The following is a 54,994-nucleotide window of genomic DNA, read 5'->3' as shown; positions in this document are numbered from 1 at the left end:
CGCGCGCAACGACAACTTCCGCGCCAAGCGCTACATCGCCAAGTACACCATCAACCCGGCGATCACCCACGGCGTCGCCCATGAAGTGGGCAGCATCGAAGTGGGCAAGCTGGCCGACCTGGTGCTCTGGCGTCCAGCGTTCTTCGGCGTGAAGCCAAGCCTGATCCTCAAGGGCGGCGCCATCGCCGCGAGCCTGATGGGCGACGCCAACGCGTCGATTCCGACGCCGCAGCCGGTGCACTACCGGCCGATGTTCGCGAGCTTTGGCGGCAGCCGCCACGCCACTTGCCTGACCTTTCTCAGCCAGGCCGCGTTCGACCTCGGCGTGCACCACGAACTGGGCCTGCGCAAGGCCATCGGCGTGGTGAAGGGCTGCCGCAGCGTGCAGAAGACCGACCTGATCCACAACGCCTACCTGCCGCACATCGAGGTCGACGCGCAGAACTACCAGGTACGCGCCGACGGTCAGTTGCTGTGGTGCGAACCGGCTGACGTGCTGCCGATGACGCAGCGGTATTTTCTCTTTTGAGGCAGGCTCCTCCGTGCTCGGCCACGGCGCAACGAGAGCAGGGGTGGACGGATCGAGGTCGAACAGGCCGACGGTAGCGTGCTGGTGCCGCTGAGACCGACCGCGCCGACGTCCGGAAACAGAAAACGGCGCTGTCGGGCGCCGCTTTCATAATCGGATCGAGGCATTTCAGCGCAACTGGCTGTCCTTGCTGCCGCGTCGGTTGTAACCGGAATAGGCCGCCTGCTCCTTGTCATGCTCGGCCTGGCAGTTCACGCACAGGCGCACGCCGGGGATAGCCTTGCGCCGCGCCTCGGGGATCGGCGCATCGCATTCCTCGCAATGGGTCAGGCTCTCGCCCTTGGGCAACTGGTTGCGCGCCCGTGCGATGGCGTCCTCGATGGTGCTGTCGATCTGCTCCTGAACCGCTCCGTCGTTTGCCCAGCCGCTGGCCATGGCGACCTCCGTCGATTGATCACTATTCATACAGATATGAAGGGTGTCTGAGGCAATTGCAAGGGGTCGCCGTCCTGAGGCGAAACGGCGCATTACACCAGCATTATCGGACTCATCTTACAGGCAGAGCGGAGCATGAAACCGAGAATGGCGCCCTCCACGTCATCCAAGGAACCCATCATGCGATTCGTTTACGCGCTGTTCGCCGGTCTGATGCTGACGGGAGCGCTGCCCGGCCTCGTATCCGCTGCCGAGGCCAGCGCCCGTCAGACCGATCCGCTGTTGCAGGATATCGAGCGCTATCTGCTGCTCTACGCGGCCACCGGCGATGATCGCTTCCTGACTCGGCTGGACAGCCTTGGCGTGGTGTTCGAAAGCCAGCTCGGCGAGCAGAAGCAAGCCAGGACGCTGAAGGACATCTGGCAATTGCATCAGCAGACGCTGAGCAAGGTGCGCGATGCTCACACCAAGAAGGACGTCGATCTGAAAGAAGCATTGCAGCAGACCCAGGAGGTCGCCGAACTGTTCGACAGCTTCCTGGAGAGTTCCTCGGACAGCGTACCGTCGATGCGCGGAGAACTGCGCGAACTGGCGCTGCTGGAAGCCCGGAAGGCCAACCGCAAGTTACTGGGCGAGCCGTCCGCGACGCAGAGCGAACGCATCGAAGCGCTGTGTGCAAGCCTGCAGTCCCGCCTTGAGGCCTTGCCGGACAATCCCGCGCGCGACAGCCTGATGGCGCACTGGACATTCCTGCGCAAGAGCCAGGCGGCCGGTGGCACCCTGCTCTACCCGTTCAACGCGCAGATCGAGTACCTCAGCAGCCATATCCCCCAAAGCTGAGTGGGGAACGGAAGGAGTCTTACTCCTTCACTTCCATGTATTCCCGTGCCCAGATCTGGTACTCCTCGGGCAGGGTGTATTTCTTCGCCAGCTCCGACGCGGTGAGATCGGAGGCGTGCACGCCGCGCTGCTCGCGCAGGCAGTCGTAGGTCGCCTTGATCGCCGCGAAGTAGGCGGCGTGGCCGTCCACCACGATACGCACGCCCAATTCCGCCAGGCGCTGGTCGTCGCGTAGCGCCGGGTTGCCGTAGGACACCAGCATCAGCGGCACGGAGAGGTGGCGGGAGATCGCCTCCAGGTGGTCGAAGTCGCGGATACCGACCATGCAGATGCCGTCGGCGCCGGCGGCCTGGTAGGCCAGGGTGCGGCGGATAACGTCGTCCACTTCCAGCACTTCGGCGTTGGTGCGGGCGATGATCGCCATGTCTTCGTCGATGCGCGCCTCGATGGCCGCTCGGATCTTGCCCACGCCTTCTTCCACGCTGATCAGGTCGGTGGACTTGCGGCCGAACTGCGCCGGCAGCAGGGTGTCCTCGATGGTCAGCGCGGCCACGCCGGCGCGTTCCAGCTCGACCACGGTGCGCATGGTGTTCAGCGCGTTGCCGTAGCCGTGGTCGGCGTCAGCGAGCACCGGCAGGCGAGCCACACGGCCGATGCGGGTGGCCTGCTCGACGAACTCGCTGAGGGTGATCAGGGCGAAGTCCGGCGCCGCCAGAACTTGTAGTGAAGCTACAGAACCACCCAGGATACCTACCTCGAACCCCAGGTCCGCGGCGATGCGCGCCGACATCGGATCGAACACCGAGGCGGTGTGGTAGCAGGAGGAGGAAGTCAGTAAGGCGCGAAATTCCTTGCGCAATTCGTGAAAGGAGGCTCTGTGCATGGTGGGGTCCAACGGCTTATACGGGGTGGGAAAGAAAAATCAGTGGGCAAAAACTCTTGTAGGAAAACTACAGGAACGCAATGTAGCAAAACTACAAGCTACTCCCCAAGCCCTCTTTGCCACCACCGCTTCCCGACAGATACCCTGGCTTTCCCCACACGCTCGCGTAAACTGCGCGGCCGTTTTTTCTCCGGACACCCGCGCACCATGTTCCAGACCACTGAAGCCCGCGCCCTGGGCATCGACTTCGGCACCTCCAACTCCACCGTCGGCTGGTGGCGTCCGGGCACGGAACCGCTGATCACCCTGGAAGACGACAAGATCACCCTGCCCTCGGTGATCTTCTTCAACGTCGAGGAGCGTCGCCCGGTGTACGGCCGCCTGGCCCTGCACGAGTACCTGGAAGGCTACGAAGGCCGCCTGATGCGCTCGCTGAAAAGCCTGCTGGGCTCCTCGCTGCTGAAAAGCGAGACCACCGTGCTGGGCAGTGCCATGCCGTTCAAGGACCTGCTGGGGCTGTTCATCGGCGAGCTGAAGAAACGTGCCGAGGCCGTCGCCGGCCGTGAGTTCGACGCCGTGGTGCTGGGCCGTCCGGTGTTCTTCGTCGACGACGATCCCAAGGCCGACCAGGAAGCCCAGGACACCCTGGTGGCCGTGGCGCACAAGCTCGGCTTCAAGGAGGTCTCCTTCCAGTACGAACCGCTGGCCGCGGCCTTCGACTACGAGCGCGGCATCCAGCGCGAAGAACTGGTGCTGATCGTCGACATCGGCGGCGGTACTTCCGACTTCTCGCTGGTGCGCCTGTCGCCGGAGCGCCGTGAAGTGGCCGACCGCCACGGCGACATCCTCGCCACCGGCGGCGTGCACATCGGCGGCACCGACTTCGACAAGCAGTTGAGCATCCAGGGCGTGATGCCGCTGTTCGGCTACGGCAGCCGGATGAAGAGCGACGCCTTCATGCCGACCAGCTACCACCTCAACCTCGCCACCTGGCACACCATCAACGCGGTATATGCGCAGAAGTCCCAGCTGGCGCTGCAGAACATGCGCTACGACATCGTCGACGCCACCGGCATCGACCGCCTGTTCAAGCTCATCGAGCAGCGCGCCGGCCACTGGCTGGCGATGCAGGTGGAAGCCAGCAAGATCGAACTGTCCGACGCCGATCGCCGCGATATCGACCTCGCGCGCGTCGAGGCCGGCCTGGTCGCCGAGCTGAGCCGCGAGCTGTTCGAAGGCGCCATCGGCCCACTGCTGGAGCGCGTGCGCGGCAGCATCGGCGAACTGCTCAACTCCGCCGACGTGGATCCGGCGCGGGTCGACAGCGTGTTCTTCACCGGCGGCTCGTCCGGCGTACCGGCGCTGCGCCAGAGCGTGGCGGCGATGCTGCCCAACGCCCGGCACGTGGACGGCGACCGCTTCGGCGGCATCGGCAGCGGCCTGGCCATCGAAGCGAAGAAGCGCTACGGCTGAGCAGCGCTGCCCCGGCGGCCCCTCGCCCCGGGGCCGTCGCCGCCCCCGCCGTGCGCGGATTGCGCCGGAGCGCACTGACGCCCGTCCCGCCTTGCGCTAGCGTTGAGAATCATCCCCTCACGCTGGAAGCCGCCATGTCACTCCTCCGTCTCGCCATCCTCGTCAGCCTGCCGTGTGCGCTCGCCGCCTGCGGCCTGGGCGAAACGGCCGCCACCGCAACCACCGCGGCCAGCCTGCAAGCCCAGCGGGCGCAACAGGCCCAGCAGCAGATGCAACAGATCAAACAGCAGATCGACCAGGCCAATGTGCAGAACCAGCAACGCCTGGACGATGCGCTGAAAGACGCGCAATAGCGCAGATTTCTCGAACTCCCCGGCCGCGTTGCCGCTCCAAGTTGTGCAAGTGCGTCGCTCACACCAAGCCGCTTCGAACCCAGGAGAGCCCTATGGACAAACGATCACTGCTGGCATTGCTCGTACTGGCGTCATTGGCGGGCTGCGCCTCCACCAGGGTGCAGAACCCGGTCAACTACATCACCTTCCGCGACGAGCCGCTGGTCCGCAATGTCGACAAAGGCATGACCGGGGAACAGGTGCTGCGCATCGGCGGGCCACCCTCGGCCACGCAGAAGCGCCTGATGAATCCCGGTAGCTGCAACAGCTACATCCTCAGCAAGGATGGCCAGCAGCAGCCCTTCTACGTCAGCTTCGACGGCAGCGGCAAGGTCGATGGCTCGGGCTTCATGAGCTGTTCCGAACTGGACCGCCACGAGCGCGACTACCAGCCCTGAGCCCACGGCCCTCGTCCCTTCCGGACGAGGGCCGTCTCCCGCCGCTCAGCGCAGCGCCTCGATCAGTTCATCCTTGCGCATGCGCCAGCGCCCGCGGATGCCCTTGCGCCCGGCCCGCTCGAGCAACTGCTCGCGGGTCAGCTCCGCCAGGGGTGCCAGGCTCCGCCCGCCGGGCTTGGGCGATGTGCCCTTGCGGGTCTTGGCCGCGCGCCGTGCCGAGGCGCTGCGGGCCATGCCCTTGGCCTCTTCGCTCTTGCGTTGAGCGCCGCCACCCTTGCGTTCGCCGCCGCCGGACTGGCGATTGACCGTGGCCCAGGCCAGCGCCTCGGCTTCCTCGCGGCTCATTCCCAGGTGCCGGTAGCTCTCTTCGATATGCGCTGCCTTGCGCTTCTGGCGGGCGCTGTACAGGCTCTTGTCTCCACGGGGCATGACGTTCTCCTTGCTCGAAGGTCTACCGAGAGTGGACCGGCCCCGCGTTGAAATATTCACTCCGATGTGCCGCCGTCTATCATGCGAACACCCAGCCAGGAGCCCACACCATGAAACACCGGATCATCGAACTGCCCGCCTTCACCGTGGTGGGCCTGGAGTATCGGGGCAACGCTCCCGGCGACAGCATCGGCCAGCTCTGGCAGCGCTTCCTGCCGCGCGAGCACGAGATCGGCGCCAGCGTCCGGGACAAGTACGCCTATGGCGTCTGCACCCAGCTGCCGGGCGGCGAGTTCCACTACATCGCGGCGCTGCCGGTGGAGGCCGACGCCGCGGTGCCCGACGGTATGCTGAAGTTCGAGGTGCCGGCGCAGAAATACGCCGTATTCACCCACATCGGCCCGGTACAGGGGATCACCGACAGCTTCCAGGCCATCTATTCCAGTCTGCTCGCCCGCGCCGGTCTCACGCCGCGCAAGGGGATCGACCTGGAACGCTACACCGAACGCTTCCTCGGCCCGGAGAATCCGGCCTCGGAAACCGACCTGTACATTCCGGTCTATTGACCCAGTCTGCCGCCAGCCCCGCCTCTATTTGCGCTTGCCCGGCGCCGGCGCCTTCGCCGGCTGCTTCATCTGCTGCAGCAGCGGCCCGCACTGGTTGTCGTCCTTCTGGCTGGGCGCCACCAGTGCCAGCAACGCGGCGGCCGGCGCCACCGCCACGCCCAGCGCGAGCATGCCCGCGCCGCGCAGTACCAGCGGCCCGCTGTGTACTCCGGCGCGGGGATTCTTGAAGGTGCCCTGGACGTAGAGCGGCGAGCGCAGCGAGAAGATGCGCAGCCCCTTGCTCTCGGGAATCACGTCCAGGTCCAGCTGCTCGGTGGCGAAGTTGGCGGTGCCCTGCACGTTGATGATGGCGTTTTCCGTGTCGAACACGAATACCCGTGGCTGCGCCAGGCCCCGGGTGATGCCGACATCGGCGGCGGCGCAGTTGATCTTCACCTCGTCATCGCCGAACAGCTTGGCCACCACGTAGTTACCCAGGTTCAGGCCGGCGATCTCCATCAGCCCCTTGCTGATCCGCCCATCGTTGATCAGCAGTTTCATCTGCCCGTTGGCGCCGCCGAGGATGCTCGCCACCGAGTTGCCGGTGCCGCTGAGCGCGGCGTCGCCGTTGAGCTCGCCGAAGCTGGTCTGCATTGGCGCGAAGCTGGGGAACAATTGCTTGAGCTTGAAGCCGCGCGCCTTCAGTTCCACCTGGCTCTGCATCGGCGTCTTGCCGCCGTCCAGGCGGATGTGTGCATCCAGCGCGCCACCCGCCACGCCGAAACGCAGCGGCTCCAGGGTCAGTTGGCCATCGTTGAGCACCAGGTGGGTATAGAGGTCGCTGATCGGCAGCTTGTCGCTGTGCACGATGCGCTTGCCGGTGAACTCCACGTCGGCATCCATCGCGCGCCAGCGATCGGTGCGGAAGGCTTCCACCGGCAGCACCTTGTCCGGCGGCTGACGGCTGGCCTGGCCGCGCGCCTGCTTGTCCTTGTTCGAATCGGCACCGATCAGCGGGCCCAGGTCGACCATGCGCAACTGCTCGGAACGCAGCTTGCCGGAGAGCTTGGGACGCGGCTGGCGATTGACGAACAACAGGCTGCCGTGGAGATCACTGCCGCCGACCTTGCCGTTGAAGTCCTCATAGTGGAAGGTCGCGCCGTCGGGGTCCTTCAGTTGCGCCGTGAGGCGACCGTCGGTCTCGTAGGCCGGGGTATCGGGCAGGGTCACGCCGGTGAGCGGGAACAGGTTGGCCATGCTGCTGCCGGCCAGCTTCAGGCGCAGGTCGAGCGCGCCCAGGTTCAGCGGATCGGTCAGCCGGCCGACCACACTGGCGCGGGTGCTGCCGGCGGCGATATCCGCCTGCACCGGGAAGGGCTTGGCGGCGTCCTGCAACGCCAGCATGCCGCCCACCTTGCCGGCACCGTTCAACGGCAGGCCCTTGTACTCGCCCTTGAGCTTCCAGCCGAACACATAATCCTGGATATCCGCCGCGCCCGCCCCGGCCAGCGCCTTGCCGGCCAACTGACCGAAGGGCACCGGCTTGCCGAGGGGGTCCACCAGTAGCTCCAGGCGGGTCCCGAGGCTCCGGTCATCGAGGGTGATGCGTCCCTTGTCGAAGCCGATCTCGCCGATCTCCAGCGTCCAGGACGACGGCTCGGGACTGGGCTCCGCCTCGCGCCTGGGCAGCTCGAAGGTCCAGGTGGCGCGGCCGTCGGCCAGGCGCAGCAGGTCCGCGCTGGGGCGTGTGAGGATGATCTGCGGGATCTTCACGGTCCGCCAGAGCAACGGCAATGGCGCCAGGCGGAACTCGACCTTTTCCAGGCTGGCGAACCGATCCTGGCTGTCCGGGCGGGTGGCCCAATCGGGATTGCCGAGCGTGATGTCGGCGGCGCTGAAATGCGGCCAGGGCACCCAGGCCCGCCAGCCGCCCTCTTCCGGCTCGGTACGCCAGAGCACCTGCAAGTCGCCGTTGATGGCGAAGGAGCGCCCCAGTTCGGCGGACACCTTCTCGTTGATCATCGGCTTCACCTGGTTCCAATCGAAGGTGGCGATGAAGACCAGCAAGGCCGCGAGGAGCGCGACGAGGCCGGTGACGGTCCAAAGGCAGATTCGCTGGCCGCGCGTCATACATGAACTCCCTGGTTGCCGCGTCGGTGGAAGGCCTGGCATCCCGGCGCCAGAGCCCGTGCATGGGGTGCGATGAAACCACGGTCGCCGGAGTCCGCCGTGTCGGCATTCTCCCTTGGTCCGTCAGTTTGGACCACCGTTGCCGGGGTAAATCTCCCGCAACAGACGGTACAACGACCGACGCCGGCGTACGAAACGCCTCCTGCCAGGGAAGGAAAGCCTGCAAACACCCTGGGGCCTCTCGCCAGACTCCGCCGCTCCACAGCCCGCCACTGAAACAGTGAAAGTGGCGTTCCAGAGCGATCCTGAGTAGCTTTTCGAGAAATATATCGATCAATTAAATACTAACGATTACACCGATAGCCTCCATCGAGGCCATTGATAGATGACAGATTTAATTATCAACTAATTGTTTTAAAAGAATAAATATAACAATCATCGACATCGATACAGACTATCTCCCCAGATCGTTTTCCAATCGACAATCCAGAACAGATACTGAGCCCGTGTCCAACGAACTCTCCCACTCTTTCTGGAGCCGCATCATGAAACGCACCCTCGTACTTGGCCTTGCCCTCTCCGTACTTGCTGCCAATGCCGCTTTCGCCGGCGCCCAGCAAGAGTCCCCGGTTGTGAACGCCAGCCACGTTCAGATGCTGGTCCAGGACGGCGCCGAACGCACCCTGGATCAACAACAGAAACAACTGGACGCAGCCAAGGCCCGCATTGCCGAGAACGGCTCGAGCCAGACGGTCGACCGCCTGCACAAGGACATGAGCGTTGCCGAAAACGGCTCCAGCCAGACCATCGACCGCCTGCACAAGCAACTGGGCGTTGCCGAGAACGGTTCGAGCCAGTCGGTCGACCGTCTGCATAAGGACATGAGCGTTGCCGAAAACGGCTCCAGCCAGACCATCGACCGCCTGCACGGCAACATGGTCGCCGAATCCGGTGGCGATACCGTCTTCGACGCCCACCTCAAAGCCTGATCCACGCCGTACGCCGCAAGGCGCCAGAAAAGCCCGGCCACGCCGGGCTTTCTTATGCCCGGGATCGCTGCAACAGCACCCTCGATGCAAGGCCAGCCCGGTTTTGTAACGGCATCCTACCCAGCGCATCGCCGCGAACGCCTGGAAGCACCGCCCCAGAGTGCTTTCCGTCGCTCCATCATTTCCAGCGATAGTTGAAATTAGCCCCCTAAATAATCGACATCGTTGATCCACTGTATTGAGAAGCATCGTTTTTAAATCGATTAATCCGAAGGGAAAATGAACCCGTAGCCAGAAACTTCCTCCCCCTTTGGAGCCGCACAAAATGAAACGTCAGATCGCCCTCAGCCTTGCACTCACCTCCCTGATGACCGCCAACGCCGTCTTCGCCGCCCCGGCCATCCTGACTCCCGCCGCCCAGCCGCAAATCATCGCCCAGGACGGTTCCGACCGTACCATCGACCGCCTGCACAAGCAGATGGGCGAAGAAGTCCGCGTGGCCGACAACGGCACCGAACGCACCATCGATCGTCTGCACAAGCAGATGAGTGAAGAGGCCCGTGTCGCCGCCAACGGTTCCGAGCACACCATCGACCGTCTGCACCAGGAAATGAACCAGGCTCGCGTCGCCGAGAATGGCTCCGAACACAGCGTCGATCGCCTGCACGGCAACATGGTTGCCGAATCCGGTGGCGATATCGTCTTCGACGCCCACCTCAAAGCCTGATCCAGCAGTACGCCGCAAGGCGCCAGAAAAGCCCGGCCTGTGCCGGGCTTTCTTATTTCCGAAGCGGTCCGGGGTTTGCATCGTCACGACGACACCCCAAGGAGCCGCCCATGCACGCATCCCCCCTGAACATCCGCGACGCCCACCCGGATGACCTGTCCACCATCGCCGCGATCTACCGCCACTACGTGCTGCACTCCTGTGCCACCTTCGAGGAAACGCCGCCCACAACCGCCGAGCTGGAACAGCGGTACGCCGGCGTCGTCGCCAGCGGCCTGCCCTACCTGGTGGCCGAATGCGAGGGGGAGGTGCTGGGCTACTGCTACGCCACGCCGTTCCGCCAGCGCCCGGCCTACCGCTTCACCCTGGAGAACTCGGTCTACGTGCGCCACGATGCAAGCGGCCAGGGAATCGGCAGCGCCCTGCTGCGGACACTGCTGGCGCGCTGCGGGCGCGGCCCGTGGAAGCAGGTGATCGCCGTGGTCGGCGACAGCGAAAACCACGCCTCGCGGGCGCTGCATCGGCGTTTCGGATTCCGCGAGGTGGGTGTGCTGGAGAAGGTCGGCTTCAAGCTCGGCCGCTGGGTGGACACCGTCTACCTGCAGCGCGAGCTGAACCCGTGAAGTAGCGTCAGGCCTTGGTTTCGGCGCTATCCGGCTCGCCATCGGAGCGGCCGATGGTCGCCGGTGCTTCCACCACCAGTTCCTCCGGCACCTCGTCGACGCGTGGGTCGAGGGTGGCGGCCATCGGGCTGACGGTATCGGGCATGGCCACGTGGTGCAGCGGCGCCTCGTCGACGCGGTGCACGCCGGTCACGCGCTTGGGCTGGACCCAGAAGATCAGCACCAGCGCATAGGCCGACACCAGCATGTAGAACATGCCCGGCCCGAAGTGACGCATCATCGCGCCGGCGAACAGCGGGCCGATACAGGCGCCGACGCCGTAGGTGGTCAGCAGCATCGCCGACAACGCCACGCGGCGCGGCTGCTCGACATGGTCGTTGGCCAGCGCCACCGCCAGCGGATAGAGGGTGAACAACAGCATGCCGGTCACGAAACCATTGGCCAGCAACGCCCAGTACGGCAGCGAAACCAGCCCCCACATCGGCACCGACGCCAGGCACAACAGCAGCGCGTTGCCGCGAATCAGCCAGCTGCGGTTCATCCGGTCCGACAGCCAGCCCAGCGGCCACTGCGCACAGAAGCCGGCGATGATGCACATGCCGACGAACAGGCTCGACTGCGAGGTATCCAGGCCGTTGCGCGCCGCATACACCGGCGCCAGGCCGTAGAAGGCGCCGACCATCAGGCCGGCGACGAAGATGGTGCCCAGCGATTGCGGTACGCGCTTCCAGAAGAAACCGATTTCCAGCGGCGCCGCCACCAGCTTGGCCGGGTGCACCCGGCGGGTCAGCGCCAGCGGGATCAGGCAGGAGGAGAAGCACATGGCGACCAGCAGCAGCGGCTTGTAGTCCAGCGCCGGGCTCATCGCCAGCAGTCCCTGGCCAATCACCAGGCCGGCGTCCACCGCCACCATGTAGCCGGCGAACACCTTGCCGCGCTGGTGTCCTTCGGCCTGCTCGTTGAGCCAGCTCTCGATCACCATGTACTGGTTCATCATCACCGCGCCCATCACGAAGCGCAGCACCACCCAGACTTCCAGCTGCGAGACCAGCGCGTGGATCAGCACGATCACCGTCGCCAGCCCCGCACAGGCCACGTAGGAGCGGATGTGGCCGAAACCGGCGATCAGCTTGTGACCGAACTTGCCGCCGCAGACCAGGCCGAAGTAGTAGGCGGCCATCAGGCCACCGACCCACAGGTCGCTGACGCCTTCCTGGGTCAGGCGCAGGCCCATGTAGGTGGTGAACAGGCCGGAGCCGGCCAGCATCAGCAAGGTGGCGGTATAAAGCGCGGGAAAGGTGACGAGCGGGCTGAACATGGCGAGTCCGGCAGACAGTGGGGATGGGGATGGGACGGCGAGATGACCGTCCGACATCGGACAGCGGCCGCCCGGCAAAGATCACATGGCGTGACGCCGAGCGCATTATGGCCGGCGACCGGTGCGCCGGCTATCGGCTGCGCGTCCGCCGGCAAATCGGGGAAACCATTCCGCCAGCCGGCCCCTCCAATGCAGTATGTGGCCGGAGAATCGCCATGCTGCTCCAGGATATCAAGCCGTTCCTGCTCTACTGCACCCTGATCAACTACGTCATCCTGCTGATCTGGTTCGCCGCCTTCAGCTTCGCCCACGACGGTCTCTATCGCCTGCATTCGCGCTGGTTCAAGATTTCGCCCGAGCACTTCGACGCGCTGCACTATGGCGGCATGGCCGTGTACAAGATCGGCGTGCTGGTGCTGAATCTGGCGCCGCTGATCGCCCTCCACCTGCTCCAGTGACACCGCGCCCTGCGACGAAATGACCGCCCGTCCAATAGCTAAGTGCTGAAATTTATTGGAAATATTCGTGTCGTAGGGTGCACGCAGTTTGAAGGAGATCCCCCGTGCACCACGCTACTCGCAGCCTGCGAAAAACCCTCGACGCCGTTGCCGCCAACAACGAAGCCACGGCGCTGGAAATCATGCGAGCCGTCGATCAGGTCCAGGACGACCTGCTGCGGCAGAAGTTGCTCAAAGCCATCCACCACCTCAACCAGGACGCCACCGACCTGCGCGCCCTGCGCGAGGAAGTCAACGCGCCGCTGAGCCGGCGCGCCTGATCCGCCTCACCCATTCGCCGCCGCGTTGGGCAGGCGGTAGATCCAGATTCGCCGGATGACCGTGGCGAACTGTGCGGACAGCCGGCCGCTGTTGTAGGTCTGGCCGTAGCGCGCGGCGATCTCGCGTACCTGGCGCGACAGCTCGGCGTAGCGGCGCGCCGGCAGGTCGGGGAACAGGTGGTGTTCGATCTGGTGGCTGAGGTTGCCGGTGAGAATGTGGAACAGCCGCCCGCCCTCCAGGTTGCTCGATCCGCGCAGTTGGCGCAGGTACCAGTGGCCGCGCGTCTCGTTCTCCAGCACCTGCGGCGGGAACACTGCGGCCTTTTCGGTGAAATGGCCGCAGAAGATCACCGTGAAGGTCCACAGGTTGCGCATCAGGTTGGCGATCACGTTGCCCAGCAGTACCGCGCCGAACGCCCCGCTGAATAGCCCCAGCAGCGGGAACACCGCGTAATCCTTGATCCACTGGCGGCCAACCTTGGCGTTGAACTGGCGCAGCAGCGGGCGCAGCTCGTCCCGGCTCATGCGGCCCTTCAGGTACTTGTCCAGGCGCAGGTGCTGGATGGCCACGGCGTACTGGAACAGTAGCGCCTGGAGCGTCACCCACAGCGGCTGCCAGCGGTAGAAGGGTTTCCACTTCTGCTCGGGGAACAGGCGCACCACGCCGTAGCCGACGTCGTCGTCCTTGCCCAGCACGTTGGTGTAGGTGTGATGGATGTGGTTGTGGGTGTGCCGCCAGAAGTCCGAGGGGCCGACGATATCCCACTCATAGGTGCGCCCGGCGAATTCCGGGTCGTTCATCCAGTCGTACTGGCCATGCATGACATTGTGGCCCAGCTCCATGTTCTCCAGGATCTTGCCCAGCCCGAGCAGGAAGGTGCCGAGCAGCCAGGTGGGCGGGAACCAGCCGGCCATCAGCAGCGCACGGCCGCTCCAGCAGCAGAAGCGCACCGCCGCGCGGATACGGCGGATGTAGCGGGCGTCGGTCTCGCCCAGATCGTGCAGGGTGAGCTGGCGCAGGGCGTCCAGTTCGGCACCGAAGGACGCCAGCTCGGCGGCGGATAGATCGCGGTCGTCGCGCATGGGGAATTTTTTCCTGGGCCTGGATCAGAGGTCGACGGTCAGGTCGCCCTGGGGCGCGCTGATACAAATACGGATGGGCTGACCCGGCTCGCTGAACAGCTCGCCGCTGCGCAGGTCGCGCACGCAGCCGCTGACCAGGGTGCAGGTGCAGCTGGCGCAGACGCCCTGGCGGCAACCGTGGGCCGGACGCAGGCCGATGGCTTCGGCCTGTTCCAGCAGGCTGCGGCGGCTGTCGCCGGCGACTTCCAGCGCGCTGCGGGCAAAGCGTAGGCTCACCGATCTGGCGGGCTCACCCTCGTCCCAGCGCGGCGGGCTGAAGCTTTCCAGCTGAAGGCTGCGGCTGCTCGCCCCGAGCGCCTGGCGCACGCTGTCGACGAAGCCGCCGGGGCCGCAGGCCAGTACATGGCGCTCGCCCAGCGCCTGGACATGCTCAAGGTGAAAACGCCCGCGCAACTCGCCGCTCACCGGCGCATCGCCGCTCAGGGCCCAGCGCAGTTCGAGGTTGGGATGCTGCCGCGCCAGCGTCTCCAGCGCGGAGACGAACGCGCGCTGGCCACGCTCGCGGACGTAATGCAGCAGCGTCACCGGCCCGTTATAGCCACGCGCCAGCGCCTCGCGCAGCAGGCCGAGCAGGGGCGTCAGCCCACTGCCCGCCGCCAGCAGCAGTACACCCTGCCCGTCCTGCGGCCAGCTCAGGTCGCCGTCCGGCCGGCCCAGCTCCAGCACCTCGCCCACCGCCAGTTGGTGCAGCAGGTAGGAGGACACGCGGCCGCCGGGCTGCAGCTTCACCGCGAATTCCAGGCAACCGTCCGCGGCGATGCGGGTCAGACTGTAGCTGCGGCTGCAGCGCACGCCATCGCGCTCGATGTACAACTGCACGTGCTGGCCGGGCTGCGCCCCGCTCCAATGGGCGTTCGGCCGCAAGCGCAGTTCGAGCATGTCGTCCGCCACCCATTGCCGCGCCTCGACTCGAGCGTACACCCGGTCCAGCGCCCAGCCGGGATTGAGCGTACGCAGCACGGCATCGACATCCGACTCGCGCAGCCACTGGCCGCGCACCAGGGCGCGCAAGGGCACGAGCAGCGGCCGGAGCAGGCGCAAGCCGGCGAAAGGAAGGATCGACATGAGCGACACCGAATAGTAAACAGATGTTCACTAAAATCTCATGCATGGGAGATTTCAGTCAACACATGTTCACTGTGTTGTGTAGGAACTTCCCCTGCGCCAACCGGCATTTGCTAGAGTGCCTGCGCTCTCGCCTCAGCCTTCGCCATGGAACGCATCGCCGTATGTCCACTCCCCGCGCCGAACAGAAACAGCAGACCCGCCTGGCCCTGATGAATGCCGCCCGGAGTCTGATGGACAGCGGGCGCGGCTTCGGCAGCCTGAGCCTGCGGGAAGTGGCGAAGACGGCGGGCATCGTGCCGGCGGGCTTCTACCGGCACTTCGCGGACATGGATCAGCTCGGCCTCGCGCTGGTAGCCGACGTCGACGAAACCTTCCGCCAGACCCTGCGCGCGGTGCGGCGCAACGAGTTCGAGCTGGGCGGCGTGATCGAAGCCTCGGTACGCATCTTCCTCGACGCGGTCAGCGCCAACCGCACCCAGTTCCTCTTCCTCGCCCGCGAGCAGTACGGCGGCTCGCTGCCGATCCGCCAGGCCGTGGGCGAGCTGCGCCAGCGCATCACCGACGACCTCGCCGCCGACCTCGTGCTGCTGAACAAGCTGCCGCACCTGCAGGCACAGGACCTCGACGTGATCGCCGACCTGGTGGTGAAGACGGTATTCGCCACCCTGCCCGAGCTGATCGACCCGCCGGCCGACACGCTGCCCACGCACCTGTCGCCGGAGGCCAAGGTCACCCAGCAACTGCGCTTCATCATGATCGGCGCCAAGCACTGGACGGGGATAGGTTCTCGGCCCTGACCAATTCCCATGGGGCGCATAACGCCCCAAGCGTTATCCGCCCTATGCACTGACCCGAGCGCAGGGGCTTCCCTGCAGGAGCGAGCTTGCTCGCGAACCAACCCGCAGCGGACTCTGTTCGCGAGCGATGACTGGGCGTCCCCCTCGCGCCTACAAAAAGCACATCCGCCCCGCCTTGGTGCGCACCGTTTTCGTGCGCACCACCCTTGCGCGCAAGCACCACTCCTGATCGCTCGGACAAGCGCTGCAGCCCGCGCCAGCATTGACGCGGGTCCGCACTGGCAAGCCCCTTGCTGTAGCACCGCCATTGCTACTGCCGGACGCTGCCATGCTGGTCATCCACCAACGAACCGAACCCCGCGAGCACTGGGACGCCGAACTGCGCCTGAACTTCGAGGCGCGCAGCAAGAGCCGCCTGCGCTGCTTCACCAGTACTGGCGAAGATGTCGGCCTGTTCCTCGAACGCGGCCAGGCGCCGCTGACGGACGGCGAGTGCCTGCTGGCCAACGACGGTCGCGTGGTGCGCGTCTGCGCGGCGCCGGAAAAGCTCCTCCACGTTACCTGCGCCAACGCCCGCGAGCTGAACCGCGCGGCCTATCACCTGGGCAACCGCCACGTCGCCTTGCAGGTCGGCGAGGGCTGGCTGCGCCTGCTCGACGACTACGTGCTCAAGGCCATGCTCGACCAGCTCGGCGCCACGGTGGAGGCCATCGAAGCGCCTTTCCAGCCCGAGCACGGCGCCTACGGTGGCGGCCATCACCACTCGCACCATGGCGAAGAGCAGTTCAATTACGCGCCGAAGCTGCACCAGTTCGGAGTGCGCCGGTGACTTTGCGCCGGCGCATCCCCCTCACCCCAGTCCTCTCCCTCAGGGAGAGGGAGCTGTTCGCTGTGCTTGTGAAGTCCTGTCGTCATGGTTGAGCTTTCAAGACTCTGGTCGCTCCTGCGCCTGGCCAGTCCGCAGCTGCCCATCGGCGGCTACAGCTACTCGCAAGGGCTGGAAAGCGCCATCGACCAGGCTCAGGTGAAAGACGCCGACGAAGCCCGCACCTGGCTCGCCGATCAGTTGCACCTGAACCTCGCACGCTTCGAGGGCCCGCTGCTGGCCGAGCTGCTGCGCGCCGCACAAGCCGCCGACTGGGACGCCCTGCGCGACGCCGCCGAGCGTCACCGCGCCAGCCGCGAGACCCGCGAGCTGGGCCTGGAGAACCGGCAGATGGGCTTCTCCCTCGGCCAATTGCTCGAAGCGCTGCCCGAACTGGACGAGACCGCGCGCGAGTGGCTCGCCACGCAAGCCGAACCCTCCTTCGCCGCCGCCTGGGCGCTGGCCGCCCGCGCCTGGGGTCTATCCCCGGAGCAGGCCCTCGGCGCCTGGCTGTGGAGCTGGCTGGAGAACCAGCTGGCGGTGCTGATGAAGACCCTGCCGCTGGGCCAACTGGCCGCGCAGAAGCTCACCTCGCAATTGCTCCCCGACCTTGACCAGGCCTGCCGCAGCGCACTCGCCAACCCGCCGACGGGCGGCGCGCCCTTCGGCCTGGCGCTGGCCAGCATGATCCACGAAACCCAATACAGCCGTCTGTTCCGCTCCTAGGAGAACTGCCATGACCTCTCAACCTCTTCGCGTCGGCATCGGCGGCCCGGTGGGCTCCGGCAAGACCGCCCTGACCCTGGCGCTGTGCCGCGCCCTGCGCCAGCGCTACAACATTGCCGTGGTCACCAACGACATCTACACCCAGGAGGACGCGCAGTTCCTGGTACGCAACGAGGCCCTGGAGCCGGAGCGGATCATCGGCGTGGAAACCGGCGGCTGCCCGCACACGGCAATCCGCGAGGACGCCTCGATCAACCTGGAAGCCGTGGACCAGCTCAACCGCCGCTTCCCCGGCCTGGACCTGATCCTGGTGGAGTCCGGCGGCGACAACCTCTCGGCCACCTTCAGCCCCGAGCTGTCGGACCTGACGCTGTACGTGATCGACGTGTCCGCCGGCGACAAGATCCCGCGCAAGGGCGGGCCGGGCATCTGCAAGTCCGACCTGCTGGTGATCAACAAGATCGACCTGGCCCCGCTGGTGGGCGCCTCGCTGGACGTGATGGACCAGGACGCCACGCGCATGCGCGGTGACAAGCCCTTCGTGTTCAGCAACCAGAAGACCGGCCAGGGCCTGGCCGAAATCATCGCCTTCATCGAGCGCCAGGGCCTGCTGAGCGCCGCCTGACTTTTTCGCCGCCGCGGATGTCGGCCGCCCCACGACAAGAACCAGGGAGTCTTCCATGCAACTGCGCAAAGCCCTCTACAGTATCGCGCTGCTCCTCACCCCGGCGGTGGCCTTCGCCCATCCCGGCCACGGCGACCACGGCCTGATCGCCGGCCTCGCCCACCCCGTCACCGGTCTCGACCACTTGCTGGCGATGTTCGCCGTCGGCCTCTGGGCAGCACAGCAGCAAGGCGCTGCACGGCTGGCGCTGCCGTGCACCTTCGTCGCGGCCATGCTGGCCGGCGGGCTGGTGGGCTTCGAAGGACTGCAGGTGCCATTCATGGAGACCGGCATTGCCGCTTCGGTGCTGGCGCTGGGGCTGTGCGTGGCGCTGGCGGTGCGTCCGCCGCTATTCCTGGCGATGGGCGCGACCGCACTGTTCGCCCTCGCCCACGGCGTGGCCCACGGGCTGGAACTGCCGGAGCTGAGCAGTCCGTGGCTGTATGCGGCGGGCTTCGTCGCTGCCACTGCCGCGCTGCATGCGGCGGGGTACGGGATCGTGCGCGTGCTGCCGCAGGCGGCTTCGTCCCTGGTGCGCTGCGCCGGGTTGGCGTCGGCGGGCGCCGGGGCGTGGCTGCTGGCGGGCTGAGCCGCCGTCATCGGGCTGGCGAGGCAACCCGCTCGCCAGCCACACGCCCCTGCGTGCCGTTAGAGTGAAATCGGGTAGTTGAAGATCAACCGGGTCTGGTCGAAATCGCTGTTGAAGCTGCGCCGGTTGCTGGCGTGGTTGACCCGCACGTTGAGCTTCTTCAGCACCCCGCTCTGCACCGTGTAGCCCAGTTCCACGTCGCGCTCCCATTCCTTGCCGCCGCTGCCCGCCTTGGTGGTGGCGTTATCACCCTTGCCGTAGCGCACCATGCTCACCAGGCCTGGCACACCCACGGCGGCGAAATCGTAATCGTAGCGCGCCTGCCACGAGCGCTCGTCCTCGTTGGTGAAGTTGCCGTTGAACATGTCGTTGCCCATCGTCCGCCCGCTGCTGCCGTAGACCGACTGCCACATGCCGGTGCCGCCGACCTTCTGCAGGCCGAGGTAGACCGTGTGCCCGCCGCGACTGGCCGAGAGCAGCGCGTAGGCGGTGTGGCTGTCGATGTCGCCGGCCAGGGCGCGGCCATCGTCGCGGTCGAAGAACAGGCCGAGGTTGGCGCCCAGCACCCAGTCGCCCACCGGCTGCTTGTGCAGCAGGTTGAAGTAGCTCTGGGTGTAGATGTCCTCCAGTTGCGCATACCACGCGCCGACCAGGGTGCGCTGGTCGTTGAAGCGGTACTCCGCGCCGGCGTAGTTGAAGGCATCGGACTTCGCCGTCGGAGCCGACCACGACGACAGGTCCTGCAGGTCCGCCGAGTTGCGCAGGCTGACCTGGTCGTAGCGCCCGCCGTACAGGCTCACGCCTTCCCACTCGCGCGACACCAGCGCGGCACCACGGAAGGTCTGCGGCAACAGGCGGCCATCGTCGTAGCGCAACACCGGGATGTCCGGGAGCATCTCGCCGATCTTCAGCTCGCTGGCCGACAGCCGCAGCTTCGCCGCCACTGCCACGCGCCCATATTCGTCAGCGGCCTTGCTGTCGTCATGGACCGGCAGCAGTTCGGAACCACTCTGGTCGCGGCTGCTGTCCAGCTTCACGCCGTACAGGCCCAGGGCGTCGACGCCGAAGCCCAGCGGGCCACGGGTATAGCCGGAGGTGAATTTGAGAATGAAGCCCTGCGCCCACTCGTTGACCAGGCTCTTGCCGGCGCTGTGGTCGCGGAAATCACGGTTGAAGGCGTAGTTGCGCAGCACCAGGTCGGTGCGCGCGTCCTCGAAGAAGCCACCCTCCTCGGCGGCCTGTGTGTGGGTGCAGGCCAGGAGCGGCAGGGCCGCGCAGGCGAGGGACGGCAGTACGCGGGTGTGACGGCTGATCATTGTTATTGTTCTCCGTTTTTTCAGGGGTGCAGCGACCCGGGGCGCGTCCGCGCGGACACGCCCTGGGCTGGATCTGAGGTGTTACCGGTCAGGCATTCAGAAGGGGTAGTGACGCGCCTCCCGCTGCACGCTCACCCAGTGGTCGCGGGTGAACTCGTCGATCGCCCAGTCGCCGTTGAAGCGGCCGAGGCCGGAGTTCTTCTCGCCACCGAATGGCGCGTTGGCCTCGTCGTTGACCGGGATGTCGTTCACATGGGTCATGCCCGCGTGGATACGGCGGGCGAAGCGCACGCCACGGTCGAGGTCGCGGGTGAACACGGCGCTGGCCAGGCCGTACTCGCTGGCGTTGGCCAGCTCCAGCGCATGCTCCTCGTCGCGGGCGCGCAGCAGGCCGATCAGCGGGCCGAAGATTTCATCGCGGGCGATCTCCATCTCCGGGCCGACCTCGCCATACACATGCGGCGCCAGCAACTGCCCCTGCACGCCACCTTCGTACAGCGGCCTGGCACCCTCGCGGCGCGCCAGGGCCACCTTCTCCAGCAAGCCTTCGAGCTGGCGCGCATTGATGATCGGGCCAACCGCCGTCTCCGCCAGTTGCGGGTCGCCGACCTTCACCTGCTTCACCCGCTCGACGAAGCGTTCGGCGAAGGCGTCGTACAGCGCGTCGACGACGATGATGCGGTTGATCGCCATGCAGATCTGGCCCTGATGCAGGAACTTGCCGAACACCGCGGCATTCACCGCCTGTTCGAGGTCGGCGTCCTCCAGCACCACGAACGGGCTGTTGCCGCCCAGTTCCAGCGCCACATGCTTGAGGTGCGCGCCGCCGCTGGCGATGCGCCCGATATTGCGTCCCACCGGCGTCGACCCGGTGAAGGTCACCAGCCCCGGCAGCGGATGCTCGACGAACGCATCGCCGATCTCGCTGCCCGCGCCGACCACCACGCTGAGCACGCCGGCTGGCAGCCCGGCTTCCTCGAAAACCTTCGCCAGCAGCAGGCCGCCGCACACCGGGGTGTCGCTGGCCGGCTTGACCACCACCGCATTGCCCAGCGCCAGGGCCGGCGCCAGCGAGCGCTGGGTCAGGTGCAGGGGGAAGTTCCACGGGCTGATGACACCCACCACCCCGATGGCACTGCGGTACACGCGGCTTTCCTTGCCGGGGACGTTGGAGTCGACGATGCGCCCATGCACGCGGCTGGGGAAGGAGGCGGATTCCAGCGTGATGGCGCGCGCCGCGCCCCACTCCAGCGTGGCCTTCAGGCGGGTGCTGCCGGACTCGCGGATGATCCAGTCGATGATCTCCTCGCGGCGCTTGTCGAACACCGCCACCGCGCGGTGCAGCAGCGCGGCGCGTTCCGCCGGCGGCTGCGCGGCCCAGGCCGGCTGCACCTCGGCGGCCTTGCGGTAGGCGGCATCGAGATCGTCGCGGCCGGCCTGGGGAATCTCCACCAGCAGGCTGCCGTCATACGGATTGCAGTCGCGCAGCGATCTGCCGGTGCTGCCGGTACGCCATTCGCCGGCCAGGGGCTGCAGGTGGAAATCGGTGTAGGTCGAAGCGGTCATGGACGTTCTCCTTTCAAACGGATTTTTCGCGGGCGACGAAGGCGCCGGCGGACTCGCGCGGTCGCACGCGGATGAAACCGATGGCCAGCGCACCCACCACACCGGGCAGGGCGAAGGCGAGGAAGTTCTCCTGGAACGGCAGCTCCAGGGCGAGCAGGCTGCCGCCGAGCATGGGGCCGGCGATGGCGCCGAGCCGACCGATGCCGGCGGCCCAGCCGACACCGGTGGAGCGCACGTGGGTCGGGTAGAACTGCGCGGCGTAGGCGTGAATCACTGCCAGGGTGCCGATGGTGGTGGCGCCGGCGATCACCAGCAGCGTGTTGAGCAGCCACGGGCCGGGGTTGATGCCCAGCGCCGCCAGCGAGGCCGCGGCCAGGGCGAAGAACAGCACCAGCGTGCGCTGGGTGCCCAGGCGGTCGGCGAGCCAGCCACCGAACAGCGCGCCGAGGGTCGCGCCGACGTTCAGGGTGACCAGGAACACCAGGCTGGAGGTGAGCGGATAGCCGCCGTTGGCCATCAGCTTCGGCAGCCAGGTATTGAGGCCGTAGCTCATCAGCATGCACATGGCGAAGCCGACCCACAGCAGCAAGGTGCCCAGCGCCTGACCGGCGCCGAACAGTTGCGGCAGGCGCGCCTTTTCGGCATCGGCATCCAGGCTTGCGAGCACCAGCTCGGTGCCGGGACGGTAGGCCGGGTCGACCTTCACCAGCAGCGCATCGAGCTCGGCGCGACGTCCCTTCAGTTCGAGGAAGGCCGCCGACTCCGGCAGATAGCGCAGCATCAGCGGCACGGCCAGCACCGGCAGCACAGCCACATAGAACACCGACTGCCAGCCCCACTGCGGGATCAACGCGATACCGACCAGCGCCGACAGCACGGCGCCCACCGAGTAGAAGCTGGACATCACCGTGATCAGCGTGGCGCGGCGCCCGGCCGGGGCGAACTCGCTGATCAGGTTGACCGCGCTGGGCACCAGTGCGCCCAGCGCCAGGCCGGTGACGAAACGGCAGGCGCCCAGTTCCAGCGGTGTGCGCGCATGGCCGGTGAGGAACGCGGCGAGGCTCGCCAGCAGGGTCATGAGGATCACCAGACGGCGCCGGCCGAAACGGTCGGCCAGCGGCGCCAGCAGCGTCCCGCCGAAGAGCATGCCGAACAACGCGCAACTGCCCAGCGTGCCAGCCTCTACCGGGCTGAGTTGCCACTCGTGCATCAGCCGTGGCACCACCGAGCCGTACACCACCATGTCGTAGCCGTCGAACAGCATGATGAAGCAGCCCCAGGCGAGGATCAGCCAGTGGGTGCGGTTGAATCGGGCGGAGTCGATCACCGCCGCAACGGTCGTCTTGTGCATAGCCACCTCTTGTTATTTTTGTCGGTCATGGAGAGCGCCCCAGGCAGGGCGCGCACGCCTCAGGGTTCGATGGTCAGGGTGGGAACCTCGATCAGCACCGGCTCGTCGCCGGCCAGGGCACGGGCCAGTTCCTCGCGCAGGGTCGCGGCGTCGGCCGCCTGCACCGAGCGCACGCCGTAGCCACGGCCGATCTGGCAGAAGTCCAGGCCCGGCACGTCCAGGCCCGGAGCGTCGGGTACGTCGAGCACCCCGGCGAACCAGCGCAGCGCGCCGTAGGTGCCGTTCTTGAGGATGATGAACACCGCCGGCACGCGATATTGCGCGGCAGTCCAGAGGGCGGTGATGCCGTAGTTCGCCGAGCCATCGCCGATGATCCCGATGACCCGCCGCTGCGGCTGCGCCAGTTGCACGCCGACCGCCGCCGGCAGGCCGAAGCCCAGGCCGCCGGCCGCCGGGAAGAAGTAGCTGCCCGGCTGGCGCATCTCCACGCGCTGCCAGAAGGCGCTGACCGTGGAAGTGGACTCCTTGACGAAGATGGCATCCTCCGGCGCCAGCTCGTCGATCACGTCGAACACCGTTTCCGGGTGCAGTGTGCCTTCCTCGGCGGCACGCGGCGCCGGGCGCGGCAGCGCCTCGGGCAGCGGGCGCTGGCTGGTGCGCACCGACTCCAGCAGGGCTTCAAGGGTGAGATAGATGTCACCGACCAGGGCATCGCCCATCGGCGCGCGCGCGGCCTCGCCGGGGTCGCAGGTCAGGTGCACCAGCGCGGCGCCGGCGGGCAGGTAGTCGCCCGGAGCGAACTGGTGATAGCGGAACACCGGGGCGCCCACCACCAGGATCAGGTCGTGCCCGTCGAGCAGCCTGGAGATGCCGGAGATCGCCGCCGGCAGCACGCCACGGAAGCAGCGGTGGCGCGTCGGGAACGGGCAGCGCGAGGCCGACGGCGCGACCCAGGCCGGCATCCGCAGCTTCTCCGCCAGTTGCACGGCCAGCTCGTTGGCGTTGGCGCCATCGACATCCGGGCCGAGCACCAGCACCGGGTTGTTCGCCCGCGACAGGCGCTCGACCAGCTCGCCCAACTGCGCCGCCGAGGGCAACCCGGCGTTGGCAACGCTGCGCGCGGCCAGATGCTCGACACCGACCGGCGCCGGTTGCGCCCAATCGTCGTAGGGAATCGACAGATACACCGGAGCCTTGGGTGCCAGGCTGGCCATGTGGATCGCCTGGCTCAGCGCGCGCGGCACGTCCTGGGCACAGGTCGGCTCGGTGCTCCACTTCACCAGCGGCTTGGGCAGTTGCGCCGCATCGACGTTGGCCAGCATGGCCTCGACGCCGATCATCGAGCGCACCTGCTGGCCGGCGCTGATCACCAGCGGGCTATGGCTGTACCAGGCGTTGGTCAGCGCGCCCATGCCGTTGCCGGTGCCGGCGGCGGCATGCAGGTTGACGAAGGCGGGCTTGCCGCTGGCCAGGGCGAAGCCGTCGGCCATGCCGACTACCGCGCCCTCGTGCAGGCCGAGGATGTAGCGGAAATCCTCGGGGAAATCCTTGAGGAACGGCAGCTCGTTGGAACCGGGGTTGCCGAAGATCGTGGTCAGGCCGTGGCGGCGAAGAATGTCGTAGGAGGCGTTATGGACGGTTTTCATACTGGCCCTTCAGGCTCGTTCTTAGGGTTTGCGCTACTCTCGCAGCGGCCTGATAATCGATCAAATCGATAGTCTTTCTATCGAAAATAAAAACCATCTATGTGGATGTCATGGCCCAGACCGACCTCAACCTGATCCGCACCTTCGTCACCCTCTACGAGGCCGGCAGCGTGACCGTCGCCGCCGAACGCCTGTTCGTCACCCAGCCCTCGGTGAGCTATGCCCTGGCCCGCTTGCGCGAATTGTTCGACGATCCGCTGTTCAGCCGCAGTCGCGACGGCATCCAGCCGACCTTCGTCGCCGAGCAGTTGTACGGCACCCTGCGCGAGGCGCTGACGCGCATCGAGGGCGCCGTGCAGAGCACCCGCCAGTTCGACCCGGCGAGCACCGAACGACGCTTCCGCATCGCCCTCTCCGACCTTGGCGAGCTGGGCTTCCTGCCGCTGATCCTGGCGCGGCTGAACCGTGAGGCGCCGCTGGCCGAGGTGGAGGTGCTGGCGTTGCAGGTGGATCAGGTCGGCGACTGGCTGGCCAGCGGCAAGGTCGACACCGCCATCTGCCGCCAGGCGGTACCCGGCAGCCGCAGCCAGGTGCTGATCGAGGAACGCTACGTCTGCCTGCTGAGCGCCGATCACCCGCGCATCGCCGACCGCCTGGACCTCGCCAGTTATCTCGGCGAGCGCCACGTGGTGGTGACCCGCACCTCCGGCCACGGGATCGCCGAGGACGTGCTCCAGGCAATGAAGCTGGAGCGCCGCATCGCCCTGCGCGTACCGCACTTCTCGGTGCTGCCGAAGATCATTCCCGGCACCGACCTGCTGACCATCCTGCCGGCGCAGATCGCCCGCATGTTCGTCACCGAGGGCGGGCTGAAGATGCTCGAACTGCCCTTTGCCGTGCCAGCGTTCGAGGTCTCCCTGCACTGGCGCGCGAGCAGCGAGCATTCGGCGGCGCTGGACTGGTTCCGCAACACCATCGCCGAGGCGATCATCGACGGTCAGCATTGACACGCCCTCAGTGCGCGGCCAGCGGCTCGGCGGACCGGGCCGCGGGGCGCAGCCCCAGCAGAACCCCGGCGGCCAGCACGAAGACCACGGCGAACAGCCCGTACAGGTGCAGCGGCTGCCAGCCATCGTCGAGCAGCACACCCGCAACGGTCGGCGAGAGAATCGCGCCCAGGCGGCCGACACCGATCGCCCAGCCCACGCCGGTAGCCCGCACGCCGGCCGGATAGACCAGCGGCGACAGCGCGTAGAGCCCGGCGATGCAGCCGTTGGCGAACAGACCGATGAGCAGCCCCAGGCCGAGCGCGGCCGCCAGCGAAGTGGCCGAGGCCAGGAACAGCACCAGCAGCGCGGCGGTGACCAGCATGAAGCCCTGCAGCACCCGCGCCAGCGGCAGCCGTGCCGACAGCGCGCCGACCAGCGCCGCGCCGAATATCCCGCCGATGCTCAGCAGCACGCCGCCGGTGATGCCTTGCTGCGCGGTCAGGCCGGCGGCCACCAGCAGCTTCGGCGTCCAGCTCATGATGAAGTAGAAGCCAAACATGGCGAGGAAGAACAGCAGCCAGATCAGCAGGGTCGGACGGCGCAGCTCGGGTGCCAGCAACTGCAGCATCGCCACCCCGCCCTGCTCGCGGGCACGGGCTTCGGGCAGCGCGTCCAGGCTCGCCAGGCCCAGTCGCCTGGCCAGGGCGTTGACCCGCGCCAGGGCATTGGCCGGACGGCGCGCCAGCAGGAAGTCGAGGGATTCCGGCAGGCCCGCCAGCACCAACGGGATGGCCGCCAGGGAAATCAGGCCGCCGGCGAGGAACACCGAACGCCAGCCCCAATGGCCGATCAGCCACACCGCCAGCAACCCGCCAAAGGTAGCGCCCAGGGCGTAGCCGGTGGATTGCAGGCTCACCGCCAGGGGCCGCCAGCGCTTGTTGGCGTACTCGGCGGCGATCACGTTGCTGCTGGCGAGGATGCCGCCGATGCCCAGGCCGGTGAGGCCGCGCAGTAGCGCAAGCTGCGTCGGCGTCTGGCTCAGGGCCGAGAGCAGCATGCCGACACCGCACAGCAGCAGGCAGAAGAGGATCAGCGGGCGACGACCGAACTGGTCGGCGCGCGGGGCGATGAACAGCGATCCGGCCGCCATGCCGAACAGCCCGGCGCTGAGCAGCAGGCCGACCTGTGCACCGTTCAGGCCCCACTCGGCGGAGACCGATGCAGCGGTGAAGGCCATCACCAGCACGTCGAAGCCATCGATCATGTTGAGCACGATGCAGATGCCGATGGCAGTCCACTGGAAGCGGTTCATCGCCCCCTGTTCCAGGGCCCCGCGCAGATCGCGATTCATGGGCGCACCTCCGCGAGGGAGACACGGTGGAAGGCACAGCGCAGGCAAGGCAGGGCCGGCATGGCAGATTCCTCTTTTTCTTGTTGTGGAAGCTTGGTGGCGCACACCCTGGCAGCAGTGGATCCCGAAAACAAGCCCGATTGGATCCCAAGCCACCCATAACACGTGCATGCCTGCACCCTGCGCCAGACCGTATCGGAGCCGCGCACCGCCTACACCGGCACCTACAGGCCTCCAGGCGAATTCGTGCGATCATCGAACTGATTATTTTTCGAGCACTCGCCCCTCTTCGGGTTGACAGTTCTTCGCCTCAAAGCAAACCATTGGATCCAATAAAAACCAAAAGATGAGGATCGCCCCATGTTTCCGAAGAACGCCTGGTACGTTGCCTGCACGCCCGACGAGATCGCCGAGAAGCCCCTGGGGCGGCAGGTGTGCGGCGAGAAGATGGTCTTCTACCGTGGCGCCGAGGGTCGCGTGGCGGCGCTGGAAGACTTCTGTCCGCACCGTGGCGCGCCGCTGTCGCTGGGCTTCGTCGAGGACGGCAAGCTGATCTGCGGCTACCACGGCCTGGCGATGGGCTGCTCGGGCCACACGGAGTCCATGCCCGGCCAGCGCGTACGCGGTTTCCCGGCGATCCGCAAGTTCGCCGTGGAAGAACGCTACGGCTTCATCTGGGTCTGGCCGGGCGACGCCGCCGAGGCCGATCCGGCGCTGATCCACCACCTGGAATGGGCCGACAACCCGGACTGGGCCTACGGCGGCGGCCTGTACCACATCCAGTGCGACTACCGGCTGATGATCGACAACCTCATGGACCTCACCCATGAGACCTACGTGCACGCCAGCAGCATTGGCCAGAAGGAGATCGATGAGGCGGCGCCCAAGACCCGCGTGGAAGGTGACGAGGTGATCACCGAGCGGCACATGGAGAACGTCATGGCCCCGCCGTTCTGGCGCATGGCCCTGCGCGGCAACGGCCTGGCCGACGAGGTGCCGGTGGACCGCTGGCAGATCTGCCGCTTCACCCCGCCCAGCCACGTGCTGATCGAAGTGGGCGTGGCCCACGCCGGCCACGGCGGCTACCACGCGCCGGCGCAGCACAAGGCGTCGAGCATCGTGGTCGACTTCATCACCCCCGAGACCGAGACCTCGATCTGGTACTTCTGGGGCATGGCACGCAACTTCCAGCCGCAGGACGCCGCACTCACCGCGACCATTCGCGAGGGACAGGGAAAGATCTTCGGCGAAGACCTGGAGATGCTCGAACGGCAGCAGCAGAACCTGCTGCTGCACCCGCAGCGGCAGCTGCTGAAGCTGAACATCGATGCCGGCGGCGTGCAGTCGCGGCGCATCCTCGAACGGCTCTGCGAAGCCGAGCAGCAGCCCGCCAGTACGCTCATCGCCAGCGCCTGACTCCCTCTTCCAGCGCCGGCCCGCGAGGCCGGCCAGCCACGAGAACATCGCCGTGCTAGACGTCGTCATCACCCGCCTCACGCGGGAAACCCCGGACATCCTCAGCCTCGAACTGGCCCGCGCCGATGCCGGCCCCCTGCCCGCCTTCAGCGCCGGTTCGCACATCGACCTGCACCTGCCCAACGGGCTGGTGCGCCAGTACTCGCTGTTCAATGCACCGGAGGAAACCCACCGCTACCGCATCGCCGTGCTGCGCTGCGCCGACTCGCGCGGCGGTTCGCTCGCGGTGCACGAACTGGCCGCCGGCCAGGCATTGCGAATCGGCCCGCCGCGCAATCTGTTCCCTCTCGCCGAGGGCACCGGCCGGCGCCTGCTGCTGGCCGGCGGCATCGGCATCACGCCGCTGCTGAGCATGGCCGAACACCTGGCCCGCCAGGGCGCCGAATTCGAACTGCACTACTGCGCCCGCTCGGCTGCTCAGGCGGCCTTCGTCGAGCACCTGGCGCAGTGCGAGTTCGCCACCCGAGTGCAATGTCATTTCGACGATGGCGACCCGGCGCGACGTCTGGACATGGCTGCGCTGCTGGCGCCCCAGGCAAGCGACGTGCAGCTCTACACCTGCGGCCCGGCCGGCTTCATGGCGCACGTGCTGGACAGCGCCCGCGCCCTGGGCTGGGACGAATCGCGCCTGCACCACGAACATTTCGGCGCCGAAGCGGATGTCGGCGGCGAAGCCTTCGAGGTGCAGTTGGCGAGCAGCGGTCAGGTGGTGCGCGTGGAGGACGGGCAGAGCGTGGTGGAAGCGCTGCGCGGCGTCGGCGTGGAGGTGCAGGTAGCCTGCGAACAGGGCATCTGCGGCACCTGCCTGACCCGTGTGCTGGACGGCGTGCCGGAGCACCGGGACCAGTACCTGACAGAGGACGAGCAAGCCGCCAACGACCAGTTCACGCCCTGCTGCTCGCGTTCGCGCAGCCCGCGCCTGGTGCTCGACCTGTAGGGGCCAGCGGCGGATTACCGCGAGCGGTTATCCGCCCTACGCGTAGTGACGAAGGCATCGCCTGCTGGAATCGAAATCAGCCACCGGCAGAGCTTGCGATACCCATCCTGCGAATATGCCGGGACGGTCGCTCCTGCGGGTGCAGATAGCCTATCGGTGCCGCCAGAACGGCAGTTGCTATGATCTGTCGTTTTCCGTCGTCGCGGACTTCTTCAGCACCGCCACGCCCTCGCGCCGCGGATTGAAGTATTCGGCGTAGCGCAGGGTGGCGTTGGCGTGTTCGCGCATGATCGCCTCCGCCCGCGCGCCCTGGCCGTTGATCAGGGCATCGAAGGCGGCGTGGTGCTGCTGGTGGGCGAAGTTGAAGCGCTGGTACTCGCGCTTGAGATTGTCGCGATCCACCGCCAGCGAACTGACCGAGGCGAACGGCAGGTGGTCGTTGCGCGCCAGCGCCTCGGCGATGGCGCGGTTGCCGCTGGCTTCGATGATCGCCTGGTGAAAGCGCATGTTGAGGCTGTGGTACGCCTCCAGGTCCTCGGGCAACACATGGCCCTTGTCGAAGATGCGATCCCCTTCGTCCAGGCAGGCCTGCAACAGCGCCCGGGTTTCCTCCGAAACACCCTGTTCGGCGGCCTGGCGGGCTGCCAGCCCTTCCAGCACGCCACGCACTTCCACCGCGCCGGAGATGTCTTGCTCGGTGACCTCGCGCACCGTGTAGCCACGGCTGCCGGCCTTGATCAGCAAGCCTTCCTGTTCCAGCGTGCGTAATGCCATGCGCACCGGCATGCGCGAAACCTGCAGGCGTTCGGCGGTGGGAATCTCGACGATTCTTTCGCCGGCGGCCAGCTCGCCAGAGGCGATCATCTTGCGCAGTTCAGCCAGCACGCGTTGGCCCGGTTTACTCATCGGAAGGCTCTTGTGGCGGGAGGAGGCGGCGCATGATAACGCGCACGGGGACGTTCAGGCGGAAAACCAGGAACGCTTTCCGCCCTGCGCGCCGGCTGCGCCTCAGCCCTTGCGGTGCACCGCGAACCCCGCCCACGCCTGGCTCACCGGCATGAGTTCCAGGGTGTTGATGTTGATGTGCGGCGGCTGGTTCAGGATCCAGTGGATGGTCTCGGCGATGTCGACGGACTGAATGGGTTCGGCGCCGGCGTAGGTCTTGTCGTACTTCGCCTGGTCGCCGCCGAAGCGCACCAGGGAGAACTCGCTCTCGCACATGCCGGGCTCGAGGTTGGTGACGCGGACGCCGGTGCCCTGCAGGTCACAGCGCAGGTTCAGCGAGAACTGCTCGACGAACGCCTTGGTGGCGCCGTACACGTGACCGCCCGGATAGGGCCAGCGGCCCGCCACCGAGCCGAGGTTGAGGATGCTCGCGCCCGGCCCGTAGGCGATCAGGCGTGGCAGCAGCAGGCGGGTGGCGTACATCAGGCCCTTGATGTTGGTGTCCACCATCGTGTCCCAATCGTCCAGGTCGCAGTCCTGCGCGGGGTCGGCGCCCAGCGCGAGGCCGGCGTTGTTGATCAGGCCGCGCAGCGTGGCGAATTTCTCCGGCAGACTGTCCACCGCCGCGGTCATCGCCGCACGGTCGCGCACGTCGAGCACCAGCGGCAGCACGTCGGTCTGCGCCGACAGCTCCTGCGCCAGCGCCTTCAGGCGCTCCTCGCGACGGCCGGTGATCACCAGCGACCAGCCATCGCGGGCGAAACGGCGCGCGCAGGCCTCGCCAAAGCCGGAGGTGGCGCCGGTAATGAACAGGGTGGAAGTCATCGCGTGATCCTCTTGGTTGGCCCTCGTTCCGCCGGTCGATGCCGACGTGTCATGGCGGGCGCGTTCTTATCGGTTTCCGCAGGATAACAGCCTGACCGCAACCCGTTGCGCTACAGCGGCGCTGGATAAAACCCGCACAGCTGGCCGAAAGCCCCGTCGCTGCGGGGCCGCTCGCAGTTGCACCCACCTTGTCCACAGGCTGCTCCACGGATTTTGTGGGCAAGCGCGGCGGCGCATTTTCGCTGGACGAATTTCGAACGCCTCGCCGCAAGCCGCGCCAGTCCTGCGTCAGGGAAGTTCTTCCCAAGGTTATCCACAGCTCTTTCAACGACTGGCGTGGACAACCGGGCGCCTCCGGGAACTTTTCCGGAACGCTGTAACTGTCCATCCATACAGGGCTCCAGGGCAATCGAACAGAAATCAGTCGCCCTCGACAAAGCCCCTGACCACGGGGCTTCCACGGACTCGTCCAAACCTTATCCACAGGCCGGCCCACAGATTTTCTGGACAACCTCACGGCACGAGAAGGCGCGCCGCGATCAGGTCTTCCAGCGCATGACCCACCGACTTGAACAGGGTGATCTCGCTGTCGTCCTTGCGCGCACCGCGACCTTGCAACAGGTCCGCGAGCTGGCTGTGGATGGCGCTCTCGTCGATCACGCCCTCGCCCATCGGGATCAGCAGGTCGCCTGCCTCCTCCAGTGCCCCTTCGCGGGTATCGACCACGATGCGCGCCCGACGCACGACCTCGTTGTCCGTCTCGCGCATGCTCGGCAGGAAGGCGCCGACCAGATCGAGATGGCAGCCCGAGCGTAGCCATTCGCCGTGCACGATGGGCTCGCGGGAGGTGGTCACGCAGCTGATGCAATCCGCCGCCGCCACGGCGCCGCGCAGGTCGGCACAGGCATGCGCCGGGTAGCCTTCATCCTGCAGGCGTTTCACCAGTGCGTGCACCTTGTCCTCGTGGCGGCCCCAGATGGCGATGTCTTCGTACTCTCGCACCGAGCAATGGGCGCGGACCATGTGCGGCGCCAGGGTGCCGCTGCCGACCACCAGCAGCCGCCGCGCATCGCGGCGCACCAGGTAGTCGGCGGCCAGCGCCGACGTGCAGGCGGTGCGTCGGGCGGTCAGTTCGGAAGCTTCGAGCATCGCCAGCGGAAGGCCCGTCGCGCCGTCGAACAGGCAGAACAGCGCGGCCACCGTCGGCAGGCTCTTCGCGCCGTTGCCGGGGAACACGGTGACCAGCTTGACGCCGATGTCCTGTCCCGGCCGCCAGACCGGCATGGTCAGCAGCGAGGCGTTGTCGGGTAGCGCATGGCAGCCGCGCACCGGGGCTTCGCAGGCTCCGGCGAGGCCGATGCGCAGGGCCTCGATCAGCGGCGGATAACCCAGGCGTTCGGCGACGTCGGCGTTGGTGAGGAAGCGGAGGTCTTGCATGAAGGCCCCTCCAGGGGATTGCGGTGAACGCCCCTGTAGGAGCGAGCTTGCTCGCGAACCAGCCCTGCTGCGGAGCCGTTCGCGAGCAAGCTCGCTCCTACGAAGAGCAATGGACTTCAGTGCCCCCCCAGATACGCGTTGCGAACCTCCTGGTTACCCAGCAGCTCGGCGCCGGTGCCGCTCAGGCGGATCTCGCCGTTGACCATCACGTAGCCACGGTCGGACAGCTTCAGCGCATGGTTGGCGTTCTGCTCCACGAGGAACAGCGTCATTCCGCTCTTCGCCAGCTCGCGCAGGGTCTGGAAGATCTGCTTGACCACGATGGGCGCCAGGCCCAGCGAGGGTTCGTCGAGCAGCAGCAGCTTGGGCCGGCTCATCAGCGCGCGGGCGATGGCGAGCATCTGCTGCTCGCCGCCGGACATGGTCATGGCACGCTGGTTGCGCCGCTCCTTCAGGCGCGGGAATAGGTCGAACATGCGCTGCATGTCTTCCTGGGCGTGCTCCATGCCGATGGGGATGGTGCCCATCAGCAGGTTCTCCTCCACGGTCATGTCGGGGAACACCCGGCGCCCTTCCGGCGACTGCGCGATGCCGTTGGAGGCCACGTAGTGCGCGGATTTCTGGCGGATGTCCTGGCCCTTGTAGAAGATCGAGCCGGACGCCGCGCGCGGCTGGCCGAAGATCGACATCAGCAGCGTCGACTTGCCCGCGCCGTTGGCGCCGATCAGCGCCACGGTTTCCCCTTCGTTGACGGTCAGCGAGACTTTCTTCAGCGCCTGGATCGGCCCGTAGAACACATCGACCTCACGGAATTCCAACATCGGCGCCGTCATGCCAACTCCTCTTCGTCTGCGCCGAGATAGGCGGCGATCACTTTCTCGTTGTGGCGGATCTCGTCCGGCGCGCCACGGGCGATGACCACGCCGTGGTCGAGCACGATGATGTGGTCGGAGATGTTCATCACCATGCCCATGTCGTGTTCGATCAGCAGGACGGTGATGCCGTGGTGGTCGCGCAGGTAACGGACGATGCGCGCCAGCGCCTGGGTCTCGGCGGGGTTGAGGCCGGCGGCGGGTTCGTCCAGGCAGATCAGCTCGGGCCGGGTGCACATGGCGCGGGCGATCTCCAGGCGACGCTGCTGCCCGTAGGACATCTCGCCGGCCAGGCGGTTGGCGCAGTCCACCAGGTCCACCACTTCCAGCCAGTAGAAGGCGTGGTCCAGCGCTTCGCTTTCCGCACGACGGTAGCCGGGGGTGTTGAGCACGCCGGCGATGAGGTTGCGGTTGACGAACATGTGCTGGGCCACCAGCAGGTTCTCCACCACCGACATCTCGCGGAACAGCCGTATGTTCTGGAAGGTCCGCGCCAAACCGGCGCGGTTTACCAGGTGCGTGCCGCCGAACATCTTGTAGAAGACGCGGTTGCCGAGCCGCGCCGGGTTGACGAAATCACTGCCCTGGAACGGCTGGCCGAGCACCTTGATGACGTCGGTGGTGCCGCCCTGGGTGTTGAGCAGGATGTTGCCGCCGGTGGCCTTGTAGAAACCGGTGAGGCAGTTGAACACCGTGGTCTTGCCGGCGCCGTTGGGGCCGATCAGCGCGGTGATGGAGCCACGCTCCACGTCGAGGTTGACGTCGTTGAGCGCCTTGATGCCGCCAAAATGCATCATCAGGTGCTCGACGCTGAGGATCTTGTCACCGCTCATGGCGCCACCCCCTTGCGGACGGCAAAACCGGTGCGGCTGATGCGGATCAGCCCGCGCGGGCGCCAGATCATCATCAGCACCATGAGGATGCCGAACAGCAGCACCCGGTAGTCGGCGAAGCTGCGCAGCAGTTCCGGCGCCACGGTGAGGACGAAGGCGGCGATCACCACGCCCACGGTGGAGCCCATGCCACCGAGCACCACGATGGCGAGGATCAGCGCCGACTCGAAGAAGGTGAAGGACGACGGGTTGACGAAGCCCTGGTAGCTGGCGAAGAACACCCCGGCGAGGCCCGCGGTGGAGGCGCCGAGCATGAACGCCGAGAGTTTCACCAGCACGTGGTTCAGGCCCATCGCGCGGCAGGCGATCTCGTCCTCGCGCAGCGCTTCCCAGGCGCGGCCCACCGGCATGCGGGTCAGCCGGTGCTTGATGTACAACACCAGCAACACCACCAGGAACAGCACCGCGTAGATGAAGATGAACTTGAGGTTCTGGTTGTAATCGATGCCGAGGAACTCATGGATCGGCGTGCCGCCCTCCTTCGCCCGGCGACCGAACTCCAGGCCGAAGAAGGTCGGCGACGGCACCGACATGCCGTTCGGGCCGCCCGTGAAGGACAGCCAGTTGTTGAGGACGAGGCGGATGATCTCGCCGAAACCGAGTGTCACGATGGCCAGGTAGTCGCCGTGCATCCTCAGCACCGGGAAGCCCAGGAGCGCTCCCGCCAGCGCGGCGGTGACGGCCGCCAGCGGCAGCACAGTCCAGAAACCCAGGCCCAGGTACTGGTAGCCCAGCGCCAGGCCATAGGCGCCGATGGCGTAGAAGGCCACGTAGCCGAGGTCGAGCAGGCCGGCGAGGCCGACCACGATGTTCAGGCCCAGGCCCAGCAGCACGTAGATCAGCCCGAGGATGATCACCGTGAGCAGGTACTTGCTGGCGAAGAACGGAAAGATCACCGCCGCGACGATCAGCAACGGGACGATCCAGCGCAGGCGCGTCTTGTAGCCCGGCTGCAGCACCGTGATGCCCGAATCGGAGGATTCGAAGCGATCCATGATGCGCAGGCCGGCCGGCGTCTGCATGAACAGGCTGAGCAGCAGCCGGCCGAGCATTACCGCGCCGACCATCCAGGCCAGGCGAACCGGTTCGAGGTTGAAGCTGTAGCCATCGAGCACCACGCCGACGATGGGGCCGAACACCACCAGGGCGATCAGGCCGGCGAGCACGGTATCGACGACGCTCTTCTTGATATCGATGCGCGCGGTCTTCGGCGCGGCGGTGGTCTGGGAAACGGCCATCATGCTCACACCTTCGATACCTGGGGACGCCCCAGGAGCCCTTGCGGTCGGAAGATCAGGATGGTCACCAGCAGGCCGAAGGCGAACACATCCTTGAAGTCGGTGTTGATCATCCCGGAGAACTGCGCCTCGGCGACCCCGAGGATCAGCCCGCCGAGCATCGCGCCGGGCAGCGAACCGATGCCGCCGAGCACTGCGGCGGTGAACGCCTTGATGCCGATGATGAAGCCGGCATAGAAGTCGAAGGTGCCGTAGTTCATGGTGATCAGCACGCCGGCCAGCGCGGCCATCGCGGCGCCGATGACGAACACGTAGGAGATCACCCGGTCGGTGTTGATCCCCAGGATCGAGGCCATCTTGCGGTCCTGCTGGGTGGCGCGGCACATGCGCCCGAGCTTGGTGTACTGGATCACGTAGGTGAGTGCCGCCATGCCGATGAAGGCAGCGATGAGGATGAACACCTTGGTGTAGGTCAGTTGCACGAAGCCTTCGCCGATGTGGAACTTGAAGGCACCGTCGAGCAGGGTCGGCACGCCTTGCTGGCGCGGGCCCTGGGCCAGTTGCACGTAGTTCTGCAGGATCAGCGACATGCCGATGGCGGAGATCAGCGGCGCCAGGCGCGTGGAGTTGCGCAGCGGCTTGTAGGCGATGCGCTCGATCACCCAGCCGTAGACACCGGTGACGAAGATGGTGAAGACCAGGGTGCCGAGGATCAGCAGCGGGAAGGACTGCAGGCCGAAGAAGGCCAGCAGCGCCAGGGCGACCGCCGAGAGGTAGGCGGAGATCATGTACACCTCGCCGTGGGCGAAGTTGATCATGCCGATGATGCCGTAGACCATCGTATAGCCGATGGCGATCAGGCCGTAGACCGACCCCAGGGTCAGCCCGTTGATCATTTGCTGGAGAAAGATACCGTCCACGATTGAGTACTCACACAGACAGGGCAGGAAAGGCGGGCGGCAAGCTGGCTGAACGGCTCGTGACCGTCGCCGGGCAAGCGCCGACCTGCGGGGATGCCGGCAGCGCTCGTGGCGCTGCCGGCAGGTCGGGCGCGGAGCACGCAACCTGCGCCAGCCCCGCCGCCCAGGCCGGATGAAGCGGGCGGCGCGCGACGGGACCGGTCACAGATCGCGAACGCTTACTGCTGTTTTTCCAACTGGTGGTACTTGCCCTTGTCGTCCCACTGGTAGACGACATAGTCGGAGACCTTCAGGTCGCCCTTCTCGTCGAACTCCTTCTTGCCCATCACGGTCTGCACGGGGTTGCTGTGCAGCCACTTGGCGGCGGCCTGCGGATCGTTCTTGCCGGCGCCGTTGAAGGCCGCGGCGAGCGCCTGCAGCGAGGCATAGGCGTACAGGGTGTAGCCTTCGGGCTCGAAGCCGTCGGCGCGGAACTTGTCCACCACGGCCTTGCCGTCCGGGATCAGGCGCGGGTCGGCGCCGAAGGTCATCAGCACGTCCTTGGTGTACTGCGGGCCGCCGGCGGTGGTGACCAGTTCGTCGGTGACGATGCCGTCGTCGGAGAAGAACACGGTGTTCAGGCCCTGCTCGCGCATCTGCCGTACCAGTGGACCGGCTTCGGGGTGCAGGCCGCCGAAGAACACCACTTCCGCGCCCGAGGCACGGATTTTGGTGACCAGGGCGTTGAAGTCCTTCTCGCCACGGGTCAGGCCCTCGTAGAGGACTTCCTTGACGCCCAGCTTGTTCAGTTGCGCCTTGGTCGCATCGGCCAGGCCCTGGCCGTAGGTGTCCTTGTCGTGGATCACCGCGACCTTCTTGGCCTTCAGCACGTTGACGATATAGTTGCCGGCGACGACGCCCTGCTGGTCGTCGCGGCCGCACATGCGGAAGATGCCGGTCATGCCGCGCTCGGTGACTTTCGGGTTGGTCGAGCCGGGGGTGATGGAGATGATGCCGGCCTCGTCGTACACCTCGGAGGCGGGGATGGTGTTGGACGAACAGAAGTGGCCGACCACGGCGATGGCCTTGTCCTGGTCGACCAGGCGGTTGGCGACCGACACGGCCTGCTTGGGCTCGCAGGCATCGTCCGCCTTCACCAGCTTGATCTTCTCCCCGTTCACGCCGCCGGCGGCGTTGATCACGTCGGCGGCCGCATTGGCCCCCCGCCAGTACTGTTCGCCGAACGAGGCGTTCGCCCCGGTATGCGGTCCCGCGACCCCGATAACGACATCAGCCTCGACAAAGGAAGACACGCCCAGCGCGGTAGTTACCGCCAGGGCCAGAAAGCCTTTTCTGAAAATCTTCTGCGACATGGAGTTTTGCTCCTGAGGGTTTTTGTAATGGCGTACGAACGAGTGTTGGCGATTTTCTTGATTCAGCGATTTATCGACAGCAAGCCGCGTGCCATTCGTTTTTGTTATTAACCAAGTCCTACAGCAAAAACAGCCAGAGCTGGCAGGCATCAGCGCTAGACATGTGCAACCCATCGAAAACAGAAGGTGCAACCATGAAATCGAAAAGGCGCAACCCTCCTTCCCGTGAGCTGACACAACCAGCCACCACAGGCGCAACCCCATCCGTAACCATCGCTGTCACCGAACTGCACATCCACGGTGCAGACCCGCAGGGGTAACGCACCATAAGAGGCTAGACCAAAGTGCAGCGAGCGTCGGGGCAGACGCGGCGGGAGGGCCCCGCCCACGCCTCGCCTGGCTCAGATCACCACCCGCAGGCACTGCCCGGCGTGGTAGAGCGAGAACCCCGTTTCGTACAGGCAACTACGCAGGCCAGCGGCCGAAATCTCCTCCATCGGCCGCAGCGGCATCGGCAGCACGCTGGCGTCGCCGCCCAGCAGGAAGTCGGCGAAGGCCTTGCCCACCACCGTGCCGGTGGTGACGCCACGACCGTTGTAGCCGCTCATGGCGACCAGCCCCGGCGCCGGCTCGAACAGGCGCATGAGGTGGTCGGGGGTGAAGTCGATGCAGCCGGTCCAGGTGAACTCCCAGTCCATCTTGCCCAGCTTCGGGAAGTAGTGCTGCTGGATGCGGTCCGCCCAGCTCTTGAGGAACCACGCCGGCTTGCCGGTGCCCTTGCCGAGGCTGCCGAGCAGCAGGCGGCCGTCGGCATCGCGGCGGATGCTGCTGAGCACCTGGCGGGTGTCCCAGGAGCCCTGCCCACCCGGCAGGATGCGCGCAGCCTCGGCGCCCTCCAGCGGGCGTGAGGCGACCTGGTAGTAGTAACCGGGGAAGAAGGTGCGGCGCAGCTGAGTCCACTCGCCTTCGGTGTAGGCGCTGGAGGCGATCACCACCTGCCCGGCGGTCACCACGCCACCCTGGGTGATCACGTTCCAGGCGTTACCGACGCGTACCAGCCCGACCACCGGGGAGTGGTGGTACAGCTCGCCGCCCAGGCCGACCACCGCGCGGGCCAGGCCGCTGACGTAGGCCATCGGGTTGAGGGTACCGGCGCGGCGGTCGAGCAGCGCACCGGCGATCTTGTCGGTGCCGCAGGCCTGCTCGCACTCGGCGCCGGTCAGCAGTTCGACGGGGGCGCCGCGACGGCCCCATTGCTCGCAGCGGCTGCGCAGGTCGGCCAGGCCACGGGCGTTGTGCGCCATGTGCAGCGTGCCTTCGCGGCGCGCCTGGCAATCGATGGCATACTTGTCGATCAGCGAGAACACCAGCGAAGGGGCATTGCCGAGCATGCGGTTGACCCGCTGCCCGATCTCCACACCCATGCCCGCCTCGATCTCGTCCGGGGGAATCCACAGGCCGGCGTTGACCAGCCCGACGTTGCGCCCGGAGCCACCGTACCCGGTGGTATGGGCCTCCAGCACGCAGACCTTCTGGTCCCGCTCCAGTAGATGCAACGCGGCGGACAGGCCGGTGAAGCCCGCGCCGACGACACACACGTCGACCTTGCGATCCCCGCGCAACATCGGAGCTTCCGGGCGTTCGGGGGTCAGGTATTCCCACAGGCACTCTTGGCGAAGCGACATCCAGCGATCCTTCTACGCGAACCTTTGTGAATGACTCTGTACTGCAAGCCCCCATTGCGAGCCGGGGGCTTCCTGTAGGAGCGAGCTTGCTCGCGAACCGCATAACGCTGAAGCCCCACCGGACTCCGTTCGCGAGCAAGCTCGCTCCTACGAAGAGCAACCTCAGTCGAAGACTATGCCCTGGGCCAGCGGCAGTTCCCGCGAGTAGTTCACGGTGTTGGTCTGCCGGCGCATGTAGCCCTTCCAGGCGTCGGAGCCGGACTCGCGACCGCCGCCGGTTTCCTTCTCGCCACCGAAGGCGCCGCCGATCTCCGCGCCGCTCGGACCGATGTTGACGTTGGCGATGCCGCAATCACTGCCCACCGCCGAGAGGAAGGCCTCGGCCTCGCGCAGGTCGGTGGTGAAGATGCAGGACGACAGGCCCTGGGGCACGGCGTTGTTCAGCGCCACCGCCTCGTCGAACGTCTCGTAGGGCACCACGTAGAGGATCGGCGCGAAAGTCTCGTGGCGCACCACGTCGCTCTGCTCCGGCATCTCGGCGATGGCCGGCGACACGTAATAGGCCTCGGGGAATTTGTCGGCCAACTGCCGCGCGCCGCCGAACACCACGCCGCCCTCGCCGCGCGCCTGCTCCAGCGCGCCCTGCATGGCCAGGAAGCTGCGCTCGTCGATCAGCGGACCGACCAGGTTGCCTTCCAGCGGATGGCCGATGCGCACCTTGGAATAGGCGGCCTTCAGCCGGCTGACGATCTCGTCCTTCACCGACCTGTGGGCGATCAGCCGGCGCAGGGTGGTGCAGCGCTGCCCGGCGGTGCCGACGGCGCTGAACAGGATGGCGCGCACGGCCATGTCCAGATCGGCGCTGGGCGCCAGGATCATCGCGTTGTTGCCGCCCAGCTCGAGGATGCTGCGGCCGAAGCGCGCCGCCACGCGCGGGCCGACTTCGCGGCCCATGCGGGTGCTGCCGGTGGCGCTGACCAGGGCGACGCGCGCGTCGTCCACCAGCGCCTCGCCGGCGCTGCGATCGCCGATCACCACCTGGCTGAGATGCGCCGGTGCGTCGCCGAACTTGCTCAGCGCACGCTCGAACAGCGCCTGGCAGGCCAGCGCGGTGAGCGGGGTTTTCTCCGAGGGTTTCCACACCACCGAGTTGCCGCAGACCAGCGCCAGCGCGGTGTTCCACGACCACACCGCGACCGGGAAGTTGAACGCGCTGATCACCCCGACCACGCCCAGCGGGTGCCAGGTTTCGCGCATGTGGTGGCCGGGGCGCTCGGAGGCGATGGTCAGGCCATAGAGCTGGCGCGACAGGCCGACGGCGAAGTCGCAGATGTCGATCATCTCCTGCACCTCGCCCTGGCCTTCCTGGGTGATCTTGCCGGCCTCCCAGGACACCAGTTCGCCAAGGGCCGCCTTGCTCGCCCGCAGCTCCTCGCCGAACAGCCGCACCAGCTCGCCGCGACGCGGCGCCGGCACCTTGCGCCAGGCGTCGAAAGCATGGGCGGCGCGGCCAATCTTCTGCTCCACCTCGGCGGCACTTTCCAGGCGCACCGCGCCCAGGCGGCTGCCGTCGATGGGAGAGTGGATGACCTGGTCGCCAGCGGTAGCCAGGCGGGCGTCGACGCCGAGGGATTCGAGCAGTGCGGAAATCATGCGGACTCCTGTGGGGTTCAGAACCATCTGGAATGCCAGCAGTAATAAACGGCTTGCCGAGGCACAACAAACGACGTTTCCTATGCACATCATTCCGTAAATTCATGAACTACCAACATGCTGAGCAAACGCCATCTGCCCTCCATGACCGCCCTGCAATGCTTCGAAGCGGTAGCCCGGCACCTGAGCTTCACCCGCGCCTCGGAAGAGCTGAATCTGACCCAGAGCGCGGTCAGCAAACAGGTGGCGCAGCTGGAGGAAATGCTGCAGCACCTGCTGTTCCGCCGCGTGCGGCGTCGCCTGCAACTGACCCCGGCGGGCGAGCTGTACCTGCTGGAGGTGCGCAAGATCCTTACCCAGGTGGAGATTTCCACTCACTACCTGCTCTCCTACGGCGGGGAAACCGAAGTCCTGCGCGTGGCCACGCCGCCCACCTTCGGCGCGCGCTGGCTGATCCCGCGGCTCAATGGCTGGCGCCATCTGCACCCGAACATCCACCTGGACCTGCGCCAGGAGCTGGAGCCGAGCGACCTGCTGCAATCGCGCTGCGACATCGCGTTCTTCTTCGGCGCCGGCACCCTGCCCGGCGCCGAATGCCTGCATCTGTTCGGCGAGGAAATGGTGCCGGTGTGCTCGCCGGACCTCCTCCCGGAGCAGCCGCTGGCCGATCCGACCCAGTTGGCCGAACGGGTTCTGCTGCAGAACGCCACCCGCCCGGAAGCCTGGCACGAGTGGTTCCAGAGCCTGGGCAAGCGCAGCGAGCACAGCTACCACGGCCCGCGCTTCGACACCTTCTACATGTGCATCCGCGCCGCCCAGGCCGGCTGTGGCGTGGCGTTGCTGCCGCGTTTCCTGGTGGAAGAGGAGCTGGCCGAAGGCAAGCTGGTGGTTGCCTGGGAGCACGGGCTGGAAAGCCGCAGCGGGTATTATCTGGCTTACCCCGAGCATGCGGCGGCGGTCCCCAAGGTGCGCGCCTTCGTGGAATGGATCCAGGCCCGCCTGCAGGCGCCCTGATTGGCGCAATTGACCATCGACCCAGCGCCGCAGTCGCTGGTATTTTTCCTGCATTCCGACAGGCGCTGGCCTGTCACTGTCCGGATCGAGGTACATCCATGAAAGCCACCCAGCAAGCCATCGCGACCGAGTTGAATGTCCAGCCGCCGTTCCAGGGCCCGGACGACGTCCAGGCGGAAATCCAGCGCCGCGTGCGCTTCATCCAGGACTGCCTGAAGAGCTCGGGGATGAAGACCCTGGTGCTGGGCATCAGCGGCGGCGTCGACTCGCTCACCGCCGGCATGCTCTGCCAGCGCGCGGTGGAAGGCCTGCGCGCCGAGACCGGCAACCAGGACTACCGCTTCCTCGCCGTGCGCCTGCCCTACAACGTGCAGGGCGACGAACAGGACGCCCAGGACTCGGTGGACGTCATCGCCCCGGACGAGCGCCACACCGTGAACATCGGCCCGTCGGTGCAGGCGCTGGCAGCCGAAACCCAGGCGCTGGAAGGCCTGGCCCCAGCCACCCGCGACTTCGCCCTGGGCAACACCAAGGCGCGCATCCGCATGGTCGCCCAGTACACCATCGCCAACGCCCGCCAGGGCCTGGTGGTCGGCACCGACCATGCCGCCGAGGCGGTGATGGGCTTCTTCACCAAGTTCGGCGACGGCGCCTGCGACCTCGCCCCGCTCACCGGCCTGGTGAAGAACCAGGTACGCAGCATCGCCCGCACCCTCGGTGCGCCGGAAGGCCTGGTGGAGAAAGTGCCCACCGCCGACCTCGAGGACCTCGCCCCCGGCAAGCCGGACGAGCACTCCCACGGCGTGACCTACCAGGAAATCGACGCCTTCCTGCACGGCCAGGAGGTCAGCCAGGAGGCGTTCGACATCATCGTCCGCACCTTCGAGAAGACCCGCCACAAGCGCGCGTTGCCGACCGCGCCGTAAGCAAGCGCCGACGCGGGAGTAATCCCGCGTCGTTGTGACTCAATGCTGGGGAATGACGTAGCGCCAGATGGCGATGAAGTGCAGCAGGCTGCCGGCGATCACGAACAGGTGCCAGATGCCATGCCAGTGGCGGAAGCGGCTGTCATAGGCGAAGAAGATGATGCCGATGGTGTAGAAGGCGCCGCCGCCGACCAGCCATGCAAACCCGGCACCGCCCAGCGCCCGGTACAACGGGCCCACGGCGATCAGCACGATCCAACCCATCACCGCGTAGATGATGATCGACAGCACCCGCGCCTCGGAGCGCGGCTTGATCTCCTGCAGCATGCCGATCACCGCCATGCTCCAGACGATGCCGAAGAGGGTCCAGCCCCAGGCGCCCTTGAGCGTCACCAGGCAGAACGGCGTATAGCTGCCGGCGATCAGCAGGTAGATGGACAGGTGGTCGAGCTTGCGCAGGATCACCTTCGCCCGCCCACGCACGCTGTGGTAAAGCGTGGAGATGCTGTAGAGCATGGTCAGCGTGGTGCCATACACCGCCACGCTGACGATGCGCAGCGGCTCGCCGAGCAGGCTGGTGGCAACCAGCAGCCAGATGCCGCCCACCAGAGCCAGCACGGCGCCGATCAGGTGGGTCCAGGCGTTGAAGCGTTCACCGTGGTACATGGAGTCTCCCGCTGCGGATTCGACCAGAGACACCCTATCCCGGTTGCATGAAATAAAAAGCCCGACCATGTGTCGGGCTTTTCGTATCGTCGGCTCTTCGTACTAAAGCCAGGCAGGGATCACTTGAGGGTCAGGGTGCCCTTCATCATGGCCGAGTGCCCCGGGAAGGAGCAGAAGAAGGCGTACGCATCGCCGGCCTTGAGTTTGGACACATCGAAAGTCACCGAGTCCTTCTCGCCGGAGCCGATGATCTTGGTGTGGGCGATCACGCGGGTGTCGCCATCCTTGACGTAGTTCTTGTCCAGGCCGGCGGCCATGCCGTCGGTCACCACGCCCTGCATGTCGGCGGCGGTGGTCAGCACCCAGTTATGGCCCATCACGTTCTTCGGCAGGCTGCCGGGGTGGGACAGGTTGACGGTGAAGGTCTTGCAGCTCTTGTCGACAGTGATGGCGTTGGTGCTGAACTGCATCTGGTCGTTGCCCTGGATGTCCACGGAGCATTCGGCGGCCAGCAGCGGAGCACTGAACAGGCCGAGCAGGGATACAGCAGCGAGTTTACGGAACATACAAGCCTCCTAGGCAGGTTGGGCGGAGAAACCTGAAGGGGAGACCGAGCGATGAACGGTCGAGTTCCCCTGATTCAGGTCAACGACATACAGGTCGTCGACCTCGGCGCAAGCCTCTAAATATCTATCAGGCTCATCCATATCATCAACGAGGCAGATCAGCGCACCCCGCCTAGCATAGACGCCACACCCCGGCATCACAGGAATCCGCGCCATGAAACTTCACGCCCTGTTACAAAGCCTGCTCGTCAGCTACGCACTGGCCGCCTCCGGTGGCGGCGGTCAGCACGGCTGAATTCCGTCGCGCAAGTCTTGGTCGCTCTCGCATCTGCCGCTACCCTGACGACCTTCACAAGTGTGGGAGTTTTTCATGGCCTTGCGTTCCATCTGCGTATTCTGCGGCGCCAGCCCCGGCGCCACTCCGATCTATCAGGAAGCTGCCGAGGCCCTTGGCCGCCATCTGGCCGAACGTGGCATCCGCCTGGTCTATGGCGGCGGCGCGGTCGGCCTGATGGGCATGGTGGCCGACGCCGCGCTGGCGGCGGGCGGAGAGGTCATCGGCATCATTCCGCAGAGCCTGAAAGAAGCGGAAATCGGCCACAAGGGCCTGACGCGCCTGGAAGTGGTGGACGGCATGCACGCGCGCAAGGCACGCATGGCCGAACTGAGCGACGCCTTCATCGCCCTGCCCGGCGGCCTGGGCACGCTGGAAGAGCTGTTCGAGGTCTGGACCTGGGGTCAACTGGGCTACCACGGCAAACCGCTGGGGCTGCTGGAGGTGAACGGTTTCTACGAGCCGCTGCTGACCTTCCTCGATCACCTGGTGCAGGAGCGCTTCGTACGCCCGCAGCACCGCGAGATGCTCCAGCGCGCCAGCACGCCGGCCGAACTGGTCGACGCCCTGCAAGCCTGGACGCCCTCGGCGGCGCCCAAATGGGTGGACCGAAACCCCACCTGAGCCCGCTTCAGCGCCAGCAATCGGCGGTTTCCCCCGCCGTCGAGCGTTGCTCTCCCAGAGTATTCAGGCTCAGCGCAGCGCAATGCAGGTCCTGTGCCTGTGCGCCTTGCGGGGTGGCGGTGAGCCGATAGCCGCCGTCCGCCTCCGTCCCCGGCTCGACGGTAAGCAGGTACCAGCCGCCAGGAGAAGCCGCCCCCTTTGCGCCCACGCGCGGCAACCCCAGGCTGGCGAGTTCGCCGGTAGCCACGACGTAGCGGCTGTTCTGGGCGAAGTAGCGCTCCTGCCGCGCCGCCGCGTCGAGCAGCAGCGCCTGCCCCTCGGTGCGATTGGCGCGCAGGATGTACTGTCGATAACCGGGGTAGGTGACCGCCGCCAGAATGGCGGCGATAGCCACCACGATCATGAGTTCGATGAGGGTAACGCCGGCCTCCCGTGGTCCTTTCATTGCCCGGTCTCCGGCATCACAGTCCAGGTCTGCCGACCGTTCAGTTCGCCGAATGCGAGCCTGTGCTGCGCGCCACTGGCGTCGAACAGCGAATCGCCACTGAAAGTCACACCACCCGCGGCAAGCGGAACGCTGCTGGGAACCGTACCGTCCACCCGGTCCTGGTCGTCCACCTCACCATCGCCATTCAGGTCGAACACCGGGAACGGCGTCGCCCCTCCCGCATTCGCGCCCAGCGCCAGGACATGCCCCTCCAGGCCGGGTGAACAGGGATCGGCATTGGGCGTCACGGTCACGACCTGAAGCAGGTTCCCGCGCACCCTGGGCGCCGTGATGACCCGCTCGCCCCTCAGGCGGTCGCCAACCTCGAGGTCCAGCACCCAGCCGGAGTCGCGCGTCCAGTCGATGGTCCCCTGGCTCACCTGGCGGGTTCCCGTCGGGCTCTCGCTCTCGAATGCCTGCACGCGCAGATCGGCGCGGGTGAGATGTCGCGTCATCTCGGCAGTCTTGCCAGCGGCCTGCGGGTCCCAGATGCCGTAGATCGATTGCAGCGTACGGGAGGCCTTGTCGCTGACGGTGAAATAGCGGCCGGTGCCGAAGTAGACCATCAGCCCCTGCCCAGACGGATGCCTCATGAAGGCCGGGGCGGCGCTGATCGCCTGGGCAGTCGGGTCCGATGCGCTGACGGTTGCGTGATAGAGCGGCTGGTTGCCGAAGGCGACGACGAAACGGGAAGTGCTCACCGCCGCCGTCGGCCCGTCAACGGCCGCCGAATCGAGCAGGTCGAAGCGCCACAGATTGCCCAGCAGGTCGCCCGCATAGGCATAGTCGGCGATGCCATCGCCATTCACGTCCGCGGCGTTGACCGCCGAAAGGCCATTGGCCCCACCTTCCGCCGTCGTGAGCTTGGTCAACAGCCGTCCATTGGCCACATCGAGCAGGAACAGGCTGGCCTTCCCGTCGTCCCCGCCATAGCCGTTGCCCAGCAGGACAGCCCATTGGCCGCTGTGCAGACGGGCGATTACCGGGGCCGAAAGCACATAACCCAGTTCGGGATCGTCCTGCGCGGTGAACTCCCACAGCAACGAGGTGGCGTCGGGATCGCTGATATCCAGCGCAAAGACACCACGCCCTCCCGCCCCCAGCGTACCGATCAGCACCCTGTGCCATGCGCCGCTGAAATACACATCGGCGACGGCCGGCGAGCCGTCCACGTAATAGCGGTGACGCCCCGGTTCGCTGGCGTATCGGCGGTCGGCCAGCAGGTGGAGATACGGGATGACCGGCGTAGGAATGTAGGCAAAGGTTTCCTCCCCGGACCTGGCGTTGAAAGCATGCAGCATGCCGTCGTTGGCCCCGACGTAGACCTGGTCGTCCTGCCGCGCCTGCGCCGCAGCGAATGCCCGATACTCTCCGTTGCCGCCATCCAGGCCCTCGGCAACGCCCGCCAGCAGGCGCGCCTTGCTCCCCAGCACAGGGGCCGAGTTGACGATGTCGCCAATCAGCGTCGTGCGCTTGCGATAGCGGTCCTCATGACGGGTATCACCCTTGAGGAAGTTCACGCGGGGGGCGTCCAGATGGTCCTGCAGCCCCACCCCGGCGAAACTGCGTCCCGCCAGGTTCTCGAAGGTGAAATCCTGCAAACCGGTTCCACTGGCATTGGCCATCAGGATACGGCGCTCACTCCAGCGTGGCAGTCGGTCGCTGGCTTTCCATGCGAGCAGTGCAGCGGCGGAGCTGCCAGCCCTGGGCGCCACGCGCTTGAGCAGGTCACCGCCCCAGGTCGCCACTTCCAACTGCGTGGTGTACAGCTCGAAACCGTCCCCTCCGAGCGCCTGTTGCAGGGCGATGGGAGCGGCGATGGACATCTGGCGTTGCAGGATTGGGCTGAACCCCCTGGACAGTTGAGTCCTCAGATGAGCCGCGTCGGTCACCTGGAAGTAGCTGTCCGGGGTGCCTGGCTTGTGCGAATCCCAGTCGCCATCGACCGGAAGCGGCGACCGCTGCGCATCGAATCCACCCCACTTGGCGGCGTACCAGAGCGGGTCATGCAACGGGGTGACGGGGTTGTTCCCAGTCGGGATGAAGGTGCGGACGGAGCTAGTGGGCTCCAGCGGCGGGCAGGTGCTGCCGGACATCCGGCACTCGCCCGCCCATCGCCCGGACGGCGTGTCGAACGGATCGCTCAGGGTGCCGGCACTTTCGTTGGTGACCTCGAGATAGAGGCCATCCCGCGTAGTCCCGGCCATCGCGTACCCCAGGTGCAATACCGCGCCCCCGCCGGCGCGCAGGGTCTTCAGAGTGACGCTCAGCGTGTTGTCCGCATTCACCCGGGTACTGTACAGAAGGCTGGCATCGCCGTCGTCACCCTCGAACGCCACACGGAGCACGATCTCCGGACGCCCGCCATTTACTTCCGCAGCCACCTTCTGCCCCGGCATGTTGTGCATCGACTGCACGAAGAATGCGCTCATTTGCGCGGGCGCCGGGGGCTTGTCCGGGGATACGACCCTGGCGAAGGGAATCAGGATTGCCGTGCCGTCGCCCACGGGAATCCGAATGCTGGATGAGGGCGTTGAGAGGGCAACGGCGAATGTCCTGACCGACAGGCCGGTCGTGGTGATGGGTTGCAGGTTCCCGTAATAGGCGACGGCGGCGGCGTTGTAGGTTCCTTCCCGCGCCGGCTCTTCAGGCAGCCCGCGAATGCTGCCGAAGCTGCTGGCCAGCTTGGCGGTCGGTGCGGCATCCGTGGCGCCGCCACTGACTTCCCCGATGGAGATCCGCTTTGCACCGCTGCCCAGCTCGTGATCCCAGAGGGTCGTGCCCAACGCGGAAACGTCCAGCTTTGCCAAGGTGCCACTGGCCTGCCCGGACGGGCCGAAAGGGCTGCCTGGCAACTGTGAGTCGTAACTGGGGCTCGCCTCACTGACGACAGTGAGCAGGGGCTTCGAACAACGGTAGGCGAAGTCCGATGCGTAGGGATCACGCCAGTTGGAAACCTCGCCTTCCATCGCGGGACGATCGACGGAAGCGGGACTCCCGGCGCCGCTGAAGTAACGCAGCGCATCGAACATGACGGCTCCCAGGGGATTTGCCCCGGTCCTGCAGGCCAGGCCGTTCGTGGCGCCGCAAAGCGCCGATAGCTGGGCAGGCAAGCCGTCCAGGCTGGCAATGATGGCCGGCCTATCCGTCCCTTTCGTGGCGAAGATCCCGGTGTCCGCGTCAACCTCATCCGCGAACGAACCGATGGCCTTGCGCAACACGCCGCCGCGCAGGTCGCGGGTACCCGAGCCCGCCATCAGACCAAAATACATCTGGTTATCTTCGCCATACGCCTGCAACAACCCCGTCGGTTTGTAGCGCTTGTTCGGATATTGCTTGCAGTTGCTTTCGAGCAATCCCGGCACACACACCCGAACCCTCACGACAACGTCGACCGGCGTCACGCCCTCTACCCGCTCGTCTCCGTCACTCGGCCTCAGCCAATCCCAGACATGCAGGTTGGCGACGTCGGGCAGAACGCTCAGGTAGGCAGGGGTATTGGCGAACAGCGTGCGGTTCATCCCAGCGGGAGCAGAGAAGGGGGTGTAGTCCGCCAGATCGAATCCGGCATCCGCCGTACCGGCATATTCCCGTCCCCAGGCAAGAGCGTTCCGGGGAATCGACGCACGCTCCAGCACCGTTTCTTCTTCGGTGTCCGTCGAGCGATAACCGCCATAGAGAATCGCGCGCAGAGTGTCGATCCGCGAGGCGGTCAGATAATTGAGGAAGTCTCCGCTCCAGCGCCCGGAGCGGGTCCTGCACGTCTTGTCGCCAGTGAACGCGACCGGCATGAACAACTGCTCAGCAGCCGCATATCGATAGCACTTTCCGGAGTCGAAATAGCCGTCATGGGCGGTTGTCGGGTCGTAGTGAAACGCCGGGACGCCATTGCCCTGGATATCGACGGCATCGGGATTGGCCGGAAGAAACAACGACTGATCCAGACCGACCACCAGAAGGTTCAGGGGCGGCATGGACGGGCTCACGAACAGCGGTGTCTGGGCCGGCGCAATCCCCGTGGCGGGTATCGTCTCCACGGTCGGGGACGCCGCCGCGACGCCCTGGCCCAGCAGTCCGGCCAGCAGCATGAGCCCATTACGATGAAGATCCATCGGCAGCCTCCCTGCTCAATCATCGTGGTGTTTGGCGTAAACCGAACGCAGCTTCTGGCTGCCATTGCCAGAGCAATTGCCGGCACAGCTGTTGACCTCATACAGGAAGGTCCCGCCCTTGCCGCCAGCCGTGCAATCCGTACTGACGCAGTCGCCCCCGCCTCCGATCAACGCCACGTACCATCTGACCGGACGTCCCTCGGAAGAGCCCGAGCCGCTGGAAAGGGCCGTGTACGTGGCGACCTCATCACCCTGCCCGAAACGTGGAGCGATATAGCCACCACTGCGTACGGCATCGCGGTAGGGCATGCACAGTTGCGGGCTGCAACTCATGGCCAGCGCAGCGAGCGCCGCGGCGGAATAGAAGCCCACCCGTGCCTCGGCCATGCGAAGGCCGGCCTCGGCGTCATTGAACAACCGCTGCTGCTCGACGGAGCGGCCGGCGATACGCGACTCGATCACGGCGTTCCTGGCGCCGGACAAGGCAAGCATCGTCATGATCAGCAGGAGGATCAGTGCGACGAACAGCGAGGCTCCACGCTGGGGAGTCCGATAGAGCGCGCGCCTCATGGCATGAGGTTCCTCAGCATGACGGTCCCCTGGCCGACCAGGTACAACTGGCCGGAATCGCCAGGTACTCCGGTGGCCTCCACCCCGGTCAGCAACTTCCAGTCGGCGACAGCCGTTGTCTTGCTGACAGCATCCCGAAGGCCCTTGCCGCTACTGCGCAGCAAAACCCTGTAACCCACCCCGACCACGGATTGCCCATCCTCGAGGGCGCTACTGATATAGCTCGACACTTGCCTGGGTTGCGCGGCACTGGCGACCGCCACCTGGAAAACCAGATCGACCAGCCCGTCCACCAGCGCCTCATCCCCCTGGGCGCTGGCGCAGCGCAAGTCACCGGCGCTGCCCAGGTAGAGCTTTTCGACGAAGACGAAGCGGGTGCTGGTATAGGGTTCGGCAAGCTCCGCAAGATTGGGCGCCCGATTGCCCAGACAGTCGCGATCCCACTTGTCCCGTGGCTGATAGCGAATGCAGATCGCCGACCTGTCCACGTATTGCACGGCCCGCCCCGGGGAAAAACTGCAGCCTTTGACGATACCGCCGGACGTCTCGCTGAATGCCGCGTCCATATCCTGTATCGCCGGGCTTCGTCTGTAACCGGCCTTGCCGAGTTCCTGTTGCAGGAACATCGAGACGAAGCGCCGGTTCTCCTGGTTCTGCAACTGCCCCTGCTGAAAGAGATAGCTGTGCCGATTGTCCAGATAGACCTGGGTGATCCCCAGAACCAGAAAGCTGCTCAACACGAGCGCGATCATCAACTCAACCAGGGACAATCCACCCTGATGGTGCGGGCCATCCATGCCTCGACTCCTAGATTTGGGTACGCAATCGGTAACGGCAGACCGTCTCCGCCGCTTCAGCGGCATGCGGGTCCAGGCACTCGCCCGGCCTGACCTTCCAGGCCACCTGGATCTCCAGAACACTCCCCTCTGCGGCGCAGTGGTTTTCCCCACTCGACCGGCAGATATGAAACTCGTCGACCAGCAACTCCCTGGCACCCGGCAGCAACGCGCTCGCCCGCCTGGACCAGCACGCCAGTTGCCGATCGGCAGCGCCGGGCGTATCCGCACAGTTGGCGGGCGCACTCGGGAAACCCGCACCGGGCGCCTTGAGGTAACCCGCCGGAACCGGCTTGCTGCCGCTGCGCAGGCGGATCATCTCCACCAGGTCGTTCGCCAGCGCCGCCGCCGTGTTGCGCTGCGCCGAGTCCTGGACGTACTGCAGCGTCCGGCCCTGCAAGGCCACCATCCCCAACAGCCCGACGCAGGTCAGCAGCACCGCCACCAGCACCTCGATCAGGCTGAAGCCGAAGGAGTGCTTCCCGGCTCCCGCTCGCGCGACATGCGAACCAGCGCTGGAAGCTGCGCGATGCCAGGGAAGGAACATGGCTGTGCCTCACACGGGAGAGGTGAATCGGCGAAATTGCCAATCACCGGGTGTGCATAGCCTGCGACCGCGAAGCTGCCCGGGTCAGTCAGACAGGGATGGTGTTCGAGGGTGATTTGTCCGCCCGGTGTGAAAAGCAAATCTCAGCGAACGGAAGGATCGGTATGGGAATACCGCGTCCGTATTAGCCATGTCGTTGAGCAAGACGGAGGGGAAAGAACCGGACATAAAAAACCGCCCCATGAGGGCGGCGCAAGGGATTGGGTCGAACGCTTACTGCGTCTGCTGCACGATCACCGTTTGTGCCGGCATCGGCGCCGGGAAATCGGTGCCCAGGGCGTCCTTGATGGTGCGATTGGTGTCGAAGTAGACCTGCCAGTAATTGTCGTTATGGCAGTACGGGCGCACCGCCAGCACCGGGCCGACCAGGTTGAACTCGAGGATTTCCACATCCACCGGCGGGTCGCTCAGCACGTTGGGGATGGCCGCGATGCGCTGCTTGAGCACCGCGGTTGCCGCCTGGTAGTCCGCCGCGCCGGACAACTGGGCCTTGAGGTCCACGCGGCGGAAATCGTTCTGGCTGTAGTTCTGGATGGTGTCACCGAAGATCTTGTTGTTGCCCACCAGGCTCAGCACGTTGTCCGGGGTATTGATGGCGGTGACGAACAGGCCGATCTCCTTGACCGTGCCGGTGACGCCGCCAGCGGTGATGAAGTCGCCCACCTTGAACGGCCGCAGCACGATGATGAAGCCGCCTGCCGCGAGGTTCGCCAGCAACCCGGACCAGGCCATGCCGATGGCGACGCCCGCGGCGGCGATGAGCGCGGCGATGCTGGTGGTCTGCACGCCGAAATAGCCGAGGATGCCGATCACCAGAAGGATGTTCAGGGTGACCGTGATGAAGGAACCGACGTAGCGCAGTACCGTGGGGTCAACGCTCTGCCTGGAGAGCGCCTTCTCCACCATCCTCACGGCCAGGCCGATCAGCCAGCGACCGATAACCCAGAAGGCGATGGCCGCGAGAATCTTCATGCCGAAGGCGAAGGCGTACTGCGAAACCGTTGCCCATAGCGCGTTGATCTTCTCCGTACCCACATTGATGATGTTCGTATCTTCCATTGAAGCGCACCTGCGAGAGAAAGGGACTTGATGAAAACTAGCACGGCCCCAGCCATTTGCTCGTCGCAGCGCGCAGCCCAGAGCCCTGGCGGGCTCCGGGCCATTCCTGGTCAGCAGCCGCCGGGCAGTCCGCTGATCCAGCGGTTGAGCAGTTCCAGCCCCTCGCGGTGCACCAGGGTGCGCCCCAGCTCGGGCATCATGTCGCCCGGCCTGTCGCTGCCGACGCGGTAGCTGAGTACTGACTTGTCCGGGCGGCCGGGATGGATGTCCTCCAGCCGCCCGCCGGTGCCGCCACCCGCCGCCACCGGCGGTTTGCACAGGCCGTAGGCGATGGACACCGGCGTGTGCGGGTCAAGATAGAGGCCGGAGGTGCGGGCGGCCCCCTTCGGGTTGTGGCAGTGCGAGCAGTTGGCGTCGAGGTAGCTGCGCGCCTGTTTCTCCAGGTCCTCTCCGGCTCGCGGATGGCCCCACAGCGCATTCTGCGGCACCTGCGCCAGCGCCGGCAGGCCCTTGAGGAAGCCGCGCGCCTGCCAGTGCTGCAGCTGGTTTTCGTTGCCTTCGGCGTAGGCGAAGTCCTTGTTCAGATGCCGCGCCTTGGGCCCCAGCGGGGCGATGCCGCCGCCCTTCTGTTCGGCGTGGCATTCGGAGCACTGGTTGGCGTCGGGGACCATGTAGGTGAAGGCGGTCTTCCTGCCGTCCTCGGCGCTCAGCTCCAGCACCGGGCTGTCGCCGGCCAATTCCAGGTGCGCCTCGCGCTGGTCCTTGTCCCAGACATAGGGCAGCGCCGCCCAGCCATCCTTCTGGCGCACCAGCACGCGGGTTTCCACCAGATGAACCCTGGCCATGTCCAACCCGGCCTTGGGATCGCGGTCGTCCTGGCTGTTCTGCAACAGGTTGCCCTGGGCGTCCCTGGGGTAATAGAAGGTCTTGGTCAGCACGCTGCCGACGGGGTAGTCGAAGCGCTCCTCGGCGTATTGCGCCGACTGTCCTTCGGGCATCCATACGGTGCGCAGCTTGTGCGCGTAGTCGGTGAACAGCGAGGTGTTCAGGTCATAGGGCAGCACCTCGGCCGCCGGCGTCAAGTGGCCGTCCGCCAGGTGCAGCATGCCCCAACCGCTGAGCTTTTCCGGGTAGTCGTCGCCCTCGGGCTGATAACGCGGCTTGCTCTCCTGCCCGCACCCGGCCAATCCCACGGCCAGGGCGAGCGACAACAGGAACGAAGCGTGTCTGATCATGCCTTGCCGCCCTTCTCGCCCAGGCCAGCCTGCTCGATCTTCGGCAACGGCTTGAGCTTGCACTGATGCACGCTCATGTCGGTGCTGATGTTCTTGTAGCCGTTGGGGCCGTCGACGTTGACGATACCGGCGTCGCCATTGTCGATGCAGATCGACAGCGCCTCGGGCAGCTTGCCGTCGACCAGTTTCTTCTGGTTGAAGTAGCCGTCCCAGAGGATGTCCGGCAGGCGGCCGGTGAGACCGAACTTGGCGACCTTCAGCGCCTTCAGCTCCAGGTGGTCGGGGCTGTCGCCGCCGGGGCCGAAGGTGTTGCCGTGGATGTAGATGCCTTCGGGATAGGGGTCGAAGTTCGGCTGGGTCGCCTTGTCCGAGTAGTTGGTGCTGAAGTAGCTGCTGATGATGACGTTGGCGGTCTTGTGGTTGCCGATCTTGTTGTTGAAGATCTCCACGTCGTCGTTGGAGTTCACCACCACGCCCGAGCCCGCCGGCACGCTGGCCACCGGGGTGCCCTTGTGGCCGAAGTTGTCGTGGTTGTTGCCCTCCACGTCGTTGTCGAAGACCCGGGTGCCACGCCCTGGCTGCTGCAGGTTGGGCATGTTGAAGACGAGGATGCCGCCGGTGTTGTCGGTGGCGACGTTGTTGTAGACGTCGGCGCCGATGGTGTTCTCGATCTCGATACCGGCGACGTTGCGCTCGGCGCGGTTGTTGCGCACCACCACGTTGCGCGACTGGCCGACGTAGATGCCCGAGTCCGAGGCGCCGATGGCGACGTTGCCTTCGAGCAGGGTGTTCTCGGTCTGCACCGGGTAGATACCGTAGCCGCCATTCTCGGTGGACGGGCCGTTGGTCCACTCGGTGCGGATGTTGCGGATGACGATGTTCTTGCCGCCGATGACCTTCAGGCCGTCGCCCTTGGTGTCCTCGATGGCGAGGTTTTCCAGGGTGAAGTCGGAGGCGTCGACGAACAACCCTTCGGCGCCGGCCTTCTGGTTCTTGAAGCTCAGGATGGTCTTGTCCATGCCGGCGCCACGAATGGTCACGCCGTCCACTTTCAGGCTCAGGCTGCGATCGAGGTGGTAGGTGCCCGCGGGAATGTCGATGACATCGCCAGCCTTGGCCTTGATCAGGCGGGCCTGCAGATCCTTCTGGAAGTCGCTGCTGACAG

54 protein-coding genes (2 of these 54 only partly in view) are annotated in these 54,994 nt (G+C 66.2%); 22 read left to right on the top strand and 32 right to left on the bottom strand.

Features of this window, described 5'->3' with window-relative positions:
• Positions 1-529 carry the end of an urease subunit alpha gene (gene ureC / locus ACYCAX_RS16970; RefSeq protein ID WP_460248438.1) on the top strand. 1,172 nt of this gene lie to the left of the window's left edge, so the window shows 529 of its 1,701 coding nt (coding positions 1,173-1,701); its start codon lies off the left edge, out of view; the stop codon is at positions 527-529.
• A gap of 168 nt (positions 530-697) precedes the next feature.
• Here ureC and ACYCAX_RS16965 read toward each other — a convergent pair whose 3' ends face one another.
• Positions 698-964: a DksA/TraR family C4-type zinc finger protein gene (locus tag ACYCAX_RS16965; protein WP_015479077.1), complete on the bottom strand. Its 267-nt coding sequence runs from the start codon at positions 962-964 to the stop codon at positions 698-700.
• A gap of 180 nt (positions 965-1,144) precedes the next feature.
• Between ACYCAX_RS16965 and ACYCAX_RS16960 the strand changes: the two genes are divergently transcribed.
• Positions 1,145-1,804, top strand: coding sequence for a hypothetical protein (locus ACYCAX_RS16960; protein WP_294974522.1), 660 nt, complete (start codon positions 1,145-1,147; stop codon positions 1,802-1,804).
• A gap of 19 nt (positions 1,805-1,823) precedes the next feature.
• Here ACYCAX_RS16960 and ACYCAX_RS16955 read toward each other — a convergent pair whose 3' ends face one another.
• Entirely contained in the window at positions 1,824-2,687 is an 864-nt protein-coding gene (locus ACYCAX_RS16955; protein ID WP_015479079.1) for an isocitrate lyase/PEP mutase family protein, read from the bottom strand.
• Positions 2,688-2,894: 207 nt separating this feature from the next.
• On the opposite strand from ACYCAX_RS16955, the gene ACYCAX_RS16950 reads away from it, so the two are divergent.
• From ACYCAX_RS16950 to osmE, 3 genes are all read left to right on the top strand, one after another.
• The gene (locus tag ACYCAX_RS16950; RefSeq protein WP_294974516.1) at positions 2,895-4,160 is read left to right on the top strand and encodes an Hsp70 family protein; all 1,266 of its coding nucleotides are present in this window, start codon (positions 2,895-2,897) and stop codon (positions 4,158-4,160) included.
• 134 nt (positions 4,161-4,294) lie between these two features.
• Positions 4,295-4,513, top strand: coding sequence for a hypothetical protein (locus tag ACYCAX_RS16945; RefSeq protein ID WP_294974512.1), 219 nt, complete (start codon positions 4,295-4,297; stop codon positions 4,511-4,513).
• 92 nt (positions 4,514-4,605) lie between these two features.
• Positions 4,606-4,950: an osmotically-inducible lipoprotein OsmE gene (gene osmE / locus ACYCAX_RS16940; protein WP_015479082.1), complete on the top strand. Its 345-nt coding sequence runs from the start codon at positions 4,606-4,608 to the stop codon at positions 4,948-4,950.
• A gap of 45 nt (positions 4,951-4,995) precedes the next feature.
• On the opposite strand, the gene ACYCAX_RS16935 is transcribed toward osmE, so the two are convergent.
• A complete protein-coding gene (locus ACYCAX_RS16935; RefSeq protein ID WP_294974504.1) occupies positions 4,996-5,379 on the bottom strand; it encodes a termination factor Rho in 384 nt (127 codons plus the stop codon).
• Positions 5,380-5,489: 110 nt separating this feature from the next.
• On the opposite strand from ACYCAX_RS16935, the gene ACYCAX_RS16930 reads away from it, so the two are divergent.
• Positions 5,490-5,945 (top strand): GyrI-like domain-containing protein, encoded by a 456-nt coding sequence (locus ACYCAX_RS16930; RefSeq protein ID WP_460248437.1) that lies wholly within the window; start codon positions 5,490-5,492, stop codon positions 5,943-5,945.
• Between the two features lie 24 nt (positions 5,946-5,969).
• Here the strand turns inward: ACYCAX_RS16930 and ACYCAX_RS16925 are convergent, their stop codons facing one another.
• Complete coding sequence (locus tag ACYCAX_RS16925) at positions 5,970-8,054, bottom strand: AsmA family protein (protein WP_294974498.1); 2,085 nt, start codon at positions 8,052-8,054, stop codon at positions 5,970-5,972.
• A gap of 545 nt (positions 8,055-8,599) precedes the next feature.
• On the opposite strand from ACYCAX_RS16925, the gene ACYCAX_RS16920 reads away from it, so the two are divergent.
• The 3 genes from ACYCAX_RS16920 to ACYCAX_RS16910 all read left to right on the top strand — a co-directional run bounded on the left by ACYCAX_RS16920 (position 8,600) and on the right by ACYCAX_RS16910 (position 10,393).
• Positions 8,600-9,043 carry a hypothetical protein gene (locus tag ACYCAX_RS16920; RefSeq protein WP_460248436.1) on the top strand — a complete coding sequence of 148 codons (444 nt, stop codon included), beginning with the start codon at positions 8,600-8,602 and terminating at the stop codon, positions 9,041-9,043.
• A gap of 325 nt (positions 9,044-9,368) precedes the next feature.
• The gene (locus ACYCAX_RS16915) at positions 9,369-9,770 is read left to right on the top strand and encodes a phage infection protein (RefSeq protein WP_294974492.1); all 402 of its coding nucleotides are present in this window, start codon (positions 9,369-9,371) and stop codon (positions 9,768-9,770) included.
• A gap of 110 nt (positions 9,771-9,880) precedes the next feature.
• The gene (locus ACYCAX_RS16910; RefSeq protein ID WP_294974489.1) at positions 9,881-10,393 is read left to right on the top strand and encodes a GNAT family N-acetyltransferase; all 513 of its coding nucleotides are present in this window, start codon (positions 9,881-9,883) and stop codon (positions 10,391-10,393) included.
• A gap of 7 nt (positions 10,394-10,400) precedes the next feature.
• Here ACYCAX_RS16910 and ACYCAX_RS16905 read toward each other — a convergent pair whose 3' ends face one another.
• Entirely contained in the window at positions 10,401-11,711 is a 1,311-nt protein-coding gene (locus ACYCAX_RS16905; RefSeq protein WP_015479089.1) for an MFS transporter, read from the bottom strand.
• A gap of 215 nt (positions 11,712-11,926) precedes the next feature.
• Here ACYCAX_RS16905 and ACYCAX_RS16900 point away from each other — a divergent pair, with 215 nt between their 5' ends.
• Positions 11,927-12,169 carry a DUF6868 family protein gene (locus ACYCAX_RS16900; protein WP_294974483.1) on the top strand — a complete coding sequence of 81 codons (243 nt, stop codon included), beginning with the start codon at positions 11,927-11,929 and terminating at the stop codon, positions 12,167-12,169.
• Positions 12,170-12,273: 104 nt separating this feature from the next.
• Positions 12,274-12,489 (top strand): hypothetical protein, encoded by a 216-nt coding sequence (locus ACYCAX_RS16895; RefSeq protein ID WP_015479091.1) that lies wholly within the window; start codon positions 12,274-12,276, stop codon positions 12,487-12,489.
• A gap of 6 nt (positions 12,490-12,495) precedes the next feature.
• On the opposite strand, the gene ACYCAX_RS16890 is transcribed toward ACYCAX_RS16895, so the two are convergent.
• Together ACYCAX_RS16890 and ACYCAX_RS16885 are read right to left on the bottom strand one after the other, a co-directional pair.
• Complete coding sequence (locus ACYCAX_RS16890; protein ID WP_294974477.1) at positions 12,496-13,572, bottom strand: fatty acid desaturase family protein; 1,077 nt, start codon at positions 13,570-13,572, stop codon at positions 12,496-12,498.
• 24 nt (positions 13,573-13,596) lie between these two features.
• Positions 13,597-14,697 (bottom strand): ferredoxin reductase, encoded by a 1,101-nt coding sequence (locus tag ACYCAX_RS16885; protein WP_460248435.1) that lies wholly within the window; start codon positions 14,695-14,697, stop codon positions 13,597-13,599.
• A gap of 164 nt (positions 14,698-14,861) precedes the next feature.
• Between ACYCAX_RS16885 and ACYCAX_RS16880 the strand changes: the two genes are divergently transcribed.
• The 5 genes from ACYCAX_RS16880 (at position 14,862) to ACYCAX_RS16860 (ending at position 18,341) form a co-directional block, all read left to right on the top strand.
• The gene (locus ACYCAX_RS16880; RefSeq protein WP_460248434.1) at positions 14,862-15,497 is read left to right on the top strand and encodes a TetR family transcriptional regulator; all 636 of its coding nucleotides are present in this window, start codon (positions 14,862-14,864) and stop codon (positions 15,495-15,497) included.
• Between the two features lie 328 nt (positions 15,498-15,825).
• On the top strand, positions 15,826-16,326 hold the full coding sequence (gene ureE / locus ACYCAX_RS16875) for an urease accessory protein UreE (protein WP_460248433.1): 501 nt from the start codon (positions 15,826-15,828) through the stop codon (positions 16,324-16,326).
• A gap of 84 nt (positions 16,327-16,410) precedes the next feature.
• Entirely contained in the window at positions 16,411-17,088 is a 678-nt protein-coding gene (locus ACYCAX_RS16870) for an urease accessory protein UreF (RefSeq protein ID WP_460248432.1), read from the top strand.
• 10 nt (positions 17,089-17,098) lie between these two features.
• Positions 17,099-17,713 (top strand): urease accessory protein UreG, encoded by a 615-nt coding sequence (gene ureG, locus ACYCAX_RS16865; protein WP_015479097.1) that lies wholly within the window; start codon positions 17,099-17,101, stop codon positions 17,711-17,713.
• A gap of 55 nt (positions 17,714-17,768) precedes the next feature.
• Entirely contained in the window at positions 17,769-18,341 is a 573-nt protein-coding gene (locus ACYCAX_RS16860; protein WP_015479098.1) for a HupE/UreJ family protein, read from the top strand.
• Positions 18,342-18,400: 59 nt separating this feature from the next.
• On the opposite strand, the gene ACYCAX_RS16855 is transcribed toward ACYCAX_RS16860, so the two are convergent.
• The 4 genes from ACYCAX_RS16855 to mdlC form a co-directional block, all read right to left on the bottom strand.
• Complete coding sequence (locus tag ACYCAX_RS16855; RefSeq protein WP_460248431.1) at positions 18,401-19,657, bottom strand: OprD family porin; 1,257 nt, start codon at positions 19,655-19,657, stop codon at positions 18,401-18,403.
• 96 nt (positions 19,658-19,753) lie between these two features.
• Positions 19,754-21,223, bottom strand: coding sequence for an aldehyde dehydrogenase family protein (locus ACYCAX_RS16850; protein WP_460248430.1), 1,470 nt, complete (start codon positions 21,221-21,223; stop codon positions 19,754-19,756).
• 13 nt (positions 21,224-21,236) lie between these two features.
• Positions 21,237-22,574 carry an MFS transporter gene (locus tag ACYCAX_RS16845; protein ID WP_015479101.1) on the bottom strand — a complete coding sequence of 446 codons (1,338 nt, stop codon included), beginning with the start codon at positions 22,572-22,574 and terminating at the stop codon, positions 21,237-21,239.
• Positions 22,575-22,633: 59 nt separating this feature from the next.
• The gene (mdlC, locus tag ACYCAX_RS16840) at positions 22,634-24,220 is read right to left on the bottom strand and encodes a benzoylformate decarboxylase (protein WP_460248429.1); all 1,587 of its coding nucleotides are present in this window, start codon (positions 24,218-24,220) and stop codon (positions 22,634-22,636) included.
• A 110-nt stretch (positions 24,221-24,330) separates the two neighbouring features.
• Here mdlC and ACYCAX_RS16835 point away from each other — a divergent pair, with 110 nt between their 5' ends.
• Positions 24,331-25,227, top strand: a complete 897-nt coding sequence (locus ACYCAX_RS16835) for a LysR family transcriptional regulator (RefSeq protein ID WP_015479103.1) — start codon at positions 24,331-24,333, stop codon at positions 25,225-25,227.
• Positions 25,228-25,234: 7 nt separating this feature from the next.
• Here ACYCAX_RS16835 and ACYCAX_RS16830 read toward each other — a convergent pair whose 3' ends face one another.
• On the bottom strand, positions 25,235-26,560 hold the full coding sequence (locus ACYCAX_RS16830) for an MFS transporter (RefSeq protein ID WP_460248428.1): 1,326 nt from the start codon (positions 26,558-26,560) through the stop codon (positions 25,235-25,237).
• A gap of 360 nt (positions 26,561-26,920) precedes the next feature.
• Here ACYCAX_RS16830 and ACYCAX_RS16825 point away from each other — a divergent pair, with 360 nt between their 5' ends.
• Together ACYCAX_RS16825 and ACYCAX_RS16820 are read left to right on the top strand one after the other, a co-directional pair.
• Positions 26,921-27,976, top strand: coding sequence for a Rieske 2Fe-2S domain-containing protein (locus ACYCAX_RS16825; RefSeq protein ID WP_460248427.1), 1,056 nt, complete (start codon positions 26,921-26,923; stop codon positions 27,974-27,976).
• Positions 27,977-28,028: 52 nt separating this feature from the next.
• The gene (locus ACYCAX_RS16820) at positions 28,029-28,973 is read left to right on the top strand and encodes a PDR/VanB family oxidoreductase (RefSeq protein ID WP_460248426.1); all 945 of its coding nucleotides are present in this window, start codon (positions 28,029-28,031) and stop codon (positions 28,971-28,973) included.
• 177 nt (positions 28,974-29,150) lie between these two features.
• On the opposite strand, the gene ACYCAX_RS16815 is transcribed toward ACYCAX_RS16820, so the two are convergent.
• The 10 genes from ACYCAX_RS16815 to amaB all read right to left on the bottom strand — a co-directional run bounded on the left by ACYCAX_RS16815 (position 29,151) and on the right by amaB (position 40,793).
• Complete coding sequence (locus tag ACYCAX_RS16815; protein WP_015479107.1) at positions 29,151-29,879, bottom strand: GntR family transcriptional regulator; 729 nt, start codon at positions 29,877-29,879, stop codon at positions 29,151-29,153.
• A 102-nt stretch (positions 29,880-29,981) separates the two neighbouring features.
• Positions 29,982-30,743, bottom strand: a complete 762-nt coding sequence (locus tag ACYCAX_RS16810) for an SDR family oxidoreductase (protein WP_015479108.1) — start codon at positions 30,741-30,743, stop codon at positions 29,982-29,984.
• A gap of 513 nt (positions 30,744-31,256) precedes the next feature.
• On the bottom strand, positions 31,257-32,180 hold the full coding sequence (gene lhpI, locus ACYCAX_RS16805; protein ID WP_460248425.1) for a bifunctional Delta(1)-pyrroline-2-carboxylate/Delta(1)-piperideine-2-carboxylate reductase: 924 nt from the start codon (positions 32,178-32,180) through the stop codon (positions 31,257-31,259).
• Positions 32,181-32,296: 116 nt separating this feature from the next.
• Entirely contained in the window at positions 32,297-33,013 is a 717-nt protein-coding gene (locus ACYCAX_RS16800; protein WP_015479110.1) for an ABC transporter ATP-binding protein, read from the bottom strand.
• The gene (locus ACYCAX_RS16795) at positions 33,010-33,885 is read right to left on the bottom strand and encodes an ABC transporter ATP-binding protein (protein ID WP_015479111.1); all 876 of its coding nucleotides are present in this window, start codon (positions 33,883-33,885) and stop codon (positions 33,010-33,012) included. Before ACYCAX_RS16795 ends, ACYCAX_RS16800 begins: the two co-directional genes overlap by 4 nt.
• The gene (gene livM / locus ACYCAX_RS16790; RefSeq protein ID WP_015479112.1) at positions 33,882-35,183 is read right to left on the bottom strand and encodes a high-affinity branched-chain amino acid ABC transporter permease LivM; all 1,302 of its coding nucleotides are present in this window, start codon (positions 35,181-35,183) and stop codon (positions 33,882-33,884) included. Before livM ends, ACYCAX_RS16795 begins: the two co-directional genes overlap by 4 nt.
• Before the next feature lie 5 nt (positions 35,184-35,188).
• Positions 35,189-36,103 carry an ABC transporter permease subunit gene (locus ACYCAX_RS16785; RefSeq protein WP_015479113.1) on the bottom strand — a complete coding sequence of 305 codons (915 nt, stop codon included), beginning with the start codon at positions 36,101-36,103 and terminating at the stop codon, positions 35,189-35,191.
• A 218-nt stretch (positions 36,104-36,321) separates the two neighbouring features.
• Positions 36,322-37,455, bottom strand: a complete 1,134-nt coding sequence (locus ACYCAX_RS16780; RefSeq protein WP_015479114.1) for a branched-chain amino acid ABC transporter substrate-binding protein — start codon at positions 37,453-37,455, stop codon at positions 36,322-36,324.
• Between the two features lie 401 nt (positions 37,456-37,856).
• Positions 37,857-39,140: an L-pipecolate oxidase gene (amaA, locus tag ACYCAX_RS16775; protein WP_460248424.1), complete on the bottom strand. Its 1,284-nt coding sequence runs from the start codon at positions 39,138-39,140 to the stop codon at positions 37,857-37,859.
• A 162-nt stretch (positions 39,141-39,302) separates the two neighbouring features.
• A complete protein-coding gene (gene amaB / locus ACYCAX_RS16770; RefSeq protein ID WP_460248423.1) occupies positions 39,303-40,793 on the bottom strand; it encodes an L-piperidine-6-carboxylate dehydrogenase in 1,491 nt (496 codons plus the stop codon).
• A 117-nt stretch (positions 40,794-40,910) separates the two neighbouring features.
• Here amaB and ACYCAX_RS16765 point away from each other — a divergent pair, with 117 nt between their 5' ends.
• Together ACYCAX_RS16765 and nadE are read left to right on the top strand one after the other, a co-directional pair.
• A complete protein-coding gene (locus tag ACYCAX_RS16765; protein WP_460248422.1) occupies positions 40,911-41,807 on the top strand; it encodes a LysR family transcriptional regulator in 897 nt (298 codons plus the stop codon).
• 98 nt (positions 41,808-41,905) lie between these two features.
• Positions 41,906-42,733, top strand: coding sequence for an ammonia-dependent NAD(+) synthetase (nadE, locus tag ACYCAX_RS16760; protein ID WP_015479118.1), 828 nt, complete (start codon positions 41,906-41,908; stop codon positions 42,731-42,733).
• Between the two features lie 39 nt (positions 42,734-42,772).
• Here nadE and trhA read toward each other — a convergent pair whose 3' ends face one another.
• Positions 42,773-43,399 carry a PAQR family membrane homeostasis protein TrhA gene (trhA, locus tag ACYCAX_RS16755; protein ID WP_015479119.1) on the bottom strand — a complete coding sequence of 209 codons (627 nt, stop codon included), beginning with the start codon at positions 43,397-43,399 and terminating at the stop codon, positions 42,773-42,775.
• Between the two features lie 119 nt (positions 43,400-43,518).
• The gene (gene azu / locus ACYCAX_RS16750) at positions 43,519-43,965 is read right to left on the bottom strand and encodes an azurin (RefSeq protein WP_015479120.1); all 447 of its coding nucleotides are present in this window, start codon (positions 43,963-43,965) and stop codon (positions 43,519-43,521) included.
• Positions 43,966-44,335: 370 nt separating this feature from the next.
• On the opposite strand from azu, the gene ACYCAX_RS16745 reads away from it, so the two are divergent.
• Positions 44,336-44,923 (top strand): LOG family protein, encoded by a 588-nt coding sequence (locus ACYCAX_RS16745; RefSeq protein WP_015479121.1) that lies wholly within the window; start codon positions 44,336-44,338, stop codon positions 44,921-44,923.
• 7 nt (positions 44,924-44,930) lie between these two features.
• On the opposite strand, the gene ACYCAX_RS16740 is transcribed toward ACYCAX_RS16745, so the two are convergent.
• The 8 genes from ACYCAX_RS16740 to ACYCAX_RS16705 form a co-directional block, all read right to left on the bottom strand.
• Complete coding sequence (locus tag ACYCAX_RS16740; RefSeq protein ID WP_460248420.1) at positions 44,931-45,368, bottom strand: type IV pilin protein; 438 nt, start codon at positions 45,366-45,368, stop codon at positions 44,931-44,933.
• Positions 45,365-49,522, bottom strand: coding sequence for a pilus assembly protein (locus tag ACYCAX_RS16735; protein WP_460248418.1), 4,158 nt, complete (start codon positions 49,520-49,522; stop codon positions 45,365-45,367). The genes ACYCAX_RS16740 and ACYCAX_RS16735 overlap by 4 nt, the downstream gene beginning before the upstream one ends.
• 15 nt (positions 49,523-49,537) lie before the next feature.
• Complete coding sequence (locus ACYCAX_RS16730) at positions 49,538-50,092, bottom strand: pilus assembly PilX family protein (RefSeq protein ID WP_460248417.1); 555 nt, start codon at positions 50,090-50,092, stop codon at positions 49,538-49,540.
• The gene (locus ACYCAX_RS16725; RefSeq protein ID WP_294980902.1) at positions 50,089-50,889 is read right to left on the bottom strand and encodes a PilW family protein; all 801 of its coding nucleotides are present in this window, start codon (positions 50,887-50,889) and stop codon (positions 50,089-50,091) included. The genes ACYCAX_RS16730 and ACYCAX_RS16725 overlap by 4 nt, the downstream gene beginning before the upstream one ends.
• A 10-nt stretch (positions 50,890-50,899) precedes the next feature.
• Positions 50,900-51,475 carry a type IV pilus modification protein PilV gene (gene pilV, locus ACYCAX_RS16720; RefSeq protein WP_460248416.1) on the bottom strand — a complete coding sequence of 192 codons (576 nt, stop codon included), beginning with the start codon at positions 51,473-51,475 and terminating at the stop codon, positions 50,900-50,902.
• 273 nt (positions 51,476-51,748) lie between these two features.
• Positions 51,749-52,594 carry a mechanosensitive ion channel family protein gene (locus tag ACYCAX_RS16715; RefSeq protein WP_015479127.1) on the bottom strand — a complete coding sequence of 282 codons (846 nt, stop codon included), beginning with the start codon at positions 52,592-52,594 and terminating at the stop codon, positions 51,749-51,751.
• Positions 52,595-52,704: 110 nt separating this feature from the next.
• On the bottom strand, positions 52,705-53,829 hold the full coding sequence (locus ACYCAX_RS16710; protein ID WP_015479128.1) for an SO2930 family diheme c-type cytochrome: 1,125 nt from the start codon (positions 53,827-53,829) through the stop codon (positions 52,705-52,707).
• On the bottom strand, positions 53,826-54,994 hold the 3' portion of the coding sequence (locus ACYCAX_RS16705) for a parallel beta-helix domain-containing protein (protein WP_460248415.1). Its footprint extends 76 nt past the window's final position; only the last 1,169 of its 1,245 coding nucleotides appear in the window; its start codon lies beyond the right edge, outside the window; the stop codon is at positions 53,826-53,828. The genes ACYCAX_RS16710 and ACYCAX_RS16705 overlap by 4 nt, the downstream gene beginning before the upstream one ends.

Source organism: Pseudomonas sp. MT3 (genome assembly GCF_054720805.1).
Note: the sequence above shows the minus strand (reverse complement) of the source record. Positions and strands in the feature narration are given on the sequence as shown.

Excerpts from the sequence above, each read along its gene's own strand:
- ACYCAX_RS16725 (WP_294980902.1), bottom strand. The coding sequence starts at position 50,889 with ATGGATGGCCCGCACCATCAGGGTGGATTGTCCCTGGTTGAGTTGATG.
- nadE (WP_015479118.1), top strand. The coding sequence starts at position 41,906 with ATGAAAGCCACCCAGCAAGCCATCGCGACCGAGTTGAATGTCCAGCCG.
- ACYCAX_RS16925 (WP_294974498.1), bottom strand. The coding sequence starts at position 8,054 with ATGACGCGCGGCCAGCGAATCTGCCTTTGGACCGTCACCGGCCTCGTC.
- mdlC (WP_460248429.1), bottom strand. The coding sequence starts at position 24,220 with ATGAAAACCGTCCATAACGCCTCCTACGACATTCTTCGCCGCCACGGC.
- trhA (WP_015479119.1), bottom strand. The coding sequence starts at position 43,399 with ATGTACCACGGTGAACGCTTCAACGCCTGGACCCACCTGATCGGCGCC.
- ACYCAX_RS16935 (WP_294974504.1), bottom strand. The coding sequence starts at position 5,379 with ATGCCCCGTGGAGACAAGAGCCTGTACAGCGCCCGCCAGAAGCGCAAG.
- ACYCAX_RS16885 (WP_460248435.1), bottom strand. The coding sequence starts at position 14,697 with ATGTCGATCCTTCCTTTCGCCGGCTTGCGCCTGCTCCGGCCGCTGCTC.
- lhpI (WP_460248425.1), bottom strand. The coding sequence starts at position 32,180 with ATGCAAGACCTCCGCTTCCTCACCAACGCCGACGTCGCCGAACGCCTG.
- amaB (WP_460248423.1), bottom strand. The coding sequence starts at position 40,793 with ATGATTTCCGCACTGCTCGAATCCCTCGGCGTCGACGCCCGCCTGGCT.
- livM (WP_015479112.1), bottom strand. The coding sequence starts at position 35,183 with ATGGCCGTTTCCCAGACCACCGCCGCGCCGAAGACCGCGCGCATCGAT.
- ACYCAX_RS16765 (WP_460248422.1), top strand. The coding sequence starts at position 40,911 with ATGCTGAGCAAACGCCATCTGCCCTCCATGACCGCCCTGCAATGCTTC.
- azu (WP_015479120.1), bottom strand. The coding sequence starts at position 43,965 with ATGTTCCGTAAACTCGCTGCTGTATCCCTGCTCGGCCTGTTCAGTGCT.
- ACYCAX_RS16795 (WP_015479111.1), bottom strand. The coding sequence starts at position 33,885 with ATGAGCGGTGACAAGATCCTCAGCGTCGAGCACCTGATGATGCATTTT.
- ACYCAX_RS16850 (WP_460248430.1), bottom strand. The coding sequence starts at position 21,223 with ATGACCGCTTCGACCTACACCGATTTCCACCTGCAGCCCCTGGCCGGC.
- ACYCAX_RS16950 (WP_294974516.1), top strand. The coding sequence starts at position 2,895 with ATGTTCCAGACCACTGAAGCCCGCGCCCTGGGCATCGACTTCGGCACC.
- ACYCAX_RS16920 (WP_460248436.1), top strand. The coding sequence starts at position 8,600 with ATGAAACGCACCCTCGTACTTGGCCTTGCCCTCTCCGTACTTGCTGCC.
- ACYCAX_RS16845 (WP_015479101.1), bottom strand. The coding sequence starts at position 22,574 with ATGCACAAGACGACCGTTGCGGCGGTGATCGACTCCGCCCGATTCAAC.
- ACYCAX_RS16860 (WP_015479098.1), top strand. The coding sequence starts at position 17,769 with ATGCAACTGCGCAAAGCCCTCTACAGTATCGCGCTGCTCCTCACCCCG.
- ACYCAX_RS16900 (WP_294974483.1), top strand. The coding sequence starts at position 11,927 with ATGCTGCTCCAGGATATCAAGCCGTTCCTGCTCTACTGCACCCTGATC.
- ACYCAX_RS16735 (WP_460248418.1), bottom strand. The coding sequence starts at position 49,522 with ATGGATCTTCATCGTAATGGGCTCATGCTGCTGGCCGGACTGCTGGGC.
- ACYCAX_RS16825 (WP_460248427.1), top strand. The coding sequence starts at position 26,921 with ATGTTTCCGAAGAACGCCTGGTACGTTGCCTGCACGCCCGACGAGATC.
- ACYCAX_RS16745 (WP_015479121.1), top strand. The coding sequence starts at position 44,336 with ATGGCCTTGCGTTCCATCTGCGTATTCTGCGGCGCCAGCCCCGGCGCC.
- ureE (WP_460248433.1), top strand. The coding sequence starts at position 15,826 with ATGCTGGTCATCCACCAACGAACCGAACCCCGCGAGCACTGGGACGCC.
- ACYCAX_RS16835 (WP_015479103.1), top strand. The coding sequence starts at position 24,331 with ATGGCCCAGACCGACCTCAACCTGATCCGCACCTTCGTCACCCTCTAC.
- ACYCAX_RS16810 (WP_015479108.1), bottom strand. The coding sequence starts at position 30,743 with ATGACTTCCACCCTGTTCATTACCGGCGCCACCTCCGGCTTTGGCGAG.
- amaA (WP_460248424.1), bottom strand. The coding sequence starts at position 39,140 with ATGTCGCTTCGCCAAGAGTGCCTGTGGGAATACCTGACCCCCGAACGC.
- ACYCAX_RS16830 (WP_460248428.1), bottom strand. The coding sequence starts at position 26,560 with ATGAATCGCGATCTGCGCGGGGCCCTGGAACAGGGGGCGATGAACCGC.
- ACYCAX_RS16910 (WP_294974489.1), top strand. The coding sequence starts at position 9,881 with ATGCACGCATCCCCCCTGAACATCCGCGACGCCCACCCGGATGACCTG.
- ureG (WP_015479097.1), top strand. The coding sequence starts at position 17,099 with ATGACCTCTCAACCTCTTCGCGTCGGCATCGGCGGCCCGGTGGGCTCC.
- ACYCAX_RS16890 (WP_294974477.1), bottom strand. The coding sequence starts at position 13,572 with ATGCGCGACGACCGCGATCTATCCGCCGCCGAGCTGGCGTCCTTCGGT.
- ACYCAX_RS16915 (WP_294974492.1), top strand. The coding sequence starts at position 9,369 with ATGAAACGTCAGATCGCCCTCAGCCTTGCACTCACCTCCCTGATGACC.
- ACYCAX_RS16710 (WP_015479128.1), bottom strand. The coding sequence starts at position 53,829 with ATGATCAGACACGCTTCGTTCCTGTTGTCGCTCGCCCTGGCCGTGGGA.
- ACYCAX_RS16930 (WP_460248437.1), top strand. The coding sequence starts at position 5,490 with ATGAAACACCGGATCATCGAACTGCCCGCCTTCACCGTGGTGGGCCTG.
- ACYCAX_RS16870 (WP_460248432.1), top strand. The coding sequence starts at position 16,411 with ATGGTTGAGCTTTCAAGACTCTGGTCGCTCCTGCGCCTGGCCAGTCCG.
- ACYCAX_RS16815 (WP_015479107.1), bottom strand. The coding sequence starts at position 29,879 with ATGAGTAAACCGGGCCAACGCGTGCTGGCTGAACTGCGCAAGATGATC.
- ACYCAX_RS16715 (WP_015479127.1), bottom strand. The coding sequence starts at position 52,594 with ATGGAAGATACGAACATCATCAATGTGGGTACGGAGAAGATCAACGCG.
- ACYCAX_RS16800 (WP_015479110.1), bottom strand. The coding sequence starts at position 33,013 with ATGACGGCGCCGATGTTGGAATTCCGTGAGGTCGATGTGTTCTACGGG.
- ACYCAX_RS16965 (WP_015479077.1), bottom strand. The coding sequence starts at position 964 with ATGGCCAGCGGCTGGGCAAACGACGGAGCGGTTCAGGAGCAGATCGAC.
- osmE (WP_015479082.1), top strand. The coding sequence starts at position 4,606 with ATGGACAAACGATCACTGCTGGCATTGCTCGTACTGGCGTCATTGGCG.
- ACYCAX_RS16780 (WP_015479114.1), bottom strand. The coding sequence starts at position 37,455 with ATGTCGCAGAAGATTTTCAGAAAAGGCTTTCTGGCCCTGGCGGTAACT.
- ACYCAX_RS16945 (WP_294974512.1), top strand. The coding sequence starts at position 4,295 with ATGTCACTCCTCCGTCTCGCCATCCTCGTCAGCCTGCCGTGTGCGCTC.
- ACYCAX_RS16960 (WP_294974522.1), top strand. The coding sequence starts at position 1,145 with ATGCGATTCGTTTACGCGCTGTTCGCCGGTCTGATGCTGACGGGAGCG.
- ACYCAX_RS16905 (WP_015479089.1), bottom strand. The coding sequence starts at position 11,711 with ATGTTCAGCCCGCTCGTCACCTTTCCCGCGCTTTATACCGCCACCTTG.
- ACYCAX_RS16880 (WP_460248434.1), top strand. The coding sequence starts at position 14,862 with ATGTCCACTCCCCGCGCCGAACAGAAACAGCAGACCCGCCTGGCCCTG.
- ACYCAX_RS16955 (WP_015479079.1), bottom strand. The coding sequence starts at position 2,687 with ATGCACAGAGCCTCCTTTCACGAATTGCGCAAGGAATTTCGCGCCTTA.
- ACYCAX_RS16730 (WP_460248417.1), bottom strand. The coding sequence starts at position 50,092 with ATGAGGCGCGCGCTCTATCGGACTCCCCAGCGTGGAGCCTCGCTGTTC.
- pilV (WP_460248416.1), bottom strand. The coding sequence starts at position 51,475 with ATGTTCCTTCCCTGGCATCGCGCAGCTTCCAGCGCTGGTTCGCATGTC.
- ACYCAX_RS16740 (WP_460248420.1), bottom strand. The coding sequence starts at position 45,368 with ATGAAAGGACCACGGGAGGCCGGCGTTACCCTCATCGAACTCATGATC.
- ACYCAX_RS16855 (WP_460248431.1), bottom strand. The coding sequence starts at position 19,657 with ATGATCAGCCGTCACACCCGCGTACTGCCGTCCCTCGCCTGCGCGGCC.